The organism is Spiroplasma endosymbiont of Lariophagus distinguendus (genome assembly GCF_023846195.1).
Classification (GTDB): Bacteria; Bacillota_I; Bacilli_A; order Mycoplasmatales; family VBWQ01; genus Spiroplasma_E.
This window is the reverse complement of record NZ_JALMUW010000001.1, coordinates 1-57,671: the sequence shown is the minus strand read 5'-3', so window position 1 is coordinate 57,671 and position 57,671 is coordinate 1. Positions and strand designations below refer to the sequence as shown.

General features: G+C 25.3%; 53 protein-coding genes, 8 tRNA genes and 10 pseudogenes (1 of these 71 running past the window's edge). 43 read left to right on the top strand and 28 right to left on the bottom strand.

What is annotated here, in order from left to right; all coding sequences use genetic code 4:
• On the bottom strand, positions 1–1,542 hold the 5' portion of the coding sequence (locus tag M0D11_RS00350; RefSeq protein WP_252319012.1) for a hypothetical protein. It extends 582 nt beyond the left edge of the window; only the first 1,542 of its 2,124 coding nucleotides appear in the window; its start codon is at positions 1,540–1,542; its stop codon lies beyond the left edge, outside the window.
• Positions 1,543–1,866: 324 nt separating this feature from the next.
• Between M0D11_RS00350 and M0D11_RS00345 the strand changes: the two genes are divergently transcribed.
• The 8 genes from M0D11_RS00345 (at position 1,867) to M0D11_RS00310 (ending at position 12,977) form a co-directional block, all read left to right on the top strand.
• Positions 1,867–6,594, top strand: coding sequence for an ABC transporter permease (locus M0D11_RS00345; protein WP_252319010.1), 4,728 nt, complete (start codon positions 1,867–1,869; stop codon positions 6,592–6,594).
• Positions 6,595–6,755: 161 nt separating this feature from the next.
• Positions 6,756–7,733 (top strand): DnaJ domain-containing protein, encoded by a 978-nt coding sequence (locus tag M0D11_RS00340; protein WP_252319006.1) that lies wholly within the window; start codon positions 6,756–6,758, stop codon positions 7,731–7,733.
• A 219-nt stretch (positions 7,734–7,952) separates the two neighbouring features.
• On the top strand, positions 7,953–8,936 hold the full coding sequence (ftsY, locus tag M0D11_RS00335) for a signal recognition particle-docking protein FtsY (protein WP_252319004.1): 984 nt from the start codon (positions 7,953–7,955) through the stop codon (positions 8,934–8,936).
• Positions 8,929–9,243: a YlxM family DNA-binding protein gene (ylxM, locus tag M0D11_RS00330; protein ID WP_252319002.1), complete on the top strand. Its 315-nt coding sequence runs from the start codon at positions 8,929–8,931 to the stop codon at positions 9,241–9,243. The genes ftsY and ylxM overlap by 8 nt, the downstream gene beginning before the upstream one ends.
• A gap of 15 nt (positions 9,244–9,258) precedes the next feature.
• On the top strand, positions 9,259–10,086 hold the full coding sequence (locus M0D11_RS00325) for a TIGR00282 family metallophosphoesterase (protein ID WP_174480992.1): 828 nt from the start codon (positions 9,259–9,261) through the stop codon (positions 10,084–10,086).
• Positions 10,087–10,116: 30 nt separating this feature from the next.
• On the top strand, positions 10,117–11,103 hold the full coding sequence (locus M0D11_RS00320) for an alpha/beta fold hydrolase (RefSeq protein ID WP_252319001.1): 987 nt from the start codon (positions 10,117–10,119) through the stop codon (positions 11,101–11,103).
• An 11-nt stretch (positions 11,104–11,114) separates the two neighbouring features.
• Positions 11,115–12,290, top strand: a complete 1,176-nt coding sequence (gene metK, locus M0D11_RS00315) for a methionine adenosyltransferase (protein ID WP_422397957.1) — start codon at positions 11,115–11,117, stop codon at positions 12,288–12,290.
• A gap of 18 nt (positions 12,291–12,308) precedes the next feature.
• Entirely contained in the window at positions 12,309–12,977 is a 669-nt protein-coding gene (locus M0D11_RS00310) for a copper homeostasis protein CutC (RefSeq protein ID WP_252318999.1), read from the top strand.
• Positions 12,978–13,033: 56 nt separating this feature from the next.
• On the opposite strand, the gene M0D11_RS00305 is transcribed toward M0D11_RS00310, so the two are convergent.
• Positions 13,034–13,771 carry an ankyrin repeat domain-containing protein gene (locus tag M0D11_RS00305; protein WP_252318998.1) on the bottom strand — a complete coding sequence of 246 codons (738 nt, stop codon included), beginning with the start codon at positions 13,769–13,771 and terminating at the stop codon, positions 13,034–13,036.
• Between the two features lie 316 nt (positions 13,772–14,087).
• Between M0D11_RS00305 and M0D11_RS00300 the strand changes: the two genes are divergently transcribed.
• The 4 genes and pseudogenes from M0D11_RS00300 to M0D11_RS00285 form a co-directional block, all read left to right on the top strand.
• Positions 14,088–15,128 (top strand): hypothetical protein, encoded by a 1,041-nt coding sequence (locus tag M0D11_RS00300; RefSeq protein WP_252318996.1) that lies wholly within the window; start codon positions 14,088–14,090, stop codon positions 15,126–15,128.
• A gap of 152 nt (positions 15,129–15,280) precedes the next feature.
• Positions 15,281–15,730 (top strand): annotated as a pseudogene (locus M0D11_RS00295) (transposase); the annotation flags it as partial.
• Between the two features lie 301 nt (positions 15,731–16,031).
• On the top strand, positions 16,032–16,652 hold the full coding sequence (locus M0D11_RS00290; protein ID WP_252318985.1) for an IS1595 family transposase: 621 nt from the start codon (positions 16,032–16,034) through the stop codon (positions 16,650–16,652).
• A gap of 209 nt (positions 16,653–16,861) precedes the next feature.
• Positions 16,862–17,665 (top strand): annotated as a pseudogene (locus tag M0D11_RS00285) (IS256 family transposase); the annotation flags it as partial.
• Positions 17,666–17,717: 52 nt separating this feature from the next.
• On the opposite strand, the gene M0D11_RS00280 reads toward M0D11_RS00285, so the two are convergent.
• The 3 genes from M0D11_RS00280 to M0D11_RS00270 form a co-directional block, all read right to left on the bottom strand.
• Positions 17,718–18,689, bottom strand: a complete 972-nt coding sequence (locus M0D11_RS00280; RefSeq protein WP_252318981.1) for a 3'-5' exoribonuclease YhaM family protein — start codon at positions 18,687–18,689, stop codon at positions 17,718–17,720.
• Between the two features lie 14 nt (positions 18,690–18,703).
• The gene (locus M0D11_RS00275) at positions 18,704–20,386 is read right to left on the bottom strand and encodes a phospho-sugar mutase (protein WP_252318980.1); all 1,683 of its coding nucleotides are present in this window, start codon (positions 20,384–20,386) and stop codon (positions 18,704–18,706) included.
• A 168-nt stretch (positions 20,387–20,554) separates the two neighbouring features.
• On the bottom strand, positions 20,555–20,866 hold the full coding sequence (locus M0D11_RS00270; protein ID WP_252318979.1) for a hypothetical protein: 312 nt from the start codon (positions 20,864–20,866) through the stop codon (positions 20,555–20,557).
• Positions 20,867–21,781: 915 nt separating this feature from the next.
• On the opposite strand from M0D11_RS00270, the gene M0D11_RS00265 reads away from it, so the two are divergent.
• Both M0D11_RS00265 and M0D11_RS00260 read left to right on the top strand, forming a co-directional pair.
• Positions 21,782–22,009 carry a hypothetical protein gene (locus tag M0D11_RS00265; RefSeq protein ID WP_174481002.1) on the top strand — a complete coding sequence of 76 codons (228 nt, stop codon included), beginning with the start codon at positions 21,782–21,784 and terminating at the stop codon, positions 22,007–22,009.
• Complete coding sequence (locus M0D11_RS00260) at positions 22,009–22,206, top strand: hypothetical protein (protein WP_252318972.1); 198 nt, start codon at positions 22,009–22,011, stop codon at positions 22,204–22,206. Before M0D11_RS00265 ends, M0D11_RS00260 begins: the two co-directional genes overlap by 1 nt.
• 53 nt (positions 22,207–22,259) lie before the next feature.
• Here M0D11_RS00260 and M0D11_RS00255 read toward each other — a convergent pair.
• From M0D11_RS00255 to M0D11_RS00245, 4 genes are all read right to left on the bottom strand, one after another.
• A tRNA-Gly gene (locus tag M0D11_RS00255) sits at positions 22,260–22,333 on the bottom strand.
• A gap of 79 nt (positions 22,334–22,412) precedes the next feature.
• Positions 22,413–22,871, bottom strand: a complete 459-nt coding sequence (locus M0D11_RS00250; protein WP_252318969.1) for a hypothetical protein — start codon at positions 22,869–22,871, stop codon at positions 22,413–22,415.
• Positions 22,872–22,982: 111 nt separating this feature from the next.
• Positions 22,983–23,111, bottom strand: coding sequence for a hypothetical protein (locus M0D11_RS06540; protein ID WP_256468305.1), 129 nt, complete (start codon positions 23,109–23,111; stop codon positions 22,983–22,985).
• A gap of 5 nt (positions 23,112–23,116) precedes the next feature.
• Complete coding sequence (locus tag M0D11_RS00245; RefSeq protein WP_252318968.1) at positions 23,117–24,661, bottom strand: sodium-dependent transporter; 1,545 nt, start codon at positions 24,659–24,661, stop codon at positions 23,117–23,119.
• A 486-nt stretch (positions 24,662–25,147) separates the two neighbouring features.
• Between M0D11_RS00245 and M0D11_RS00240 the strand changes: the two genes are divergently transcribed.
• The 4 genes from M0D11_RS00240 (at position 25,148) to M0D11_RS00225 (ending at position 27,510) form a co-directional block, all read left to right on the top strand.
• A complete protein-coding gene (locus M0D11_RS00240) occupies positions 25,148–25,720 on the top strand; it encodes a hypothetical protein (protein ID WP_252318967.1) in 573 nt (190 codons plus the stop codon).
• 56 nt (positions 25,721–25,776) lie between these two features.
• Positions 25,777–26,049 carry a hypothetical protein gene (locus M0D11_RS00235; RefSeq protein WP_252318966.1) on the top strand — a complete coding sequence of 91 codons (273 nt, stop codon included), beginning with the start codon at positions 25,777–25,779 and terminating at the stop codon, positions 26,047–26,049.
• A 223-nt stretch (positions 26,050–26,272) separates the two neighbouring features.
• Complete coding sequence (locus M0D11_RS00230) at positions 26,273–26,995, top strand: IS3 family transposase (protein WP_308699589.1); 723 nt, start codon at positions 26,273–26,275, stop codon at positions 26,993–26,995.
• A gap of 206 nt (positions 26,996–27,201) precedes the next feature.
• Positions 27,202–27,510 carry a hypothetical protein gene (locus M0D11_RS00225; protein WP_252318957.1) on the top strand — a complete coding sequence of 103 codons (309 nt, stop codon included), beginning with the start codon at positions 27,202–27,204 and terminating at the stop codon, positions 27,508–27,510.
• A gap of 73 nt (positions 27,511–27,583) precedes the next feature.
• Here M0D11_RS00225 and M0D11_RS00220 read toward each other — a convergent pair.
• From M0D11_RS00220 to M0D11_RS00190, 7 genes are all read right to left on the bottom strand, one after another.
• Positions 27,584–27,665: transfer RNA gene (locus M0D11_RS00220), tRNA-Leu, on the bottom strand.
• A 64-nt stretch (positions 27,666–27,729) separates the two neighbouring features.
• A tRNA-Leu gene (locus tag M0D11_RS00215) sits at positions 27,730–27,817 on the bottom strand.
• Positions 27,818–27,823: 6 nt separating this feature from the next.
• Positions 27,824–27,898: transfer RNA gene (locus tag M0D11_RS00210), tRNA-Lys, on the bottom strand.
• Positions 27,899–27,914: 16 nt separating this feature from the next.
• A tRNA-Gln gene (locus M0D11_RS00205) sits at positions 27,915–27,989 on the bottom strand.
• 10 nt (positions 27,990–27,999) lie between these two features.
• A tRNA-Tyr gene (locus M0D11_RS00200) sits at positions 28,000–28,084 on the bottom strand.
• A gap of 11 nt (positions 28,085–28,095) precedes the next feature.
• A tRNA-Thr gene (locus M0D11_RS00195) sits at positions 28,096–28,172 on the bottom strand.
• 7 nt (positions 28,173–28,179) lie between these two features.
• Positions 28,180–28,255, bottom strand: a tRNA-Val gene (locus tag M0D11_RS00190).
• A 283-nt stretch (positions 28,256–28,538) separates the two neighbouring features.
• On the opposite strand from M0D11_RS00190, the gene M0D11_RS00185 reads away from it, so the two are divergent.
• From M0D11_RS00185 to M0D11_RS00165, 5 genes are all read left to right on the top strand, one after another.
• Positions 28,539–28,967: a hypothetical protein gene (locus M0D11_RS00185; protein WP_252318956.1), complete on the top strand. Its 429-nt coding sequence runs from the start codon at positions 28,539–28,541 to the stop codon at positions 28,965–28,967.
• 118 nt (positions 28,968–29,085) lie between these two features.
• Positions 29,086–29,403 carry a hypothetical protein gene (locus M0D11_RS00180; RefSeq protein ID WP_252318954.1) on the top strand — a complete coding sequence of 106 codons (318 nt, stop codon included), beginning with the start codon at positions 29,086–29,088 and terminating at the stop codon, positions 29,401–29,403.
• A gap of 9 nt (positions 29,404–29,412) precedes the next feature.
• Complete coding sequence (locus tag M0D11_RS00175; RefSeq protein ID WP_252318952.1) at positions 29,413–30,039, top strand: cysteine hydrolase family protein; 627 nt, start codon at positions 29,413–29,415, stop codon at positions 30,037–30,039.
• A gap of 309 nt (positions 30,040–30,348) precedes the next feature.
• Complete coding sequence (locus M0D11_RS00170; protein ID WP_252318950.1) at positions 30,349–30,969, top strand: IS1595 family transposase; 621 nt, start codon at positions 30,349–30,351, stop codon at positions 30,967–30,969.
• Between the two features lie 212 nt (positions 30,970–31,181).
• Complete coding sequence (locus tag M0D11_RS00165; RefSeq protein WP_252318948.1) at positions 31,182–31,616, top strand: hypothetical protein; 435 nt, start codon at positions 31,182–31,184, stop codon at positions 31,614–31,616.
• 160 nt (positions 31,617–31,776) lie between these two features.
• Here the strand turns inward: M0D11_RS00165 and M0D11_RS00160 are convergent, their stop codons facing one another.
• From M0D11_RS00160 to M0D11_RS00140, 4 genes and pseudogenes are all read right to left on the bottom strand, one after another.
• A complete protein-coding gene (locus M0D11_RS00160; protein WP_252318946.1) occupies positions 31,777–33,087 on the bottom strand; it encodes a glucose-6-phosphate isomerase in 1,311 nt (436 codons plus the stop codon).
• A 170-nt stretch (positions 33,088–33,257) separates the two neighbouring features.
• The gene (locus M0D11_RS00155; RefSeq protein ID WP_252318945.1) at positions 33,258–33,635 is read right to left on the bottom strand and encodes a S1 RNA-binding domain-containing protein; all 378 of its coding nucleotides are present in this window, start codon (positions 33,633–33,635) and stop codon (positions 33,258–33,260) included.
• Positions 33,636–33,956: 321 nt separating this feature from the next.
• A pseudogene (locus tag M0D11_RS00150) lies at positions 33,957–35,739 on the bottom strand (oleate hydratase).
• Positions 35,740–35,913: 174 nt separating this feature from the next.
• Positions 35,914–36,365: pseudogene (locus tag M0D11_RS00140) on the bottom strand (transposase); the annotation flags it as partial.
• 373 nt (positions 36,366–36,738) lie between these two features.
• On the opposite strand from M0D11_RS00140, the gene M0D11_RS00135 reads away from it, so the two are divergent.
• The 5 genes from M0D11_RS00135 to M0D11_RS00120 all read left to right on the top strand — a co-directional run bounded on the left by M0D11_RS00135 (position 36,739) and on the right by M0D11_RS00120 (position 38,685).
• A complete protein-coding gene (locus M0D11_RS00135; RefSeq protein WP_252318927.1) occupies positions 36,739–37,200 on the top strand; it encodes a hypothetical protein in 462 nt (153 codons plus the stop codon).
• A gap of 162 nt (positions 37,201–37,362) precedes the next feature.
• Complete coding sequence (locus M0D11_RS00130) at positions 37,363–37,521, top strand: hypothetical protein (RefSeq protein WP_252318925.1); 159 nt, start codon at positions 37,363–37,365, stop codon at positions 37,519–37,521.
• Between the two features lie 60 nt (positions 37,522–37,581).
• The gene (locus M0D11_RS00125) at positions 37,582–37,752 is read left to right on the top strand and encodes a hypothetical protein (RefSeq protein ID WP_252318923.1); all 171 of its coding nucleotides are present in this window, start codon (positions 37,582–37,584) and stop codon (positions 37,750–37,752) included.
• A 513-nt stretch (positions 37,753–38,265) separates the two neighbouring features.
• On the top strand, positions 38,266–38,391 hold the full coding sequence (locus M0D11_RS06535; RefSeq protein ID WP_256468304.1) for a hypothetical protein: 126 nt from the start codon (positions 38,266–38,268) through the stop codon (positions 38,389–38,391).
• A 6-nt stretch (positions 38,392–38,397) separates the two neighbouring features.
• Positions 38,398–38,685, top strand: coding sequence for a hypothetical protein (locus M0D11_RS00120; RefSeq protein WP_252318921.1), 288 nt, complete (start codon positions 38,398–38,400; stop codon positions 38,683–38,685).
• Positions 38,686–39,131: 446 nt separating this feature from the next.
• Here M0D11_RS00120 and M0D11_RS00115 read toward each other — a convergent pair whose 3' ends face one another.
• Complete coding sequence (locus M0D11_RS00115) at positions 39,132–39,272, bottom strand: hypothetical protein (protein WP_252318919.1); 141 nt, start codon at positions 39,270–39,272, stop codon at positions 39,132–39,134.
• Between the two features lie 195 nt (positions 39,273–39,467).
• Between M0D11_RS00115 and M0D11_RS00110 the strand changes: the two are divergent.
• Positions 39,468–39,689: pseudogene (locus M0D11_RS00110) on the top strand (transposase); the annotation flags it as partial.
• Between the two features lie 61 nt (positions 39,690–39,750).
• On the opposite strand, the pseudogene M0D11_RS07060 reads toward M0D11_RS00110, so the two are convergent.
• Positions 39,751–40,524 (bottom strand): annotated as a pseudogene (locus M0D11_RS07060) (IS5 family transposase).
• 107 nt (positions 40,525–40,631) lie between these two features.
• Between M0D11_RS07060 and M0D11_RS00100 the strand changes: the two are divergent.
• The 3 genes and pseudogenes from M0D11_RS00100 to M0D11_RS00080 all read left to right on the top strand — a co-directional run.
• Positions 40,632–41,113: pseudogene (locus M0D11_RS00100) on the top strand (IS5 family transposase); the annotation flags it as partial.
• Positions 41,114–41,386: 273 nt separating this feature from the next.
• Positions 41,387–42,590, top strand: a pseudogene (locus tag M0D11_RS07510) (IS256 family transposase).
• 66 nt (positions 42,591–42,656) lie between these two features.
• Positions 42,657–42,797, top strand: a complete 141-nt coding sequence (locus tag M0D11_RS00080; RefSeq protein WP_252318909.1) for a hypothetical protein — start codon at positions 42,657–42,659, stop codon at positions 42,795–42,797.
• A 1,715-nt stretch (positions 42,798–44,512) separates the two neighbouring features.
• Here M0D11_RS00080 and M0D11_RS00075 read toward each other — a convergent pair.
• From M0D11_RS00075 to M0D11_RS00065, 3 genes are read right to left on the bottom strand one after another with little or no spacing between them, the layout of a single operon-like run.
• The gene (locus tag M0D11_RS00075) at positions 44,513–45,073 is read right to left on the bottom strand and encodes a 5-formyltetrahydrofolate cyclo-ligase (protein ID WP_252319030.1); all 561 of its coding nucleotides are present in this window, start codon (positions 45,071–45,073) and stop codon (positions 44,513–44,515) included.
• Entirely contained in the window at positions 45,057–45,515 is a 459-nt protein-coding gene (gene sufU / locus M0D11_RS00070; protein ID WP_174481014.1) for a Fe-S cluster assembly sulfur transfer protein SufU, read from the bottom strand. The genes M0D11_RS00075 and sufU overlap by 17 nt, the downstream gene beginning before the upstream one ends.
• A complete protein-coding gene (locus M0D11_RS00065; RefSeq protein ID WP_252318907.1) occupies positions 45,502–46,785 on the bottom strand; it encodes an aminotransferase class V-fold PLP-dependent enzyme in 1,284 nt (427 codons plus the stop codon). The genes sufU and M0D11_RS00065 overlap by 14 nt, the downstream gene beginning before the upstream one ends.
• A gap of 296 nt (positions 46,786–47,081) precedes the next feature.
• Between M0D11_RS00065 and M0D11_RS00060 the strand changes: the two genes are divergently transcribed.
• The 10 genes and pseudogenes from M0D11_RS00060 to M0D11_RS07505 form a co-directional block, all read left to right on the top strand.
• Positions 47,082–49,130, top strand: a complete 2,049-nt coding sequence (locus M0D11_RS00060; protein ID WP_252318905.1) for a hypothetical protein — start codon at positions 47,082–47,084, stop codon at positions 49,128–49,130.
• A gap of 16 nt (positions 49,131–49,146) precedes the next feature.
• Positions 49,147–50,862, top strand: coding sequence for a hypothetical protein (locus M0D11_RS00055; RefSeq protein ID WP_252318903.1), 1,716 nt, complete (start codon positions 49,147–49,149; stop codon positions 50,860–50,862).
• A gap of 51 nt (positions 50,863–50,913) precedes the next feature.
• Entirely contained in the window at positions 50,914–51,333 is a 420-nt protein-coding gene (locus tag M0D11_RS00050; protein ID WP_252318901.1) for an HIT family protein, read from the top strand.
• A gap of 24 nt (positions 51,334–51,357) precedes the next feature.
• On the top strand, positions 51,358–51,720 hold the full coding sequence (locus tag M0D11_RS00045; protein WP_252318892.1) for a hypothetical protein: 363 nt from the start codon (positions 51,358–51,360) through the stop codon (positions 51,718–51,720).
• A gap of 303 nt (positions 51,721–52,023) precedes the next feature.
• On the top strand, positions 52,024–52,146 hold the full coding sequence (locus M0D11_RS06525) for a hypothetical protein (protein WP_256468302.1): 123 nt from the start codon (positions 52,024–52,026) through the stop codon (positions 52,144–52,146).
• 217 nt (positions 52,147–52,363) lie between these two features.
• Positions 52,364–52,786 (top strand): hypothetical protein, encoded by a 423-nt coding sequence (locus M0D11_RS00040; protein WP_252318887.1) that lies wholly within the window; start codon positions 52,364–52,366, stop codon positions 52,784–52,786.
• 32 nt (positions 52,787–52,818) lie between these two features.
• Positions 52,819–53,040, top strand: a pseudogene (locus tag M0D11_RS00035) (transposase); the annotation flags it as partial.
• 184 nt (positions 53,041–53,224) lie between these two features.
• Positions 53,225–53,479, top strand: a complete 255-nt coding sequence (locus M0D11_RS00030; protein ID WP_252318885.1) for a hypothetical protein — start codon at positions 53,225–53,227, stop codon at positions 53,477–53,479.
• The gene (locus tag M0D11_RS00025) at positions 53,398–53,703 is read left to right on the top strand and encodes a hypothetical protein (protein WP_252318883.1); all 306 of its coding nucleotides are present in this window, start codon (positions 53,398–53,400) and stop codon (positions 53,701–53,703) included. Before M0D11_RS00030 ends, M0D11_RS00025 begins: the two co-directional genes overlap by 82 nt.
• Before the next feature lie 411 nt (positions 53,704–54,114).
• Positions 54,115–54,551, top strand: a pseudogene (locus M0D11_RS07505) (transposase); the annotation flags it as partial.
• A 686-nt stretch (positions 54,552–55,237) separates the two neighbouring features.
• On the opposite strand, the gene M0D11_RS06510 reads toward M0D11_RS07505, so the two are convergent.
• Together M0D11_RS06510 and M0D11_RS00015 are read right to left on the bottom strand one after the other, a co-directional pair.
• A complete protein-coding gene (locus M0D11_RS06510) occupies positions 55,238–55,372 on the bottom strand; it encodes a hypothetical protein (protein WP_256468299.1) in 135 nt (44 codons plus the stop codon).
• Positions 55,373–55,416: 44 nt separating this feature from the next.
• Positions 55,417–55,671, bottom strand: a complete 255-nt coding sequence (locus M0D11_RS00015) for a hypothetical protein (RefSeq protein ID WP_252318882.1) — start codon at positions 55,669–55,671, stop codon at positions 55,417–55,419.
• Positions 55,672–56,115: 444 nt separating this feature from the next.
• Here M0D11_RS00015 and M0D11_RS00010 point away from each other — a divergent pair, with 444 nt between their 5' ends.
• Positions 56,116–56,421: a hypothetical protein gene (locus M0D11_RS00010; RefSeq protein ID WP_252318881.1), complete on the top strand. Its 306-nt coding sequence runs from the start codon at positions 56,116–56,118 to the stop codon at positions 56,419–56,421.
• A 97-nt stretch (positions 56,422–56,518) separates the two neighbouring features.
• On the opposite strand, the gene M0D11_RS00005 is transcribed toward M0D11_RS00010, so the two are convergent.
• On the bottom strand, positions 56,519–57,346 hold the full coding sequence (locus tag M0D11_RS00005; RefSeq protein WP_252318880.1) for a hypothetical protein: 828 nt from the start codon (positions 57,344–57,346) through the stop codon (positions 56,519–56,521).
• Positions 57,347–57,671: the final 325 nt, after the last annotated feature.

Here is a 57,671-nt window from a genome sequence, read left to right as displayed (position 1 = left end):
TAAATCTTGTAAATCAATATTAATACCTTCATTACCTGGATATTGTTCTGAAATTTTGGTAATTAGATCAGTAATACTAGTAATAATGTTTTTAACACTATCTGTATTAATTGCTTTGATAATGGTATCAATTAATGGACTAGGATCATATGCACTATCACCAATAAGCCCGCCTAAGGTTAAATTTGCTGATATAGGTAAAGGACCAATTTTAACTTTTAAATTAAGTTTAACATCATAAAGAAATGTATCGAAACCACGAGTTTCTGCTGTAGTTTTACCAAATACGGTTAGAAGTATTTGTTTTAATTTTTCTGGTTGGCTAATTAAAGATTTTATAGTATTGATAATATCAAGTAAATTATAGCTACCAGCACTTGGCTTTGATGGATAACCATTACCAATTGTTAAATTTTTAACACCTTCAGTAATATCGGGCATATCTAATATTCATTTTTTAATAACCGGAATAATTGCTTCAATAATTGTTAAGATATAAAGTGGGTTAGTTAAAAGATAGGGAAAGTATTTTTCAATATCAGCAAAAAATCCTTTATCATCAAATTGAACATCCGGTGGATTTATACCATTAACAGTTATATATTCTGAAAGAATATTACCTAAATACCTTGGAGTTTTACCATCTTTACCAAAAATTTTATTGTCTTCACTCATTTTTCAAAACAAGTAATTAATTAAAGTGCCACCATGATATAAATCATAATCTTGTTTTGATTTTCAATTTTCAACTTTATGACCAGGAAATTGACCAAAACTTGGACTTATTTTTCATTCTCCATCATCATTTCAAGCGCTATAAGGTTGACCACTATCATCTTTTCAATTATTCATAAACTTAGTTAATGTTTCTTCATCAGTGGGTGTCGAAGTTTGTTGATCAGATCAACTGCCATTGACTAAATTACCAAATATTCTAGTTAGCGGATTTAAAAAATTAGAACCATAGTTATTAATTAAATTGGCAACTAATTGTAATCCAGCTGGTAAAGTGCTTAAGTCACCTTGTAATGATTTTAAAAAACTAGAAATGGGGTCCATACCAGCACCTACAACTATATTTTCTAATTGTGGGTTAGCCATAATTGATATAGTTCTAATATAATCAAGTGATGAAAAAATATCATTAACTTGTTTTTTACTATTGATGGTTTTAGTTAATTCACCTGTTCCAGAAGCTTTAAAAAAAATATCAGGATCAAAATTATTTACATCAATTTTTCCATTTTCCCCTCAACGTGTTTGTAAATCACCTCAATTATCTAAACTAGTATTTTTAGTTAAATTATTAATACTATTATTTTTAATTTTTCCCATAATATCATCATTAGTACTACTAGTATCAGCACCTAACTCTTTTGACATAACCATACTTTTAATTAAAGCAGAAGTTTGGTCAGCAAAACTTTTAGCGATACTATTAGTTACACGGTTAACATAAAAATTAAAGGTACAAGCTGATAGAGGTAAAATAGTGGCACTTGCTATTAAGATAATTCCTAACTTGGTAAATACTTTTTTCATAGCAGTTCTCCTTAAATAAAGTGTTATTTTTGTCAATTTTATTTTACTAAAATTTAATACATTTAACTCTGAAAATAATTAAATTCATTTCTTACAAATTGTATCATTAGTTATTTTAATTTTAAAATTTATTTAAATAAACAATTTAAATATGGTAATATATCAAACAGAGAAAAATTAAACATTATAAAAACTATCTATTATTTATTTTAAAATTATCCTATATATTAATTTTGTATAAGTGTGATATTATTAATCCATATGTGAACTTAATAATTAAAATTAAATGCAAAATTTTAATTTCAGGAATTAGGGAGAACTGTAATGGCAAGGTTAAATAAACGCGAAAAAGCGAATGATAAAAAAATGGTGTCTACTAATAAGAAAGCAAAAAAAAGTTTATTTAAGAATGCGTTACTATTAAAGCAGACTTTAGTTGCTACATGAAAAAGTAAATTACAATTAGTTATTTTATTATTACTTACTGCTTTTGCAACTTCGTTGGTTACTGGAAGTTGAATTTCGTACGTTAGAATGATTGAAGGAAGCAATCAATTAGGATTAAATGATCTTAAGTTTGATACTGTTTTATCTTATTCACCAGTGTCGCAAGGTATTAAACAAATTGCTAATCAAGCTTTTAGTTTAAAGTTAGGTCGATTTTATGTTCAAAATGGAACTGATAGTAAAAGTACTAAAGCGCTTTATTTTGATGATACAAAAATAGGCACAGATCAAGAAATCCTACCAATCACTAAAGATAACTTAACTATTGATTATACTCGTGATAATACAGGTAATATTACTGGGTTTAATGATATAAGATGAACAACCCCAGATAATCCTTTAATTTTTAATTTGAATAATAATAATGTTAAAGCAAGCATCTATGGTCAATTATTATTAAAGTCAAAAAATGCTGCTAATGAGAATTTAAAAAACCATTTTAAAACAGCAGCAGATGATTTATATCGTGATGTTTTTTTAAAAAAAACAGCACCCAATATTCTTCAATCTATTAATACTTTTATTAAGGAATGGATTACAAAACATTCAACAGAACCGATATTAAAGGAGACTGATAATGATAAAGTTACCACTTGAATTTTAGAAAATAAAATAAATTTTAGATCTTCTTCTAATGATGCTACTATTCCTGATAGTGTTAATTTACAAGATCAAACAGAAAGAAATGAACTTTTTATTAAAGTAGTTAAGGAAACTGAAATTGATCCAAGATTAGATAATGAGTATGGTATGAATGGTCAATGAATGAGAATTTATCGTAATTTTTCTGCAACAGAATCAGATAGTAACATTTATACTAATTTTACTAATACTTCTATTGGTTATCATTCACCTTTTAACTATAATATGATTAGTGATGGCACTGAAAGAGACGCTTTTTCTTCATATTTAATTCGTGCGGTTGCAGCATTACAAATGCGTGATTTATATGTTCGTAATCAATTTACTGCCAGTGCTGGAGTAATTAATAATACTCAAATTAATACTAAAATTATTGATATTGGTTTACCTAATGCTTTAAATCATACTAATCTAAAAGTATTTGAAGGTGTTGCACCAACAAGTAAAAATGAAATAGTTATTACGCCACAATATGCAAGAAAAAATAAAAGTAATAAAGCGTATAAACCAGGCGATCATATTAATATTAATGGTACTGACTTTATTGTTAGTGGTATTGGTGGTGATGCTTATGATATTTATCCAACGATTAGTGACTTAGATCCAATTCCCAATACAAGAACTGAATTTATTGCTTATGTTACACCTTCAGCATGAAATGATGGAAATTGATATAAGACAGCAGATAAAACTGATAATACTTTAATGTATTTTACAAAATGAAATAATGTTCCTAAAAATAGTATTCATGAATTTGATGTTGATTTATTTAATGATTTTTTTCAAAAAACAATATTTAGTGATAATGGTGTTAGTGATTTAAATCAATATGATTATAATAAGTATTTAGTTGAGAAATATGGTAATACAGTTCCAACACCACAATCTTCTTCTACATACCTTATTAATCCAAATCCTGTAGTTACAAGTAGTAATAGTCAGTTTTCTCTTTATAATAGTAAAGAAAAGATATTTAATTCAGCAATAATTGGATTTTTATTTGCAGCAATAGCAGGAGTATTATTTTTACTAACGGTTGTTATTTTTATTACTACTTTAATTGTTAAAAAAGCAATCCAACATGGACAAGTTTCAATGGGTATTTTAAAATCAATAGGTTATAAAACATGACAAATTACGATTTCTTATTTGGCATATCCATTATTAACACTATTAATTGCAATTCCAATTGGCTGAATTGTTGGTCTTGTAATTCAGGTATATTTAACTGAGATTTTTAATACTTTATTTGTTTTACCATATAATGTTTTTAACTTTGATGTTGTTCCATTATTTATTTCAATTGTTTTAATTATTGGTTTTATTACAATTGTTACTTTATTAACTGCCTTTCGTCTTTTAAAACGTGATCCTTTATTTTTAATTAAAAAAGATAGTGATTTAGCTTTAGGTGTTCCTAAAAGTAGAGCTAGCAAGTTTTTACAAAATAATTTTCGTCTTCGTTTTTTATTATCGTTATCAAAAACTAGTTGAAAAAAAATTTTAGTTACTTCGGGAGTTATTACTTTAGCTTCACTTTCAATTGTAGCAACAACACTAGTTCCTGCCACTATTAATAGTTTAAAAGTTAATTATTTCAAAACTCAAAAATATAAAAATTATTATGAGTATCAAACACCAATGCCGAATATGCCAATGAGTAAATATGGATTATATTCATGAGATTTTTTTAATCGACCAAGCGGTGAGAAATATTATCCAACTTATGGTGCTATGCCTTGACCTGAAGATAAAATTGTTTATGATGAGAAAAAGGCACGTGTTGGATGATATAATCCATTATTGTTTAAAAAAGAAAAATTAACTAATAATTTTGCTGATATTTTTACTTTTGATTCATCTTTTCCTGAATCTGAAAGAGCAGAGTTTATAAAAAAAATGTCCTCTTATTATCAAGAACAATCAACAGGGACATTAGATCTTAATGATTTAGTTTGAACATATAGTTGATTAGGTGGCAAAGCCTTTAGTAATCAGTTAATAACTGATTTAAGTAAAGAAGATAATACACCATCAAAAATATTTTCATATAATATTGTTAATTTTGCAAGTGGCCAATTACCTAATATTTTGCAAGTTCACAATCCTGGAGTGCCACCTGGTCCAGAGGCAATTAAAGAAATTTTAAAGCAAGTATTACCAGGCTTTGTTCGTCAGAGTATTGATAGTTTGCCAAGACCTAATATTAAAGAAGAACCTTATGATTATTTTAGTATTGGTCATAATACTATTGCTTTTAATCCAAAAACTACTAATAATGGTGATATTAATGGACCAGATGAAGAATTAGTAACACAGTTTAAAGTTGGTGTTGATGAAAGTACAAAAATTGCTAAAAAAGAACTAATGGATGTTATTGGTATTAATCCCAATACTGCGATGTTGGTATTAAAAAATGATGAAGTTAAAGCTTTAAAATATAATGCTAATGCTAATGCTATTCCAATGGTTATCAATCGTGCTTTTCAATCTAAATTTGGATTAGATGTTGGTTCACAATTTAGTGGTGTACCACAAGTTAATACTCTATGTTATAAAAATATTGATGGTAAAAGTATTCCTTTACCAAAAGAAAATTGATATTACGGTGAAACACCACCAACAGATTTTTATACTACAAATGGTGGCATTTGATCAAAAAGTGGAACAAAATGAAATTATCGTGGTGATCAAAAAATAAAATTATCTGATAATAGTAAAGAATATAGTGATATCCACGGCACTAGGTATAATGGTATGTATGATGAAAAAGGACAACCAATTATAAATAATGAACCTAGTACTTGAAATAATGTTAATGATATTTGATTAAAATTGCCTTCTGATATTAGTGATAGTGCTAAAAGTGGTAAAATTCCAACAGCTGATAATGCTAAAACAATTGATTTTGATTTATCACGTATTTGCGATTCAACAGGTGAATGAATTAGAGTTTTTTCATATGATTTGGTAAAGCCATATAATGGATTTGATCCTAAAGATCCATTAAGTATTTTATTAAACCGCCCAGCAGAATGATTTATGGGAATGGTTAATAATAATATTTTAACTAAAGAAAATAATATTAATGCTGATAGTTTACAAGCAGATATTAAAAATAACATGCCAACATGATGAAAAAATATTACGGGTAATGATAATCCACTTCATACATATCAAGTTGTGGGAATTCAAGATTCTTATGATACTCCTAAAGCCTATGTTGATCAAAAATGAGCTAATGAAATTATGGGTTATAGTTATATTGATGATAATCCTTATTATTCAGGAACGGATGTATTTCAATGATTTAATGGTAAGTTAAGTGCTAATGCTAATGTTTTTGATTTAATTGGAAGAATGAGTTTTAAATCAAATTTAGATGATTATACTATTTATGCAACCACTAGTTTAAGTGGTAATCAAAATATACCAATGGTCAAAAAAAATTATTTATTATCAAGACAACAAGCAATGCTTACTAAAATGTCAGATATTGCTTTCAGTGCTAGTGCTTTATTTATTGTGACAACGATTATTTGTTCAATATTAATTGTTATTATGATTACTGATTTATTTACCGATCAATTTCGTCGTTTTATGGCTCATATGAAAGCAGAAGGATATACTAATTGAGAAATTAATTTTTTTACTTTAGGTATTTTTACACCTTGAGCATTACTTGGTTATATTGTAGGATTTGCCCTAGGTTTCCTTGCTATTTATGGTTTAATTTCTATTCTTACTAGTTTTGTTGGTGTGGCTTTACCATTTACAATAACATGATGAATATTACCAGTAAGTTTTACCATAATTGGTGGTATATATATATCAACATTTATTATCAATAATCATGAATTAAATAAAATGAATTTAATTGAATTATTAAAATCTGATCAATAAAATAAAGTTCACTAAAGAATGTTTGGTAAATTTAAATATTTAAATTTACCAAATTAATAGTCAAATATGTATACTTTATTTGAAAACTAAATATAGTTTTTAACTCATTACTTTATTTTAAAGTAAATGGGTTTTTATTTTGAAAGGAGAAAAAAAGAAATTTGAAAGATGAATCATTAATTTCTAATTATTATGATATATTAAATGTATTACCAACAGCATCAGTAGCAGAAATTAAAAAAAAATTCAAACAGACTGCTCTAAAAACTCACCCAGATAAAAATAATAATCCTCAATCAAAACTTAAAATGCAAGAATTGAATGAAGCAAAAAGAATATTAACGGATGAAAACTTAAGAAAAGTTTTTGATCAAAAACTTTTTATTTACTTTTTACAAAATGGTAATAATAAGGTAGTTATTTATTTTCTTACTAATAAAATAAATAATTTAAATATAAATGAAAAAGATAATTCTGGTAATACTCCTTTACATTATGCATGTTTTCATAATTTTTTAGAAACTGCAGATCTATTAATTAAATATGGTGCTAATATAAATGCCAAAAATAATAGCGATAATACTCCTTTACATTATGCTATAATGGGTAATGCTGATTTAAAATTTATTAATTTATTAATTAATAAAGGTGCTAATTTTATTGAGAAAGATAAAATGGGTAATGATAGTTTATCTTTTGCCAAAGATTTTTCAAAAGATAAGAAAGTTTCTAAATTTTTTTTAAAAAAAATGCAAAAATTAAGAATAAAACAAAATCAACAAATCTTATTAAATATAACTAAAAGAATTACTAATATTGAAAGAGAAATTATCAATATTGAAAGAGATATTGCACATTTTGAACAGAAAAAAACAAATTCAGTATTAAATTATATTATTATTATTTTTACTTTTGGTTGTGTTAATAAGAACAAAGATATAAATAAGGATATTTTAATTAAGACTGATCAACTTAAAAATTTATTATTAGAAAAAGAAATTGCTAATAATGAGAAACATGTATTTGAAGAAAAAATAAAGCGATTAAGTTTTAATAAAACTAAAAAAATAAATGCAATGGATTTACAAAATCAACCTTCAACAAGTGGATATAACCCATCAAATTCATCATGTATTTAATAAAACAAGTTAAAAGATTGCTTTTGCAATCTTTTATTTTTAGTTAAAATCAAGAAAAAATGATTGATATTTTTTGGATTTATTATTAAATTAAAATATAATAAATTACTTATTAAATAAAACTTTTAAATCGTACTATTAATATTTTAATAAAATTAAAGTATTAATGTCATAAATAACTAGTTATTTATTGGTATAATAAACAATGTAGGTGAAAATATGGCATTTTTTAAAAATTTAAAGACAAAATTATTTGGTCAAAAGACAACTAAATATGATCAGGGCCTTAAAAAGTCAAGAACATTATTTGCATCTAAAATTAAAGCATTAGCAGCGCGTTATCATCAACTTGATGAACAATATTTTGAAGAATTAACTGAAGTATTAATTTTAGCAGATGTTGGATACAAAATGGCAGAAACTATTACTGATGAAATTCGTCATGAAGCTAAAATTCAAAAATTAACAAAACCAAAAGATATTAATGATATTATTATTGATAAAATGTTTGTTATTTATACTGATGGTCAGTTGGTTTCTACAAGATTAAATTTTAGTAGTAATAATATTTCGTTATTTTTAGTTGTTGGTGTTAATGGTAATGGTAAGACAACATCAGCAGCTAAATTAGCAGCTAAATTAAAAACACAAGGTAAAAAACCAATTCTAGTTGCTGCTGATACTTTTCGTGCTGGTGCAGTTGAACAATTGCAAATTTGAGCAGAAAGAATTGGTATTCCTTGTTATTTAGGAACACCAAAGCAAGATCCAGCTAGTGTTGTTTATGCTGGAATTGAAGCAGCTAAATCTGAAGGTTGTGATGTTATTATTGTTGATACAGCAGGGAGATTAGAAAATAAAGTTAATTTGATGCAGGAGTTAAAAAAGATTAATAAAATTATTACTCAGAAATTAGGACATGAAGCTAATGAAACATTGTTAGTAATTGATGGTACAACTGGACAAAATGGTATTAATCAAGCGCAAGAATTTATGAAAATTGTTTCTTTGACTGGCATTATTTTAACAAAAATGGATGGCACTGCTAAAGGTGGCATTATTCTTGCTATTAAGGAAGAATTAGATATTCCTGTTAAATTAATGGGTTTTGGTGAAGGTATTAATGACTTGGAAGAGTTTGATTTAGATAAGTATATTTTTAGTTTAACAAGTGATTTGTTTGTGGAGTATGAAAATGAATAGTTTAGAAAAACAAGTTTTATATTATAGTTTATTTGCTTTTTATAATACATTATTAACAGCAAAACAAAAACAATATTTTACAAATTACTTTATTGAGAATTTATCTTTACAAGAAATCGCTGATTTACAAAAAGTATCACGAACGGCTGTTCATGATAGTCTACAAAAAGTTATTATTTTATTAAATAAATATGAAAGTAAGTTGCATCTTTATGAAAAATATAAAAAACGACAAGTAATATATGAAAAATATACGGAAAAGTATAATTTTATTAAAGTTTTACAAGAAATTGATAAAATAGAATAAAGCAGGTGGAAATTAATGAAAATTTTAATAATTGGTGATATTTACAGTATTGTTGGTAGACAAATGGTTAAATATTGAATTCCTAAAATAAAAAAGGAATATGAAAATCAATTTAAGATTGATTTAGTAGTTGCGAATGGTGAAAATACTACTCATGGTAAATCATTATGTAAAAAACACTATGATGAATTAAAAAATGCTGGTATTGATATTATTACTACCGGTAATCATATTTTTGGTCATCCTGATGTTGCTAAGTATATTAATACAACTCCCGATTTATTGCGTCCTTTAAATTATAATCCTTATCATCCAGGTAATGGTACAATTTTAGTTAAAGTTGGTAATAAAAAAGTACGTGTAACAAACTTAATTGGTCGTACTTTCATGGATAAATCTGATAATCCTTATTTTGCTCTTGAACAACTTATTACGATTGATAAACAAAATAGTGAAGAAAAAAGTGACATTCATATTATTGATTTTCATGCTGAAGCAACAGCGGAAAAGTTATCTTTTGCTTGAAATTTTGATGGTCAAGTTACTTGTGTGGTAGGGACTCATACTCATGTTCAAACAGCAGATAATCGTTTATTACCAAAAGGTACTGCTTTTATTAGCGATGTTGGAATGACAGGTCCGTTTTATTCTATTATTGGTGCTAAAGCTGAAGAAGTTATTATTCGTGATAAAAAAAGTATGCCGGCAAAATTTAGTCCAGCTGATGGTGAAGGTCAATTTTCAGCTGTTTTATTAACTATTAATGATGAGACAAATAAAGCACAAAAAATTGAACGTATTTTTATTCATCCACAAGCACCTAATTTTAAAATTTACGAATAATTACAAATATAGGAAGGGACTAACTTTAACATGATATGAAACAATGCTAATTTTTTTACTGATAAAAATGGTTTATATTCGATTTTAATTGGGATTAGTATATTAATTATTTTAATAATTTTAAGAATTTTATTAATGGCAAAAATTAAAGATAATGTTCATGTACAACAAGCTGCTGAAATACGAGAAAAGGTAATTATTTTACGTGATGGTTATGAAGTAAAATTATTTAAGCAAATGGTTGATAAAAGTACAGTCATTATTATTGGTGCTCATGGCTTGCAAGGTCAAAAAGATGATTTTAAATTATTAAGTTCTTTTTGTAAAAAATCACAACTATCTTTAATTACTTATGATCGAAGAGGTAATGGTAAAAATGGACAAGATTGAAAATTTAAATCATTAGGTACTGATATTAATGATTTAAAAGATATAATAAGTGCAGTAAAATCTAAATATCCTAATCAAAAAATTATTGTTTTTGGTGAATCATTAGGCGCAGCTATTGCCAGTCATGCTGTTAAAAATAATTCACAAGTATCAGCATTAATTACTAGTAATTTAGTAACTAAAAAAAATCTTTATCAATTTTCATTAAGTTTTATTATTTGTTTTTGTTTTGCTTTTATTTTTAATTCTAATATTCAAATGCCAATCTATGTTGAAAATCAAGATATTTCTAGTAATAATGCTCATATTACTAATATAAATCAAAGATATAGTAATCGTCAAAATTGATCATTACGTTTTTTACTACAATTTAAAAAAATTAATAAAAAAAGTATAATGGAAATTAGTAATTCAAAACTTCCAACGTTAATCTTGCAAAGTGCTGATGATGTATTTAGTGATTTTCATCAACTTAAAATTAATAAAAAATATTGGAAGAAACATCATAGTTATGTTTTTATTTTTGATGGTAAACATGCTTTAATTAATGAACCTAATATTAAAGATATATTTGATAATGAAATTATGCCATGAATTACAAAAAAAATTTTACTTGAGAAAGGTTAAAAAATATGAAATTAATACCTAATATTACCCATCCTCTTTTTACTAGTGAGTCTGTTGCTCCTGGTCATCCTGATAAGATTTGCGATCAAATTGCTGATGCAATTTTAGATGCTTTTTTAAAACAAGATCCACATGCCAAAGTAGCATGTGAGGTTTTTATTACTACAAATTTTGTTTTAATTGGTGGTGAAGTTCATAGTCATGCTCAAGTTGATTATCAAGCAATTGCGCGAAAAGTTATTACTGAAATTGGTTATATAAATGATGAAATTGGATTTAATGGTTTTACTTGTGAAATTAAAGTGTTAATTCATGAACAATCACCTGATATTTTACAAGGTGTTGAATTAAAAAATCATCAAATTGGTGCTGGTGATCAAGGAATAATGTTTGGTTATGCATGTCAACAAACATCAGAATATATGCCATTAGCAATTGTTTTAGCACATGAATTAATTAAACGAGCTACAAAATTACGAAAGGAAAAAAAATTTAAGTATGCACTTCTTGATATGAAAGCGCAAGTTACTATTGATCAAGAAGACCCTAAAAATTTAAAAATACATACTATTTTAATGAGCATTCAACATCAAGCAAATTATGATGAAAAACAATTTAAAACATTTATTCATAAAGAAATTATGCAATATATTGCTAATAAATATCATTTAAATATTGATTTTAAATATTTAATTAATCCAACTGGTAAATTTGTAATTGGTGGACCTGCTGGTGATACTGGTTTAACAGGAAGAAAATTAATGGTTGATACTTATGGTGGAGCTGCTTGTCATGGTGGGGGAGCTTTTTCAGGAAAAGATCCCACTAAAGTTGATAGAACGGGTGCTTATTATGCTAGGTATATTGCTAAAAATATTGTTGCTGCTAACTTAGCAAAGATTTGTGAAGTACAATTAGCTTATGCAATTGGAACTCCTGAACCAATTGCAATATTTGTTAATACTCATCAAACTATTATTTCCGGTTTAACAGAGGCAAAATTAACAGAAATAATTTATCAAGTCTTTGATTGTTCTGCTAGTGCTATGATTGATAAATTAGAGTTATTTAAACAAAATTATCAACAATTATCAACTTATGGTCATTTTGGTAGAAATGATTTACAATTACCTTGAGAGAAATTAGATAAAGTTAGTTTATTGAAAACTTATTTATCAAAAAAATAAGATGGGGAGAGATATTTTATGTTTTTAGAAGTAATAGCTACATCTTTAAAAGATATAGAAAAAATTAATAATTCTTTAGCTAATCAAGTTGAGCTTTGTACTGCTATGGAATTTGGTGGTTATACTCCAAATTATGAATTGATTGCTGAAGCATGTAAAATTTCATTGAAACCAGTAATGGTTATGGTTAGAAATAATAATAATGGTTTTAATATTACTGATAATGATTTTAAAATCTTTAAAAGAGATATTGAATTTATTAAAACAACTCATGCATCAGGTATTGTTTGTGGTATTTTAACTAAAGATAATAATATTGATGTTGAAAGAATGAGTGAAATTATTAAATTAGCAAAGCCTTTAAAAATAACTTTTCATCGTGCTTTTGATGAAATTTTTAATAAAAAACAAGCTTTAGAACAGTTAGTAAAATTAGGTGTTACTACAGTTTTAACTTCTGGTGGTCAAGATAATATTGTAAATAATATTAATAAATTTAAAGAATTAAAGAAATTAAATTTACCAATAAAAATTCTTGCTGGTGGTGGAGTTAATTTAGAAAATATTAATGTTTTATTAAAAAATGGTATTAATGATATTCACGTTGGAAAATGTGTGCACGAAGATAATAATTTTAATAATCCTATTAATTATCAATTAATTAATAATATTAAAAATATGGCATAAATAATAAAAAGTTTTATAATAGATAAGATTAAACATTTAACAAGGTTACTGTTCTTTTAATACAAAAGAACAGTAACCTTTATTGATGGTTTATTATTATAATTAGTTGTATTGATTTCATTTTTATTAGATTCTAAAGAATGTTGTTTTGTTAAAATTTTTTCTACTTTTGTATGTTTTTGTGCTCTTATTAAAGCAGTTTCACCACGTAAATTTATTTGATTAATATCAGCACCATTGGTTATTAATAAATCAACTACATTTAAATGGCCATTTTTAGCGGCCTTTGTTAAAGCAGCATTGCCAAATTTTGTTTTATGATTAACATTAGCACCGTTTGTTATTAAAAGATTAACTATTTTTGTGTGACCTTGTTCAGCAGCTAATAATAAAGCTGTATCATCATTTTTGTTTATATAATTAATGTTAGTACCATTTGTTATTAAAAGATTAACTATTTTTATGTAACCTTTTTTGGTAGCTAATAATAAAGGTGTATCATAATCTTTGTTTATATAATTAACATTAGCACCGTTTGTTATTAAAATTTTAACTATATTTTCATGACCTTGTTCGGCAGCTAACATTAAAGCAGTATCTTTTGTACTATTTATATGATTGATATCAGTATTATTTTCTATTAAAAATTGAACTATTTCAATGTGACCATAATCAGCGGCTGTTATTAAGGCACCCTCCATATCGAACTTATTGTTATCAGGATTAAGTAGTAAAGTTTTAACTGTTTGTAAGTCACCTTCTTCAATAGCTGTTAAAAATTTATTTTTAGGCATTTCTTTATCTTCCTTTTCTAAATTAAAACAAAAAACCTATTTATTTTGAAATAAAGTAAATAGGTCAAAAACTTATATTAAATTTTAATAATATAATATCACATTTTCTTTACTAGTAATAGATAATTATAATTTTTAATTAAAAAATAATTTTAAAATATATAAAAAAGAAAAGAAATTTTTTAAAAAATAACTTAATTTACAAGTATTTTTGCATATTAAAGTTATATTGTAAAATATTTGGTTTTCATATATTATTAATTCAAAATCTTTATTGGTTTTTAAATTAACTTATTATTTTTAAGCGAGGTAAAAAATGAAAAACTTAGTAAAATTATTATCGATCTTAACAATATCAACACCAATACCATTATCAGTTGTTGCTTGTGATAATAACACAACACAAAAAACAGAATTAAAAGATAAAATTACTAAACTAACAACAAATATTACTGTAGATGTTAATAAAAGTAATAAAAAATTAGATACATTAATAAATAATACAATAGAAGTTAAAAACTTAAATCCAAAGTTAGGTAACCCTGTAATTAAATATTTTAGTGATAAAGAAGCTAAAAATGATATAACTACTAAATTACAAAAAGTTGGTGATTTATATATAGTTATTACTAGCAATAGTAATGATTTGAATTATCAAGGTTCAACAGCGCCAATTAAAATAAATATAAAAGAACAATCTGATAAAACTGATTTAAGTACTATTACTCAATTAACTGGTTTAGACATTATTGCTAATCCAAGTAAAAGTTATAAAGAATTAATTAGTAATATAAATAGTTTTGATGAATTTAAGTCAATGCCATTAGCTGCTGGTTATCAACTTCAATTTTATAACGAAAATAATGAAGAAATAACAAACAATAAACAAGAACTTGAAAAAGTATCTAAAATAGTTGTCAAAATAAGTAGTAATTCAAATGATCCAAATTATCAAGGTTCAACAATGATTGATATAACTAAACAAACAATTATTTCAGATATTGATATGCAAAATTATTTTGCAAAGACAACTTTGCCATTCGCTTCATGAGCACCAGCAACTTCAACTAAAGCAACAATGAATAAACAAGAAGCAGTAACAGATGTTATAAATAAATTAAAAAAATTACAAAAAGATTCAGAATTAGCTGTTAAAGTTTTATTAAAAGGTATGTATAAAGAAAAAATTGATTTTAATAAGCTTAGAAATGAAAATGAAATTTATGATAAAAATGAAAAGCCAGTACCTAATGATTGATTTAAAGATAAAGAATCAGATAAAGAAGCAAATGTATTGATTTTTTATGGTAATACAGAAACTGGTTATTTTTATCCTATAAAAATAAATATAAATTAATTTATTAAAATTTATGATAAAAAATAAACTCTCTTTTAATTAAAAGAGAGTTTTTATTGGTAATGTTTAGTAATCTGTGTGACTTACAAAAATAACTATGTTTAATTAGTTCTAGTAAATATAATTAAATGACTAGAAAGAGTGAGTTACAGATGGCTAAAAAAGATAACTTTAATAATAATGATCCAATATCAAAAGCAGTAGATTTATTATTAGAAAATACTGAAGATTTAACAACAGTTTTTAAAGAGGGAGGATTATATAAAGAATTAACAAAAAGATTAGTAGAAAAGATGTTGAATTCTGAAATGCAAAATTATTTAGGACATGAAAGAAATCAACGTAGTAATAGTGATAATATTCGTAATGGTACAACTTCAAAAAAATTAATAACTCAACAAGGTAAAATTGAAATTGATGTACCAAGGGATCGCAATAGTGATTTTACTCCTGTAATAGTTGCAAAAAGACAAAGAAGATTTGATGGTTTTGATCAACAAGTTCTTTCATTATATGCAAAAGGAATGACTTTATCAGATATTAGAATGCAATTACAAGAGTTATATCATGGTGCAGATATTAGTGAAAGTGTTATTAGTCAAGGCTTTTCTCCCTTTATGTACTATTTTTAAATTTTATCACATAAATGCTGAGAAAAGCCTATCTACGGACTTCTCCCCACATGTACTTGTGGAGGAAACAATGAAATTGAATGAGTTCAACAATACTTTTCAAACAGAACAAGATTGTTTGAAATATATAGTAAGTTTGAAGGAAAATAAATGTATCAGGTGTTATTGAACAAATTTGAATACTTCTGATTTAAGAAGAATAAGATGTTTGAAATGTCATCAAACATTTAGTATTCTTCATGGCACCATTTTTTACAAGTCACAAATACCTTTGAAATCTTGGTTTTATCTCATCTTTAGATGAATAAACACCAAACATGGAATTCCATCAACTGATGTTGCAAAAGAATTGGGGGTAACTTTGAAAACTGCTTGAAGAATGGTTCATAAAATCAGAACTTGTATTGCCAAACAAGAATCACAATTTATTGTTGAGGGCATAGTGCAAATGGATGAAATGTATCTTTCACATATGGGTTTTAAAAAACAAGGAAGATCCTTGGTGAATAAAACCTTGATTGTTGGTATTTATGAAAAAACAACCAATAAATTAATTGTGAAAGTATTGAAAAATGCAAAAAGTAAAAATCTTTTGCAGTTTGCAAGAAACCACATTTCTTCAAAGTGTCATGTACATACTGATTTTTGAAAAGGATATTGCGATTTTAAATCGGTTTTCACTAAGCATGAAACAGTCAATCATCAAGATAGCTATGTTTCAAAAACTGGTGTAAATACCAACCAAATTGAATCAGTTTGAAAACATATAAGAAGAACATTTAAAACACATATCAAAGTTGCAAAACATCATGTTCATTTATATGCAAAAGAAGCTGCATATAAATTCAATAAGATACCTAGTTTTGAAATTGTAATGCTATGTTTGATTTAAAAATGTGGGGAGAAGTCCGTAGATAGGCTTTTCTCAGCATTTATGTGATAAAATTTAAAAATAGTACATAAAGGGAGAAAAGCCTTTACAAATTAAAATTTAGAAAAAAAGTATGAAAGTGGTCCAGTAATTAGGGCCAACCACCTACATTCAGGTTTTTTAAATTAATGGTCTAGTAAAAAGGGCTAAGTGCCAAGTGCCAAGTGCCAAGTGTTATTAGTCAAATTACTGATGATGTTATTGATGATGTAAAAGCATGGCAAAATCGACCATTAGATAGTGTTTATCCGATTGTTTATTTTGATTGTATAGTAGTTAAAGTACGACAAGATAAACGGATTATTAATAAATCAGTTTATATAGCTTTAGGAGTTGATTTAGAAGGCAAAAAAGATGTTTTAGGTTTATGAATTAGTGAAAATGAAGGCGCTAAATTTTGACTAGCTAATTTTACAGAAATGAAAAATCGAGGCTTAAATGATATTCTTATTGCTTGTAGTGATAATTTAACAGGAATGTCAGAAGCAATACAATCAGTTTATCCTAAAACAGAACATCAATTATGCATTGTTCATCAAATCAGAAATAGTTTAAAATATGTCTCATATAAGCATAGAAAATCACTAGTTGCAGATTTAAAACCAATTTATACTGCGTGTAGTGAAGAACAAGCAATGCAAGCTTTAGAATCATTTGAAAATAAATGAAATAAACAATATCCTCAAATTGCTAAATCTTGATATAAAAATTGAGATAATTTAATGGTTTTTATTAGTTATCCAGCAGAAATCAAAAGAGTGATTTATACAACAAATGCTATTGAATCTGTTAATAGTCAATTACGAAAAGTCATCAGAAATAAAAAAGTTTTTCCTAATGATATGGCAGTTTTCAAAATATTTTACTTAGCAATTGAAAATATAATAAAAAAATGAACAATGCCCATTCAAAATTGAAATACAGCAATTGCTCATTTTATGATAAAATTTGAAGACAGAATTAATCTGAACTAGTAACTTTGTAAAAGAAAGAAACACAGATTATTAAAAAGCCTCTTTTTATTATTTAAACTTTTTTATTTTTTTCTTTTAAATTTTGATGTTTATAGAACATTCTATTTTCAATACTTGCAATACGAGCAGTTGATTCACCAACATTAATATTAACCAATGCTTCATCAATTGCATAGATCTTTGCATCTAAGTTATCTAAATGATGTAAAATTTCAGCTTCTATTGTTTTTGGTAAGACAGGTGAACCATATTCATATTTACCATGACTAGCTAATATTAGATGCTGTAATAAAACTACGATTTCTTCTTCTAAGTTAATATTTAATTCCTTACAAGCGAGTGTAACTTGCATTGCGCCTAATGAAATATGACCAATCATTTTACCTGATAGTGTATATGAACTAATAGGATTATTATTTAATTCAACCATTTTTCCATAATCATGCATAATGATTCCTGCATATAATAGTTCACTATTAATATTACGATCATTATAAAGTGCTACTACTTGTTTTGCCATTCTTAACATTGTTACTGAGTGTCATAATAAACCGCTTTGAACAGCATGATGCATTTTAACTGCTGCTGGTCACTTCTTATAATCATCAATATTTTTTTTATTAAAACATTGGATTAATACTTTTTTTAAAATTGGATTTTTAAATTCCTTTATTGTTTGACTAATTTCAGTTCATGCTTCAATAATATTAATTGGTGCTTGTGTAAGTAATAAATCATAATATTCACTAGGATTAGTAATAATAGTTCAATTATTAATTTTTAGTTGTATTTCATTATTATAATTAATGCTATTTGCTTCAATTTTAATTACTTGTCCTATTGTTAATTGTTCAATAGTTTCTTTGCTTACGTCTCAAATTCTTGCTGAAATTGTCCCAGTTTTATCTTGTAATTGTAAGTTTAAATAATTAGTATTGTTAGAAGCAACACCTTGAATTACTCGATTAATAATTACTACTAAACTTAAAACATTATTAGGTTTAATATCTTTAATTACAGTCATTTTTTAGTTCCTTTCTATCATTTTATATCTTTGATATTTAGATATTTGATAGCTAATTCTTCATACATTTTTCTCATTTTTAATTGTGCATCATTAATGGTTTTATCAACACAAACAAAATAGAATTTAATTTTTGGCTCAGTTCCACTAGGTCTAACAGCAAATCATGAACCATCACTGAAGTAAAATTTTAGTAAATTTTGCGATGGCATTCCATGTAAACCAGTTTGATAATCTTCAACTTTAATTGTTTTAATATTATTAAGTGTTGGTATTTTACTAGTTCTTAATGTTTCTAACATATTATTAATAGTATTTTGTCCTGTTTTGCCTTTTAAAATAAGATTAACAGTATAACAGTAATAATATCCAAATTTTTGATAAATATTTTCTAAAACATCAACTAATGTTTTTTGTGACTTTTGATAATATCAAGCCGCTTCTGCTGCTACTATTGCTGATTGAATACCATCTTTGTCACGAGTAATATTTTTAATAACATAACCATATGCTTCTTCAAAACCAAAAACAAAGTTAATGTTACGTGCTTTTTCTTTTAGCATTTCTGCACCAATTCATTTAAAACCAGTTAACGTTTTAATAACTTGACATCCATATGATTTAGCAATCATATCAGATAAATTTGAAGTAACAAATGTATTGTACATAACAGGATTTTTTGGCATTGTTTTATTAAGTTGATAATGGCTTAATAAATATTCTAATAAAATTGGTGCTGTTTCATTACCTGTTAATAATACATAATCATTATTATGTTTTACAGCAATACCAATGCGATCAGCATCAGGATCATTTAAAATAATTAATGGTGCATCATGTTTTTTAGCATGTTTAATTGCTAAATCAAATGTTGGTTTTACTTCGGGATTGGGCGACACTACACCTTTAAAATCAGGATCATAGTTAGCTTGCTCTGTTACTAAAATAATTTCATAACCGCATTGTTCTAAAATTGGTTTAACTCATTCACGACTAGTACCGTGTAGATTAGAAAATACAATTTTAAAGTTACGATTTTTAACTTGTGGATAAAACTGTAAATTTTTAATATCGTCACGATAATTATCTTCTACTGTTGAAGGCACTTCTTTAATTAGGTTAGTATCATAATCGAATGTTAATTGAAAATCATCAGGCAATTGTTCCATTTTATTGCTAATTATATTGGTAACATTAGGAAGAAATTGACAGCCATATTGATCATAAATTTTATAACCATTATATTCAGGAGGATTATGACTGGCTGTAATAACAATTCCAGCAAGAGCATTAACTTTTCTAATACTATATGAAAGTACTGGTGTTGGTCTTAAATCATTATTTTTAAATAAAAAAACAGGAATTTTATGTTTAGCTAAAGTTTTTGCTGTTAACATTGTAAATTCTGCTGAAAAGTGACGATTATCATGAGCAATAATAACACCACGAAGTAAGTCTTTTTCAGAAAAGGCAGATTTTAAATATTGAATAAATGCGACAGTTGCCTTCATAATAATAATTTCATTAATTCTGCCGGTACCAACTCCAGTAATACCACGCATGCCAGCTGTACCAAATTCTAAAGTTGTAGTAAAAGCATCTTCAATTTCACTTTTAGACATTGTAGTTAATTGTTTTTTTAAGTGTTGCGGTAAGTTTTGCTTTTTTCAAATCTCATATGTTTTTAGTACATTCATTATTATTTCTCCTTTATAATAAAAAATTAAGTTTATAGGTAAATCATACTATAAAATAAGAAGAAAATAAGTTTTAGTAGTTAATCTAAACATAAACTTTGAATTAAATAATAAAAAATAAAATTATTAAAAATTTCAATTTCAATCTTTAATAATTTTATTTTATTTTTATATTGATTGTGAATTGGTTTTATTTAGAATTGTTGTTGGTTGTTTGTCATTTTTAATAGAATTTATTGCTTTAATGTTTATTTTTTTATTTGGTTCTGAACTTTTAATTAGTTTATATAATGGTACTTGTTTGTTATCTTTATTAAGATACTGATCACTAGTAATAGTACCAACAAGTTTTTCATTATTATTTAGTAATATTTCAGCAAGAGATGTTGTTATTGGTAATTGTGGTTTAATTTTTCTTGAATTTGTTGTTGTTTTTTCTTTTTCTGTTATAAGATTTTCTGATTTTTTACTATATAGCACTTCTAAATATCTCCTTTTTCAAATTAAAAACCTATTTACTTTAAAATAAAAGTAAATAGGTAAAAACTTATATTAATTTTAGGAAAATTATATCATAGTATCTATATTAAATATAGATATTTTTCATTTATTTTTGTATTAGATAACTATTGTTTAATTAGAAATAGTTACCTCCTTAGAAGTTTTATAATTGAATTGTTTATAAAAAATACATGTATATGAAATTAAATATTAATACTTATATAAGTGTTAATTATAATTTTCATCAAAAGTATTATTTTTTATGTTATTATATATTCATAATTTAATAACTGTTCAGTCTTAATATAGATATATCTCTATGTTAGGATTTTTATTAAATTAAAGTTTTAAAGAAAAGGAAAAAAGATTAAAAGAAATTCCTAAAGATAAAACTAAAACAAATTAATTAAAGTAGCAGTAAGCAATAGAACAGTTCTTGCTTATGCTTGAGACCCCAGATTAGTCAATAAGAAACATTGTGAGGTTGAGTTACAAATTATGAAACAAATGATTATTTTTGTTTCTATTGTTACACCTGACTATGTAGAGATGAAAAGATTAGTTAAAAAAATGACAAAAACAAGTGAGTGATTTAATAAATAAAACTGAAGTTCCAATCAGTGAATATAAAAAATTTTGTTTTAAAAACAATTTCAGGACAATTATAAATAAAGATTACAAATGTAATCTTTATTTATCTCTTTATATTAATTTTAAGTTATTAATTTTTTTTATTGATTTTACTTGGAATTTCTTGTAAATGAGTTACAATTGTATTAAAGTTTTAAAGGAACTTTGGAACAAAATATTTTGGTTTTTTTATAGACCTCGTTTAAATTTTTGTATTTAAATTAGGTTTTTTGTTTTATTATATCGTTTAAAGGAGTGAGAAATATGAAATCACAATTTTATAGAGATGGAATAATTTATTATGCAATGAATTTAGAAAAGTGAGCAAATGTTGAAAATAAAACTTACTTTATAAAATATCATGATGTGATTTTAAAATTAACTGATATCATTAATTGTTATGATTTAAAAAATATTTCTGAAGTAAAAGTTTATAAGTTCTTAGCAGATGCTTTTAATAGTCGAATTTTAAAAGAAGTAGGGGATAACTAATGAAAATTAATTTAGAAGAATGCACAAATAATAAAATAAAATATTTAGAATCAATACCAGAAAGAACTAATGGAATGTCTTTAGTTATGTATCCAGTAAATTCATGAGCAGAAATAGTTAATAAATGTGCTTGCAATAATTCTAGTGATGAAGAAACAGCAGCAGTACTACAAACTAAAAAAGGTCCTAAAATATAAACCATTATAAAATAAAAAAAGGCGTATTAATTACGGCTTTTATTTTTTTATAATGGAGCGGGTGATGGGAATCGAACCCACGTCTTCAGCTTGGAAGGCTGTAATAATACCATTATACGACACCCGCAGTTATGTTAACCACCATGTATTTATATCATATTACTAAAATTAAAGTCAACTACTTTTGATAAACAAGTTAAAAAAAATTATTTTTTAATCTTTTTTTCAATATGTTTATTTTTTTTCTTTTTAAATAAAAGAAGTTTTTCTTTAAAGAAATAAGAAACAATGACAAAAATAATTGAAGCTATAGCAAAAAAATGAGCAATTAATCATATAATTCAGAATTTATTAATATTTAAACTAAAAAGAAAAGTTGTGCACAATATTGTGATAATTAGTGACAATGTTAAAAATACTAATAAAATTTGTTTTTTATTAGTAACTCATATTGGCATAATAAAAATAAATAGAATTATACTAGTAATTGGTCAAATCATAATTTGAATTGAAGTATTCATAATTTTGGCAACAAATGAGTTTTGAGATTTAGGAAAAAAATTATTAGTCATAAACATTAATCAAACTAAAAATAAAAATAAAGAAGCAATTGTTAAAGTTATTTTGCTAATTAATAAAATTTGTTTTAATTTATTTTTTTCCATTTCACTCACCATTTAATAATAAGTTTTGTAATCTGGCATCAAAATGCCAGATTACAAAAAAACCTAATTATAATACTTTATCATAAGTATACTAAAATATTTTAAAAAATATTATTCTTTGTTTTTTTCTTTTCTTTTTTGTTTTTTATGACTCTTAAAATCCATTATGACAAAGAAAATAAAAAGACCAATAATACTTACTAAAGAAATTACCATTAAAATAATTGCTCCAATATCCATGTTTTTTAACCTCTTTCAGTTTTTGTTTTTATTTTAAATAATTTATTAAAACCATTATGAATATTTTTATGATAAGTTAAGATAAAAGTTAAAAGTAAAACTAACCCAACACCAAGTGTTAGACCAACTGTACCATAAACAAAATTAGCATTGATAATATTAATAATAAAATCATAGATACCAGTAGCAATATTAATTAAAATTAAAATTGGTGCGATAATTAAAATTACTATTTTATATCCTTTTGTTCATTTCATTCATGAATTTTCATTATTATATAATTTTAATGTATCATATAGTTTTCAGCCATATGGACTAATACCAATTAATAAAATAAACCCAATTATTAGTAGTCAAATTTGTGCTACTCAGATTGCTAGCCCATTAAACAGCGCTGGTGAATTACTAAAGGTGAATAATACTGATACTGCCATTGCTCCTAATAATGATATTGCTAATGCTTGTTTGCGCTTTAAATGAATTTCATATTCTAGACCATTTACCATTGATTCAACTTGACCAATTAGTGAGGACATACCCGCAAAGAAAAGTGTAACAAAAAATAATATTGCTAAAATATTTCCTAAAATAGGAACTTGATTATTAATAATAGCAAATAATTGTGGTATTACTTGGAAAATCAAAGCAGGTCCTGCTTGAAATACATCTTTAATATCAGTTTTACCTTGATTTTGAGCAATTGCACCTATTGAATTAAAAACAATAATTGTTGTTAATATACCAATAACGCTAGTACCAAAGGCTACTACAAAAGCTTGATTAGTACTATCTTGTTTTTCGGGAGCATGAGCTGCATAAATATAAATGGTTCCTGTACATGTTGATAACATAAAGAATGATTGACCAAAAGCATCTTTTCATAATCCAGGATTTAATAATTCTTTAGCATCTAAATCAAACATTACATTTAATCCAAGTTTAGCACCTGATAATGTACTAGTATAAATTGCTAAAATAATAATCATTAAAAATAAAAATGGAATCATAATTTTATTGGCTTTTTCAATTCCTTTTTCAACACCACCTAGTAGAATGATACCCAAAATAATTCAGACACCAATTGTTGCAAGTAAAATCATTCAATTTAAGTTACCTAGGCTATTTAAATTGCTAATATCTTGATCATTTGTTTGTTGTAAAATATTATGATAAAAATAAGAACCTTTATTTAAATTAGAAGTAAAACTAATAATAATATTAATTAAAGTTCATCCTACTAAAACACTATAATAAGTACTTAGTAAAATAACGGTTGTTGAATGCAATCAAGAGAAAAAAGCACCCTTTTTACCTCCAACCTCACTAAAAAATTCAATATGATTTTTTCGATATTTATTACCAATTGTCATTTCAATAAATAAAACTGGTATTGCACAAATTACCATACATATTAAAAAAGGGATTAGAAAAGCACCATGATGGTTATACATTTGAGTTGGAAATCCTCAAATACCACCTAATCCTACTGCCGAACCCATTACTGAAAGTAAGAATCCTAATTTTGAGATATTTAAGCGTTGTTTTTTCATATTAATAAATGACCTCCTTTATAAGAGTTAATTATACAAAAAAAATATTTTATTAAAACCAATTTCAGTAAATAAAATTTTGCGATGTTATTTATTAATAATGTGTATTGGAAAATATATAGAAAATCAAAATTTTATTTTATTTAATAAAATGATATTATTACAAATAAATAATAAGAAAAAACAAGGTTTTTAAGTAAATTTTAAAAAAGTAATATTAAAAAATAAAACTCCTCCTTATATAAGGAAATAATAAAAATTTATTTTTAATATTATTAATTTAATTATTTAAGTTATTAAAATTATTTTTCATAATTTCAATATTAATGATTATATTACTTTCATTTATTTAATATAGGGTTATAATACAACAAGTAATAAATAAAGACTAGAGTTTAGCTCATATTTAAGGATTGTAATTCTTAATATGGGTGTTTTTATATTAATTTTATTACTTTAAATTATTTTTTAGAAAGGATGAAAAATATGGATTCATCACCAGCAAGAAGTTATTCTTCTACAGAACAATTATTATTAAATGATTTAATATCAACTAATAATAGAAATAGGGTAGTACCTACTATAAGAGATGTGTTACTTACTCTTGGTAATTGAATGGTAACTGGGGGTAACTATTTATTATATCAAGATGGAGTATTATCACTAGCACCAGCATTATGTTTTATGGGGGAAGGAGCAATTAATTCAAAAATTTCGTTAACTAATTTAATATTAAGATATTGAAATATTAATAATGTAAGGATTAATAATTTATTAACAGTAGAAAGTTTTGCAACAGCACCATTATTACCACTAGCAGTAGCTTTACTTAACTGACCAACACCCAATCCAGATACATTACCTGTTACATATGCTTTTATTACAGCAGCAGCTTCAAGTTTAAATCATATAGTGACAATTAGTAAAAAAATATCAGAATGTTGTGCACCTAATAATGAAGAAAATGCAATAAATCAACAACGTAATATATGACAAAAAATAGGTAATACAGCTGCAAGTTTATTAGCACCAATAACTTGAACATCTAGAATAAAGTAGACACAGAATTGTAACCTTTGTGTTAAAAATACTTTAAGGAAGGTGTTCATTTTTTTATGGCTAAATGATTATCAAAAGAAGAAAAGTTAAAAATAATAAAAATAAGTAAAATTAAAACAATTGATAAAACCGCATTAGAGTATGGTATTGGTCGATCATCAATAAAAGAATGAATTAAAGCATATAAATTATTAGGTGAAAAAGGTTTAGAATATGGCAATGGAATTCGTGCTAAAAAAACCAAAAGAACAGGTCGACCCAAATCTTTAAATTTTAATGACATGACAAAACAAGAATTAATTGAATATATGAGGCAATGAATGATATAAAAAGTATTTAGAAAAATCGACAAAAAAGAAGAAATATTTTGTGATTTTCTCCTTGAAGAAAAAATATCAGATTAGTTATTTATGTTGATTGCTAAATGTTTCAAAATCAGGATATTATAAGTGAATTAAGAATGGAATGAATGAATTTAATAAATGAGATACATTTTTGGCTAATCATAATTAAAAAATTTTTTATGAATTTCAAGAAATTTATGGTTATAAAATGATAACTTTATGAATTAATAAAATTTATAATTTAAAATTAAAATTTCATGTTGTATATAGATATATGAGAAATATGGGTTTAAAAGCTAAAGTTCGCATAAAGAAATTTGATTATAGAACTAAATCAGGAAGTTTAAGATATGATAATTTATTAAAACGTGATTTTTCAACCACTGATTTAAATCAAAAATTAGGTACTGATATAACTTATTTATTAACTAATGGTAAAACATATTATTTATCAATTGTTAAAGATTTTCATAATAATGAAATATTAGATTATAAAATAAGCTCAAGTTTAGATATGACATTTGTTGTCCAAAATATTATTCAAGCTTGAGTTAATGCTCAAAAACCTAATTCATGAATTTTGCAATCAGATCAAGGATTTCACTATACAAATCCTTCATATAAAACTTTATGTGATGAATTAAAAATAAAAATTTCAATGTCTAGAAGAGGTAATTCTTGTGATAATGGTGCTACTGAATCTTGATTTGGAACAATGAAAACAGAATTTTTATATCAAATTCCAAGAAAAAATAGAACTATTGAATGAATACAAGACAACTTACCTAAATATATTTACTTTTATAATAACCATCGACCTCAAATCAAATTAAAAGGAATGAGTCCAATCGAATATCGATTAGCTCATTCCAAATTAACAAATAATTACTTCATACCTATAAATTTAACACTTACAAATACTATTTTATAAAATTTAATAAAAGGTTACTTTTATTGTCCACTTTTCTTGACAAGTTCAAACTATTGCTAGTGCAATTACTGGTGTTAGTCTTTTTGCATATCATGAATTAAGTAATCCAAATAATTCAACCATTTTATAAAAAAAGATCAACGGCTTTTTGAGAAACAATAGCTGGTCTTGCAATAGTTGGTACTGGTTTATTAGTAAATACTGGAATGGAATTATATGAAAATTGATGTGCGGATGTTAATGATTTTGATGAGGAAGATAATTATGAAAATATTTCTAGCAGTACATCTTCACCATCATCATCAAGTTCTGAAGATAGTGATGATAATAATCCATTATTAAATAAACCTTTTAATCCAGAAAAAATTAATAATGGAGAGGAAACACAATCAGTCATGTCAACTTCTCATGTTGTTGAAATAGCTGATCCTAAACCACTTAATACAGCAGCATTAAATTCTGAAGAACGTTTGCCTGTTAAACAACAATCTTTAGAACGTCGATTATCAGTTTAATAATATTTAATATTATAAAAATAAAAAGGTATTCTTAAAAGAATACCTTTTTATACTAGTAATTTAATATTAGTGGTGCCCAGAGCGGGACTCGAACCCGCATGATTTCTCGGTAGATTTTGAGTCTACTGCGTCTGCCATTTCGCCATCTGGGCAAAATTAGTTTACTTGCTTATAAAAAATGAGGAATACTTCCTCGTCATTAATAAATATATAAAATGGTGCCCAGAGCGAGACTCGAACTCGCACAACCTGTAAAAGTCATCGGATCTTAAGCCCGACGTGTCTGCCATTTCACCACCTGGGCATCAAATGGTGTCCCCGGCAAGGATCGAACTTGCGACACCTCGGTTAAAAGCCGAGTGCTCTACCGCTGAGCTACGAGGACAAATTAATAAAATATATGGCTGAGGTGGTTGGATTTGAACCAACGCATGACGGCGTCAAAGGCCGTTGCCTTACCGCTTGGCTACACCCCAATAAGTAATATGGTGGAGGGGGAGGGAGTCGAACCCCCGAACTCGAAGAGATCTGGTTTACAGCCAGGTGCAGTTGGCCACTTTGCTACCCCTCCATAAATAATAATGGTGCTGATGACAGGAATCGAACCTGCAACCTACGGTTTACAAAACCGTTGCTCTGCCGGATTGAGCCACATCAGCAGGTAAATGGTGGAGTATGACGGACTTGAACCGCCGACCTATTGCTTGTAAGGCAATTGCTCTCCCAGCTGAGCTAATACTCCTTATTTATTGTTTTATTAGAATTATTTATTCTTAAAAAACCTTAATCATTATAATAGATATTTTTCACATTTACAATTATTTTTTAAAGATAATGTAAAATTATTTTATTTTTAATTATTTTTTAAAAGAAAAGTTAAAAGAAAAAACCAAAAAAAATAATTTTATGTTAAATATTACTATTTTATACCTATTTTCAGTTTTATATATTTTAAATATAATATTTTTTTAAAGTTTGCTAAAATTTTTTTGAGCCATATTTATATTAAAAGAAAGGGAAAATTTATGCAAAAAATTTGAAAAAAATTATCAAAGTTAGATAAAATTAGCATTTACGTATTTATAACTATGTTAATAGTAATGATTTTAGGATTAATTTTAATTGGAACAGTATCTTGAACAGTTAAACCTCTAGGAGCTAAAGCGGCTGAAAGTCATGATGGGTTTTGAATTTTAAGAAATTCTCATCCTTGAACTATTGGAGATTTTATTAAGGGTAGTATAACTAATTTTGGTGTTACTATGTCATTAACTGATTTTTTTGATAAATTAAAAATTGCAGTTGCTGCATTAGGTGGAACTGCAACTTTAACAGGTACAGCAGCACAGTTGCAAATAGGATTAATCTTAGCGGTTATTGCTACTCCAATCTTATTTTTTACAAGTCTTATTATTTTTGGATACAGTTGTTATTTAAAAGTAGTAAAAAAATAAAAATAGCAATTTATTAATTTTAAAAAATTCTTATTTTTCACATTAAAGTAAGAATTTTTTTATTTATTTTATAGCAGTAATATAATAATGATATAATTTAAAAAAATAGGTGATAATAATGATAACTAAAAATTGATGAAAAAAATTACCTCTTGATGAAAAAATAATTACTATTTTATTTTTTTCTGGTTTTATATTTTTGTTATTAGGGTTAATTATGTTATTAAGTATTAAAATAGAAAACATTTTTAATGGATTTAATTTTATTTATATAAATGGTGTAATTGATAGTTTAACCTATCAAAGTAGTCAGGGAATAACAATAGATATTTTCTTTTTAAAAGTAGGAATTATTTTTACTATTTTCTTAATGCCAATTTGTTCTGGCTGTAGTATAATTTGATTTATTATTAAACGATTAATTTTTAAAAAATAGAGGTGAATAATGAAAAATAATGATTCATTTATTGAAATTATAAATAAAACTTTGGATAAAACAGTTAATTTAAATTTTAAAACTTTAAAAGGTCATAATATTATATTTATTGTTGATATGGTTAATGGCTTTGCTAAAAAAGGAAATTTATTTTCACCCAATATTAATTCAATTATTAAACCAATTAAAAATTTATTAGCAAAAGTAAATACTAATGAAACTAAAGTTATTGCTTTTAATGATGCTCATAATGAACATAGTCCCGAATTTCATACTTTTCCTAGTCATTGTTTGGAAAATACTATTGAATCAGAGTTAGTAGAAGAATTAAAATTTGACAATATTAAGATTATTAAAAAAAATAGTACTAATGGTTTTTTTGCTTTTGATTTTAAGCCAAATTTACAATGGGATAACATTATTATTGTTGGTTGTTGTACTGATATTTGTATTTATCAATTTGCTATTAGTTGTAAAACTTGATTTAATCAGCACAATAAAGAAGTAAATGTTATTGTTCCAATGACAATGACAAATACTTATGATCAACCAGAGCATCCAGCTCATATTTTAAATCAATATGCATGATATTCAATGCTTAAAAATGGCATTACTATTGTTAAGGATGTTATTTAATTAAAGTAGAATTTTAAATAAAATAAATTTATATAAATAATAAATTTTATACATATTATTTAATAATTTTTATCGGACTTCTCCCCACATGTACTTGTGGAGGAAACAATGAAATTGAATGAGTTCAACAATACTTTTCAAACAGAACAAGATTGTTTGAAATATATAGTAAGTTTGAAGGAAAATAAATGTATCAGGTGTTATTGAACAAATTTGAATACTTCTGATTTAAGAAGAATAAGATGTTTGAAATGTCATCAAACATTTAGTATTCTTCATGGCACCATTTTTTACAAGTCACAAATACCTTTGAAATCTTGGTTTTATCTCATCTTTAGATGAATAAACACCAAACATGGAATTCCATCAACTGATGTTGCAAAAGAATTGGGGGTAACTTTGAAAACTGCTTGAAGAATGGGTCATAAAATCAGAACTTGTATTGCCAAACAAGAATCACAATTTATTGTTGAGGGCATAGTGCAAATGGATGAAATGTATCTTTCACATATGGGTTTTAAAAAACAAGGAAGATCCTTGGTGAATAAAACCTTGATTGTTGGTATTTATGAAAAAACAACCAATAAATTAATTGTGAAAGTATTGAAAAATGCAAAAAGTAAAAATCTTTTGCAGTTTGCAAGAAACCACATTTCTTCAAAGTGTCATGTACATACTGATTTTTGAAAAGGATATTGCGATTTTAAATCGGTTTTCACTAAGCATGAAACAGTCAATCATCAAGATAGCTATGTTTCAAAAACTGGTGTAAATACCAACCAAATTGAATCAGTTTGAAAACATATAAGAAGAACATTTAAAACACATATCAAAGTTGCAAAACATCATGTTCATTTATATGCAAAAGAAGCTGCATATAAATTCAATAAGATACCTAGTTTTGAAATTGTAATGCTATGTTTGATTTAAAAATGTGGGGAGAAGTCCGTAGATAGGCTTTTCTCAGCATTTATGTGATAAAATTTAAAAATAGTACATAAAGGGAGAAAAGCCATTTTTATATTTAGAATAGAAATTATGATAAAATAATAAAATAATTTAATAAATGTTTATACCTAATATAGAAATTATTCTATATTAGGTTTTATTAAATTAAAATATTAGAAAAGGAAGATTAAAAGATGGCTAGTAAAGTAATTCAATCAGAAAGCGAGTATCAAGAATTTGAAAATCAGCAATTAATAATAAATATTTTTGAAAAATTTGAATTTAATTTAAATTTTAGAAATATGAGTTATGAAGATTTATCAATATTAAATATAAAATTATTAAATAATGAATTTAATGATGTTTATCAAGAGATTATTAAGAATAATGAAATAAATGAAAAATTATCTTTCATTTTTATTGAATGTATTAATCAAGGTTTTTCTGAAGAAAAAGCACAATATTCTATTCAAGAGCAAATAACTAAGCATATAGTAGAAAGTTTTTTAATTAAAGAACAAGAACAAAAAATGGTAAATGAAATAAATCAATTTGATTTTATAAATGCACCATCAACTAGCACTGGTATATATCATTTACCATCATTTAAAATACAACTTAACTTATAATTACATTTATTTAGATTATTATTTACAAAAAAATGTCATAATATAATATTGTAAATTAATAAGTGAAGAACAACTAAGTAAGTTATATAAAAACCATTCTTTTCAGAATGGTTTTTATATAACTATATTTTAATGTTTTATTAAATTTATTATTAGGAAATTATTTTTTACCTAATAATGTAAACATTTTCTTTTTGTATACTTCAACACCAGGTTGGTTAAATGGGTCAACACCTAATAATTTTGCACTAACAGCACAAGCCTTCATAAAGAAATAACTAGCATAACCAAACATTTTGCCATCCATTGTATCCCATTCTAATAAAATATTTGGTGTTTTTCCTACTATTTCATCACTATGAGCTTCAATAGTTCCTTGTAAGGCAATATTATTAATTTCATGTAAAGAATGTTTTGTTAAATAGTTTAATTGATCATTGTTTTCTTTATCAAGTGGAATTTTGATATCTTCATTAGGTTTTTTGATTTTTATTACTGTTTCAAAAAACATTTTTGAACCTTCTTGAATAAATTGGCCCATTGAATGTAAATCAGTTGAAAAAACAACACTAGCTGGTAATAATCCTTTGCCATCCTTACCTTCTGACTCACCAAATAATTGTTTTCATCATTCACATAACATTTGCATTTGTAATTCATAGCTTACTAAAATTTCAACTGCTTTATTATTAGTTTTATGTAAATGATAGCGAGAAACTGCATATAAATAGGCATCATTAACATCAATTTTATCACTTTTACATTCTTTTGCTGCTAATTGCGCACCAGCAATAATTTCTTCACAGTTAATTCCTGCTACCATCATCGGAAAAATACCAACAGGAGTTAAAACAGAGTATCTACCACCGATATTATCGGGAATAACAAAGCTTTCATATCCTTCTTCTTTTGCCAAATCATGGAGTACTCCTCTTGTTTTATCAGTAGTAGCGATAATTCTGTTATTAACAATATTCTTATTTTTCTTTTGTTTAATTAATAGTTCTTTTAACAAACGAAAGGCAATTGCTGGTTCAGTAGTAGTTCCTGATTTAGAAATAACATTAATGGCAAATTCTTTATCTTTTAAATATGATAAAACTTGGTGAACATAAGTTGAACTCATGGTATTACCCATATAAATTACTTTAACAGGAGCCGTATTATTAAATAAACCTTGCACCATATCAATTCCTGCTCTAGCACCTAAGTATGATCCACCAATACCAATTACTACTAAAACTTGTATTTCTTTTTGTAGTTTCAATGCTAGAGTTTTCATTCGTTTTCAAGACTCTTGAAAAGTAATGTCTTTTTGGTATGCAAATGGAAAATCAATTCATCCTAATCAACCATCTTCATTTTTAGCATTACTTTCCAGTTCAGCGTTAATCACCGTTACTTTTTCTTGATATAAAGTTGATAATTCTTTCATATCTAAATTAGTAAACTTTAAATTAGTTTTTATCACTATTCTATAACCTCCTTATAGTATTTAAAATTAAAATATTAATTCGTAATAATACTATTTAATATTTATAATAAAAATATAGTTGTAAAAATTTTAGATTGCAAGAAAAAAATAAAAAATATTGCCATTAAATAGCAATATTTTTTATTATTTGGAAGAAAAATAGTATTTTAATTATTTTCTTCTTTTTTAAATCAATTATCAACAGTTTCTCTTATTGGTGCAAATCCTTTACCATTTTCTTCAATTGAAGAATTATTTTTTGCAACTAATCCTTGTTCTTTTGTACTTAAACTTAATTGTTGTTTAGTATGATCAATACCTGTTATTTCTGCTTTAACTGATGTACCAATTGTAAAATAATCACTAACATTTTTAACAAATTTAGGGGTAATACGACTAATGTGAATTAAACCAGAAAATCCATTTGGACACTTACAAAAAACTCCAAATTCCTTTATTCCAGTTGGAGTTACGGTAATAATGTCACCAACTTGAAATTGTTGAACATTTGATTCATTTTCTTCATTTTTAATAATTGTACTCATAATAAGTTAATTCCTCTTTCTTTTGTATAATTTAATAATACATAAAAATATTATAACATTATATTTAATCTTGAAGTTAAAATTAATAATATTAATTTTATGAATTTTTAAACATTAGAATGAGAAATTATTAATTGATTTTAAATTTAAAGATTATTAAAATATTAAATTTGTTAGCAATTTCTTTATTTTTAAAGAAATGAATGTTACTTGTAACAATATTACTAATTTTTTTTAATATTTTTCTTTATTTTATACTTAAAATGGTAAGTTAATATAGATATTTTATTTTATAAATATTATTAAAAATATTAGGATTTATTATAATAATCCTGATTTTTCAAGTAATTCTTCTAGAAAAGTTCCCTTGATTTTTTTTAATGCACCTCTACGGAAAATTTTTAAGATGAGAGGAACTTGTATATCATTAATTTTTTTCTTATCTCATAAAATATGAGTTGAATTCAATAGTACTCTAATATCATATGCTGAAGCAAAAACTTCTGGTATTCCTCTATCAACCTTTAATAATTTATAGACAGCTTCCATAGCAGTTCTCACTGAATATTCGGTTGTAAAAACTGTATCATCTTCAGTTTCACTAAAATTACCAATAAATGCTAAATTTTTTGAACCTTCCGGAACTACTAAAGGACGATCACCAATTTCTCTTGGCATAAAGTATGAAGTAATAAATGGCATATAAACCGGTACCACATTACATGAGTTTTTAGCAAGTTGAAAGATTTCTTCTTCAGGAACGCCAATATGATATAATCACTCTTGAGCTATTTCCATGCCAGAACATTCAGTAATACTTTTTTTAATATAATCTCCTTCTTTATTTGAAAGTAATCCATAGATTCAAACAACTAATTGATCATCTGATTGGCTTTTAAAGTGTGGTTGACGATTTAAGGTATAACTTAAAATTCAACTTGAATCGATAGCAGTAACAATTCCACCAGTTACAACTTTTTTAGCATATGGATCTCTTTTGCTGATTTTTTCAATATAAGGTGCTATTTTTTTATCTAGAGTTGTTAATGTTGCTGAGATAAATCAACTTTCTTTTGGTAAATTTGCATAAAATTTTTCTGGTTTTTCAAAATCTTTACTTTGCTTTGCCAAATTTTCTCATAATTCTCAACTTCCACCTAATTGGAGTTGTTCACTAATTGGTGCTGGAGTATTATGATCACCATATGTTGTACTTTCAGTAATACTGCCATTAGTTACAAAAACGAAATCGTTTTCTTTTAATATTATTTGTTGTTCTTTATTCTTTTTTTGAAAAATGATTTTTTTTGCAATTTTTTCTTTATTTTCATTTTCTGAAATTATAATATTTTTTACTATTGTTTCATAGTGAAAAACAACACCTTGTTCTTCTAAGTGAGAAATTAATGGTAAAACAAGTGATTCGTATTGATTGTATTTTGTAAATTTAAGTGCTGATAAATCTGGTAATCCACCAAGATGATGAATGAATCTCATAATATATCTTCTCATTTCCATAGCACTATGTCATTTTTCAAAAGCAAACATTGATGATCAATATCATCAAAAATTTGATTTAAAAAAATCTTCTGGAAATACTTCTTCGATTGTTTTATTATTTAGATTTACTTCTTTTGTTAAAAATAATTCAATTATTTTTTTTACAAGCCTCTTCATTCAAAGTAAACTTACTATCATCTTCTGTTCTTTTCCCTTGTTGATGAATAAGTCGACACTTAGAATAATTTGGATCTTCTTTATTTAATCAGTAAAATTCATCTAAAACTGAAGCCCCTTCAATTTCTAAAGATGGAATAGAGCGAAATAAATCTCATAGACATTCAAAATGGTTTTCCATTTCTCGTCCACCACGACTAATGAAGCCCTTATCTGGATTTAAAATCCCATCTAAACTACCACCAGCAATACTTAATTCTTCAAAAATATGGATATTTTCTGGATTCATTTTTGCATCTCTGATTAAAAATGTAGCAGCGGCTAAAGAAGCTAATCCTGGTCCTACTAAAAATGCTTTTTTATCTTCTATTTCTTGTGCTGGTTTAGGTTGTGCAAATGCTTCATAATTTCCATTGCTTTTATACATATAATTTGTACCTCCTATTTGTTATTTTTTATTTTTTTGTTAATCATTTAAATTTTGTTTAATTTTATTAGTAATAAAATGAGCTAACTGCATACCAATTACTTTTGATGGTATTTCAGTTGGATGAACAGTATCGACAAAAAAAGTAGTTATTAACTGTATCTAAGAACCTGTTTAGGATCTTTTTAATAAAATTGAAATAAAGGAAAGAACAACCATTTGTAAGCTAGTATTTAATTTTCTTTCACAATTTTTTCATAATCTTCTGCATTTTTCTAATCATGCAAAACTTCTTGTTCTATAATCATTCCTTTGGCACAATACAAAAGAGAATGTAATTCATTACGTTTGATAATCTCCAATACTTACTCATGATTGTTTTGATTTTAAAAGCAAATTTTTCTACCAGTATAACCAGCATCTACTAGTATTTTTTGAACTTTAGATAAATTTTCTTTTTCATTTTCAATCATTATTATAGCACTGTTACGATCTGTTTTTTCTGCTGTGGTTATGTAAATTGCATGTGGTAAGCCTTGAGAATCAACAGCAATATGACGCTTTATTCCTGAAATTTTTTTACCAGCATCATAACCTTTATTTTTAGCAGTATCTGTGTTCTTAACACGGGCGCATTGCAAACTTGGATACGATTTAATAAAAACTTAAATGAGAGATAAAACTCTCATTTTTAATTGTTAAACAATTATAATTAATTATTTTATTAAACCAGCACTTTATTAAAGTAATTAATTATTACATAACTAAATAAAAAATTATTAGGCTATTGTGCTGGAATATAACCAATAGTAATTTTTGTGTTGCTCTTTAAAAATTTAAGATTTTTTTCTCCCCCTCCCTCCAGACCTCCTACCCCCAAGGCTTTTGCTACCTACAGTAGCAATAAGCCTATACGTAGAGTAGTAGAGTATTTAGTTAGTAGTATATAAGCCTTTTATCACTGTAGGTGATAAGGCTTATACGTAGAAAGGATTCGTAATGATTAATGTTAATTTAGATATTAAAAATAAAGTAAGAGAAACAACTAAAGGTATGTTATTAGAAATTGGTGAATATGAAACATGATTTCCAATTAAAGATACTATTATTAATCAAAATAATAAAAAAATAACATTAAAAATAATTGAAGATTTTAATTATAAATTAGGTAAAAAATCAATTACAAAAGATATTGAAAGTATTAAAGGTAGTGAAATTTTAAAATATATAAAAAATATTTCAGATATTACTACAAATGAAAATAAATTAATATCTTGTGAATTTTATGAACAATATAATGGTTATTATATTTTTACAAATGATAAAAATCAAGAATGTTTTAAATATAACATTACATGAGAAAAAGATATGAAAAGTTTTAAAATAAATAATCCATATAAAGATAATGATTTAGTAATAAAATTATATTGTTACACCAATGAAAGATATAAATACTCATAATGAAAAAATATTTTATTTAAAGTATTAAAGGAAATTAATATGTTATTAAATGTTGAAAAAATAGAATTAATTAAAAATTTATGTAATGAAAAATTACTTAAAAATAAAAAATATATTGAAATACAAGAAATATTAAAAATTATAGAAAGAGAGAATTAATTTATGTTGAATTTAAAAGAAGATAAAAGAATATATTTAAAATATGAAGAAATTGAAAAAATATTTGGTTCATGTGATATTTGTCATAAAAATTCATCATTTGCAAATAGAACTTGTAATAAATGTTTTTATAAATTAATAGGTGAAAAAAATGAAATGTAATATACATAATGAAAAATATATATGATTTTCTGAAATAGAAAATACATATTATTGTAATAAATGTATAAATGACATGATTGAAGAAGATATGTTTTAACATCAAATAATTGAGATTACTTATATGAATATTATATTAATGAATTACAATTAGAAAATTTTAAAGGAGAATATTGAAACTGAAATAGTTTATTTACAAAGATAAAGTTAATTATGTTTGGTGAAAAAATATAAATTATTTTCTACAATTGAAAATGCTAATAATTTTCTTAAAAATTATAAACATCATATATTAGAACTGGTAGTTATAATGCTCAAAATATCAAGAACCAGCACTTATTACATTATGAAATATTAGTAATGGAATTAGATATAAATACATAATTAATAAAACAGGGCATTATTTATTTAAATAAAAATCATAAAAATCATTTAAAAGGAGTGTAATAATATGCAAAATAAAAGTTCGGACTTCTCCCCACATGTACTTGTGGAGGAAACAATGAAATTGAATGAGTTCAACAATACTTTTCAAACAGAACAAGATTGTTTGAAATATATAGTAAGTTTGAAGGAAAATAAATGTATCAGGTGTTATTGAACAAATTTGAATACTTCTGATTTAAGAATAATTATATGTTTGAAATGTCATCAAAACATTTAGTATTCTCTATGGCACCATTTTTTACAAGTCACAAATACTCGAAATCTTGGTTTTATCTCATCTTAGATGAATAAACACTAAACATGGGAATTCCACTCAACTGATGCTGCAAAAGAATTGGGGCAACTTGAAAACCGTTTCTAAGAATACCATATAAAACTAAAACTCACGCCAAACAAGAATCACAATTTATTGTTGAGGGCATATAAAGTAAAATGGATGAAATGTATCTTCACATATGGGTTTTAAAATGTAAGAAGATCCTCTTGGTGAATAAAACCTTGATTGTTGGTATTTATGGAAAACAACCAATAAATGAATTAGAAAAGTATTGAAAATGCAAAAGTAAAATCTTTGCAGTTTGCAAGAAACTACATTTCTCTTCAAAGTGTCATGTACATACTGATTTTTGAAAAGGATATTATGATTTTAAATCGGTTTTCACTAAGCATGAAACAGTCAATCATCAAGATAGCCATACTTCAAAACTGGTGTGTCACTAACCAACTGAATCAGTTTTGAAAACATATAAGAAGAACATTTAAAACATATCAAAGTTGCAACATCATGTTCATTTAGATATATAAAAGCTTATTACAAATTCAAATAAGATAAATTTAGTTTGAAATTGTAATGCTATGTTTGATTTAAAAATGTGGGGAGAAGTCCGTAGATAGGCTTTTCTCAGCATTTATGTGATAAAATTTAAAAATAGTACATAAAGGGAGAAAAGCCTAAAAGTTTTCAAGAAATAAAAATGATTTCAAAGATTTTTTCAAGATATTGAAAATGGTAAATATGGTGAAAGAATTAAAGAATTATTTATGCAAGGTGGTTGGGTCTAATATTGACCATTCGATACTTTTTCTAAATTTTAATTTTGTAAATTATATTTTAGAAATTTAGAAATTAATTTTTCATAATTATAAACATAACATATTGATTTACATTACTTAGCTTCATTGATTGCTACATTGGTTTGAACCTTGGGTAATCATTCTTGAGATAAATGTGAGAATCAGTTTTCTGATAGAACATTACTGCCAATATCATAAGGTTGCTTTTGCTTAAGATTATTTGTTTTTGCCATTAGTTCAGTTGGATATGTTCATGGGAATAAAATTCAGCAGCACTGGTTCCACGTAAAATAACGCTTTTGATTTGTTTTAAAGAAAATTGTTGTGTTGTTTTTCAAGAGCAGCTCACAAAACTGCGTATCGACAGGAACCCGTTTCGGAACTTTATAAAAAATAACGCCATCATATATCTAAGATAAGGGGTATATATGCATAAAAATTATCCAAGTCATGTTACTAAAGAACAATTTGAGAACATAAGATCAATTTTAGAAAATAGCAAAAAGAAAACAAAACCAAGAAATTTAGATTTATATGAAGTATTTTGTGCAGTTTTATATGTATTAAAAAGTGGATGTCAATGAAGAATGTTACCAAAAAATTTTCCAAAATGACAAACTGTATATTATTATTTTCAAATTTGAAGTAAAAATAGTGATAAAGAACCTAGCACTTGACAAGTAATTTTAAAAAAAATTAGTTAGAACCTGTTTAGGATCTTTTTAATAAAATTGAAATAAAGGAAAGAACAACCATTTGTAAACTAGTATTTAATTTTCTTTCACAATTTTTTCATAATCTTCTGCATTTTTCTAATCATGCAAAACTTCGTTCTACAACTCATCTTTTTGGCAATAATACAAAAGAATGTAATTCATTACGTTTGATAACTTCAACATTTGCATTTATGATTGTTTTGATTTTAAAAGCAAATTTTTCACCAGTATAACTAGCATCTAAATTGTATTTTTGAACTTTGTGATAAATTTTCTTTTCATTTTCAATCATATATAATTGTTACGATCTGTTTTTTTCTGTTGTGGCTATGTAAATTGTAGCGTGGTGCCCTGAGAATCAACAGCAATATGACGCTTTATCTCTGAAATTTTTTTACTTCAGCATCATAACCTTTTATTTTTAGTAGTATCTGTGTTCTAACACTTTGTGAATCAATTATACAAAAACTAGTTTGTTCTTTTCTACTATTATTGATAATGAATTTTTCTAACTAATTTTTTAAATTACTTACTGGTATTAGGTTCTTATCACTATTTTTACCAAATTTGAAAATAATAATATACAGTTTGTTTATTTTGAAAAATTTTTGGTAACATTTTCATTGACATCCACTTTTTAATACATATAAAACTGCACAAATACTTATATAAATTCAATTTCTTGGTTTTGCTTTTCTTTGCTATTTTCTAAAATTGATCTTATGTTCTCAATTGTTCTTTTAGTAACATGACTTGATAATTTTTGTATGCATACATACCCCTTATCTTAAAATATATAGTCATTTTACGTTATTTTATAAAAGATTCCAAATATGTCTTAGAAAGTTCGTATCAATAATGGTAGAAAAGAAATAAACTGTTTTGTGGTTAATTGATTCACAAAGTGTTAGTGAACATACAGATACCAAGCAAAAATAAAGGTTATGATGCTGGTAAAAATTTCAGGAATAAAGCGTCATATTGCTGTTGATTCTCAAGGCTTACCACATGCAATTTACATAACCACAGCAGAAAAAACAGATCGTAACAGTGCTATAATAATGATTGAAAATGAAAAAGAAAATTTATCTAAAGTTCAAAAAATACTAGTAGATGCTGGTTATACTGGTGAAAAATTTGCTTTTAAAATCAAAACAATCATAAATGCAAATGTTGAAGTTATCAAACGTAATGAATTACATTCTTTTGTATTATTGCCAAAAAGATGAGTTGTAGAACGAAGTTTTGCATGATTAGAAAAATGCAGAAGATTATGAAAAAATTGTGAAAGAAAATTAAATACTAGCTTACAAATGGTTGTTCTTTCCTTTATTTCAATTTTATTAAAAAGATCCTAAACAGGTTCTTAGAAGCAGTATTATAACTAACAACATTATTTGAATAAAAATCAATAATTACCAAAAGGTATAATCAGCCTTCTTTAGTATTGATTTGTGAACTTGTCAAGAAAAGTGGACAATAAAAGTAACCTTTTATTAAATTTTATAAAATAGCGTTTGTAAGTGTTAAATTTATAGGTAATGTTTAGTAATCTGTGTAACTTACAAAAATAACTATGTTTAATTAGTTCTAGTAAATATAATTAATTTTCTAGAAAGAGTGAGTTACAGATGGCTAAAAAGCAAAATATTAATAACAATGATCCAATATCACAAGCAGTAGATTTATTATTAGAAAATACTGAAGATTTAACAACAGTTTTTAAAGAGGGAGGATTATATAAAAGAATTAACAAAAAGATTAGTAGAAAACACAAATTCTCTGAGATGCAAATTATTTAGATATGATAAGAATCAACATAGTAAGGATAATGCTCTAATGGTATAAGTTCCAAAAACCAAATAACCCAACAAGCAAAATTGAAATTGATGTGCTAAGAGATCGTAATAGTAATTAATCCTGTATTAGTTTAAAAGACAAAGAAGATTTGATTAGTTTGATCAATGTTCTTTCTTTATATGCAAAAGGTATGACATTATCAGATATTAGAATGTACCATAAGAGTTATATCATGGTGCTTGATAAGAAAGTGTTATTAGTCACCACTGATGATATTGATGACGTCAAAGGCAAAATCGACCATTAGATAAAGTGTTTATCCGATTGTTTGTCGGATTGTATAGTAGCAAAGTACGTCGACAAGATAAATGACGTTATCAAATCAGGTTTATATAAAACAGAGTTGATTTAGAAGGTGAAAAAGATGTTTAGGTTTATGAATTAAAGGGAAATGAAGGTTCTGAATTTTGATTATCAATTTCACAGAAATGAAAATCGGCTTAAATGATATTCTGATTGCTTGTAGTGATAATTTAACAGGAATGTCAGAAGCAATACAATCAGTTTATCCTAAAACAGAACATCAATTATGCATTGTTCATCAAATTAGAAATAGTTTCAAATATGTCCTATAAGTATAAAAATCTTTAGCCGCAGATTTAAAACCAATTTATACTGCATGTATGAAGAACACAATGTAAGATTTAGAATCATTTTGAAAATAAATGAATCAAACAATATCCACAAATTGCTAAATCTTGATATAAAAATTGAGATAATTTAATGGTTTTTATTAGTTATCCTGCAGAAATAAAAAGGGTAATTTATACCACAAATGCTATTGAATCTGTTAATAGTCAATTACGAAAAGTCATCAGAAATAAAAAAGTTTTTCCTAACGATATGTCAGTTTTTAAAATATTTTATTTAGCAATTGACAATATAACAAAAAAATGAACAATGCCCATTCAAAATTGAAATACAGCAATTGCTCATTTTATGATAAAATTTGAAGACAGAATTATGAACATCTAGAATAAAGTAGACACAGAATTGTAACCTTTGTGTTAAAAATACTTTAAGGAAGGTGTTCATTTTTTTATGGCTAAATGATTATCAAAAGAAGAAAAGTTAAAAATAATAAAAATAAGTAAAATTAAAACAATTGATAAAACCGCATTAGAGTATGGTATTGGTCGATCATCAATAAAAGAAACGGAATTAAAGCATATAAATTATTAGGTGAAAAAGGTTTTAGAATATGGCAATGGAATTCGTGCTAAAAAACTAAAAGAACAGGTCGACCAAATCTTTAAATTTTAATGACATGACAAATGTAAGAATTAATTGAATATATTGAGGCAAATAAATGATATAAAAAGTATTTAGAAAAATCGACAAAAAAAGAAGAAATATTTTGTGATTTTTCTCTTAAGAAAATATCAGATTAGTTATTTATGTTGATTGCTAAATGTTTCAAAATCAGGATATTATATGAATTAAGAATGAATGGGAATGGAATTTAATAAATGAGATACATTTCTTAATAATATAATTAAAAAATATTTTTTATGAATTTAAGAAATTATGGTTATAAATGTGATAACTTTATGAATTGAATAAAATTTATAATTTAAATTAAAATTTATGTTGTATATAGATATATGAGAAATATGGGTTTGGGAAGCCTAAAGTTCGTATAAAGAAATTTGATTATAGAACTAAATCAGGAAGTTTAAGATATGATAATTTATTAAAACGTGATTTTTCAATCCACTGATTTAAATCAAAATTAGGTGTACTGATATAACTTGTATTTATTAAACTAATGGTAAAACATATTATTTATCAATTACAAAGATTTTCATAATAATGAAATATTAGATTATAAAATAGTTTCAAGTTTGATATGACATTTGTTGTCCAAAATATTATTCAAGCTTGAGTTAATGTCAAAACCTAATTCATGAATTTGGTAATCAGATCAAGTGATTTCACTATACAAATCCTTCATATAAAACTTTATGTGATGAATTAAAAATAAAAATTTCAATGTCTAGAAGAGGTAATTCTTGTGATAATGGTGCTACTGAATCTTGATTTGGAAATAATGAAACGGAATTTTATATCAAATTCCAAGAAAAATAGAACTATTGAATTGAATATAAGATACAACTTATCAACATATTTACTTTTTTATAATAACTATCGACTCAATCACTAAAGGGAATGAGTCCAATCGAATATCGATTGTTTGTCCAAATTAATGTAAAATACTACTTCATACCTATAAATTTAACACTTACAAATACTATTTTATAAAATTTAATAAAAGGTTACTTTTATTGTCCACTTTTCTTGACAAGTTCATTAATCTGAACTAGTAACTTTGTAAAACAAAGAAACACAGATTATTGTGCCCAATTTATGATCTTCATAATTTTTCGCATTTGTTTTGTTGATACCCCATATTTAAGTGAATGTTTTTTTGTTTTAATTCATTCTTAAATGCTGAAAAAATTGTAACATCCATAAATTCTACCTTTCTTTGTAGAATGAAATTCAATTAAAAATTTGCATAATTTTTGGATATTTATGGTTACAATGATCATGGGTGATTTATTTCTTTTTAATAGGTTTTTGTTTGTTTTTAAAAAGTAATATGTTGGATTCGTTTAATTGAAGATACATTGAGAAAGATGTTCCACCGAATATTGATTCTTGCAATGACTAATAATTAATTTTTTGATTAATATTTAATTTTCTAATAAATAATTCTATTTGTTTAATTTTATCCATTAATAAAAATCCTTTCATGTCAAAATTAGTGTTAATTATATAACACAATTGTTTTTCGAATACATTCAGGTTTTTTAAATTAATGGTCTAGTAAAAAGGGCTAAGTGCCAAGTGCCAAGTGCCCAACCACCACCCATCCAAATTTTTAGATTAAAATATTAATTAGTAAAAATATAGTCTAATGGTATATCTCAATTATCGTGATTAATTATATAAGGAATTTTTTGAATAGCAAAACCAAGTCCTATTTTACTAAAGTTAAATTTATTTTTAGATAAATAACGATCGTAAAAACCTTTACCATAACCAATACGATAATAATCTTTATCAAAAGCAATCAATGGTACTAACATACAATCAATTTGACTTCCTATAACTTTTTGGCAATTTAAACTTGGTTGTCCAATTTTAAAATCATTATCAAATACGATATCGTTTCAACTATTAATAAAGTAAAATTCCAAATGCTCACCATTCATTCTTGGTAAACAAACTTGTTTTAGATTTTTTCATAATAATTCAATAATTTCTTTAGTTTCTACTTCATATGGTAAGGAATTATAAAGAGCAAATACATTATTTTGTTTAAAATAATGTGATTCATTAAATTTATTGAAAATAATTTTATTTCACTTTTGATAATTATTTTTAGAAACATTTTTTAATTTTTTTAAATAAATGGTTCTTAAACTAATTTTATCCTTAATTTCCATTTCCATTTTTTTCACATTCTTTCTCAATTATTTTATTAATACCATTAATACCAATAAGGGCACATTTAATTCGATTACGTTGTCTTGGTACATTTTTAAAAGCAATCATATTTTCAATTATTTTATCATTAAATTGCTTTTCTGATAACATTGCTTGATAATTAATAATAATTTCTTTTATTTGTGATATTGTTTTACCTTCAATTAAAATACAAAAAAGATCGGTTGCTGCAGTTGAAATAGCACACCCAATTCCAGTAAAGCGTGCGCTATTAATAACTTTATTTTTAATAGAAATTTCAACATGAAAATTATCAACACATGATTCATTGTTTTGATGATATGTCAAACTATTTGGTAAATTTTTAAAACCTTTATTTTTTGGATTACTATAGTGTTCAACAATTAGTTTGCGATAATAGTCTTGATTGTTATTAAAAGAATTCATTTAAAAAATCTCCTCCTTCATTAATTCCTTTTTTTAAAGCTATTACTAATAAGTCAATATCTTTTTTGCAATTGTATATGTAAAAACTAAGACGAATTGTTACTTCAGCGTTAATTATATTAGGTAATAATTTAGCACAATAAGTTCCACTGCGTACGCATATATTTTGTGTTCCTAAAAAATTAGCAACATCTTGTGCAAATACTTTTTTAATATTAAATATTATGTTACTACTATTGCCATCAATATTATAAATTTCAATGTTATTTCCTAACTGTGCTGTTAATTGTTCAATTGCGTATTTTTTTAGTAAAATTTCATGATTTCTAATATTTTCAATACCAATGTTTAATAAATACTTAATAGCTGCACCTAGCCCAAATACACCCGCAATATTTTGTGTTCCACCTTCAAAACGATAAGGACTATCTAATAAGTTAAATTTACCATTTTCATAAATATCACCATTCATGCCTCCACCCAATATTAGTGGATCTAGCATATTTAATCATTCGTTTTTTCCTCAAAAGACACCGATTCCAGTTGGACCAAAAACTTTATGACCAGAAAATCCAAAAAAATCAATATTTCAATTTTTAACATCGGTTTTTATATGTCCTATTGATTGTGCACCATCTATTATTACTAAAATATTTTTAAAAATTCAATTATCACTTTTAACATTTTTTTTACCATATTCTTTAATAAAATTAGTTAATGTTTCAGTATCATTTTCTATTGCTAAAGAATTATTAATATTTGCAAAAGCAACTATTCTGGTTTTAGGTGTTAAAACTTTTTTTAAATTTTCAACAGTAATGACTCCTTGTTTATTTGTTTCAATAAATTTTATTTTAATTTTTTTAGTTTGTATCAAACGATAAAATGGTAAGAGTAATGAGCTATGTTCTAAAGTGGTTAATAAAATTTCATCATTTTCTTGTAAATATTTTTCTAAGCCAAAAGCAATTTGATTATAAGCAAAAGTTGCTGAAGGACAAAAAACTATTTCGTTTTCGTTACTATTAATAAATTTACTAATTGTTTTTCTAGTATCTTCAAATATATCATTTCCCTTAACAGCAAGTTGATAATCTTGACTATGTGGATTAATACAATATTTTTCATAATAATCCCTAACAGCATCAATAACTATTTGTGGTTTTAGTGAAGAAGCCGCTGTATCTAAATAAACTAAATCAGGATTATTTTTAAAAAAGGGAAAATCAGTTTTAAAGGTATTATCATTAATGTTTATTTTTTTATTCATATTTACTCCTGTATCATTACACCAAATATAATATACTTATACTAATGATTATACACTTAATTTTGTGCTAATTTTCTTAAAATTAAAAAATGAATAAAATATTATTTGTGCACTATAAAGTAATAATATTTAAAAAAATTAATATTTTAAATTTTTTAAAATAAATAATTGGTAATTAGTTATTTCATTTTAAAATTAATTAGAAAAAACTATCCCTTAAATATAAATTTTATGTTAAGATATCTTAGTAAAATAAATTAAAAAATCTTTTTTTGCTATAGATTTAATTAAAAGGAGTGAATAAAGTGCGCAATATTCTTGCCTTAGTTGCAGCTTTCACGTTATCATCAACATCAACTATGTCTATTATAGCTTGTAATAATTCAAATGAAAGAGGCACAACTAATGTTTTCGACTGAAATAGTGCTTTTATAGATACAAGTACTACGACTGACACCTTTTTTAATTACTTATTAAATAATCCCAATAGTGGATGAGGTAAAACATTATATACTGATATTAATCAATATATTAATCTTTCAATTTTAAAAAATACTCCAGAATATAAAGATGATTATCTTGCTGCTTTGACAGCAGCTCAATCTGAGATGGAAAATAAAATAAAATCATTACAAGCAAAATATGGTCGTTCATGAGAAAAACAATGAAAGAAAGTATTGGGCGATGATGATGTTAATACTTACATTGATAATATTTTAAAAAAGAGTGCTTTAGGTATTATTCAACGTAGTTATGTTACTAGTAATTATAAGGATTATAAATACTACAATCAAAATGAAATTAATATTTGATTAAAGGATTTATGAGAACAAGTAAAGAGTGAAAACAATCCAAATGGTACTTATGATAGTGTAAAACAGTACATTAATGGTAAAACAAGTATTACTGATGCTGGTAAATATTCTAGCAAAATTTGAGTTGTTGCTAATGCCAATAGTTTAAATCCTGATCTTACCGATTTTAAACAATTAGATGATGCTGTTAAAGCTGCTAAAACATGAACTGGTGTTAATATTAGTCTTCCTGTTGTAAAAACTAGTGATGATAAGAATGATAGTAATTATGAAATAGATTCATACAATACTATTGATGGCTTATTAAGTGATAATCAATCTAAAATAGCTAAAGTAATGTTAAGAAATCAAGAATTAATTTGAACTCGTCAAATTGTTATTCCTTTTGATTCTAATGCTAAACCTTTACAAGAAAAGATTAGTGCTTCTCAGTTTTCTCAAAATAAAACTAAAATTAATGAAATTTTAAAGAATATTAGAACTAATGGTTTTGATCAAACATTCACTGAAGAAAAAGGGGCCGCTACTACTGATGTTACTAAAACTGGTGATGTAGGATTAATGGATATTACTAAATCTTCACAAGAGAATAGTCCTTTTTATTATTACTTATATCGTTATGTAACTAGTGCTGAAGGTGTTGGTAAAAATGTTGATGGTATTCAACCATATAAATTAACACAATTTACTTCACCAACTGACAAGGAAAAGGGTTTAGATGACTTAATTTCTTATATAGACCGTGATACTATTAAAGATAAAGGTAAAGATGGTACTAGCCAATATAATGATTTAGTTTATATGAAAGATATAAAAGGACCACAACTTCCTGATGCTGCAGTTAATAATGGACCTGGAGTTGGCATTTTTATTGATACTGGTGGTATTCATTTTATTCAAACGCCAGGTATCACATATCAACAGCAAGACAAACCTAAAAGCGATGAATCAACTTATAATATAATTAAAACATTTAAAAATCATAGAAAAGATACTTATCAGTGAAAAGACTTAGCACCGTTATCTGAGCGTCCAGGTGGATTATCTGATTCTCCTTATCTTGATTATTTACAAACTGGTTTTTTACTACAAAAATATACTCCAAATACAACTCTTACTTTTAATTTAAATGATGCATTAACAACCTTTACTGGAGGTACTGGTAGCCTTGGTGATGCAACTTGATGAGATTATAATTTATACTTTAATAATAACTCGAGTTTAATTCATTGAAATTTACAGGATATATTTGGTTCAAGTCCTCTTGATCCAACTGATACGAAAATTAATAGCTTTGTTGAAAAAATGAAAAGTTGATTTGATAAAACTAAAGAAAATCGGTGAAACAATAGACAAGGTATTAATATTAATGCAACATTTAAGGATAATATTATAAAAACTAATAATACATGAGATGGCTTTACACAAGATGCACCAGTTGCTCGTATGGATACTAATATTGCTAATTATCTAGATGTTGTTGGGAAACGAACATTATGATGATATGATCCAAGTATCATTAGTTCTTAGACGGGAGGTATAAAAAATGAAAAAGAGAAAAAAGATTTTACCATTATTAACTTCAGTTACTTTTTTATCTGGCCCTGTATTATTATTAGTTGCTTGTGATAATGAACGTGATATGAGTAATTTACCTAGTGGTAAAATTCCTGATGATTATAAAAATCGTGTATTATTTAATTTTTTAGGAGTAAATTTTAATGAAACGATTTCTGCTCAGTTTAAGAATACTTATTCACAAGGTCTTGATTTTATTTTAAAAGATGTTGAAGGAACAATTGCTCAGCAAAAATTTTATGAATTTTTTCATAAGAAACTTCATTATAGTGAAGACACAAAAAATGCAGATGGTACTACTGCAATATTGGGAGAAGCCAATAAAGCTTTTATAAAACTTAAAGATGATTTAGGATTAAGTTTATTAACTCAAAAGTACTTAAGTGGTATTAATACAGCCAATTCACTAGATAAAGTATCAGCAGCAGATAATAATGAGTTATTATTTCAAAATCAAAGTTGACATCAGGATGGTACAAGTAAATTTAATTATCAAAATGTAGATTTTTATAAAGAAAAAAATAAAGATACTGGTAAAGTTAATGATCCTGATCAAATATTTACTCCTGATAGTTTATATAAAGATTATGGTGATAAAGATGCTGCTTTTGATGAACAATTAGTTGCCATTGCTAAACATCCAGATGACAATTATAGTAATGAAATTGGTAAATTATTACCAAATGATGCTAAAAAATGAAATAGTAGTGCTGGTATTAATAAAACACAAAAAAGTCTTTCTGGTACTGATATTCCAACTTATTCAAAATATTTAAAACGTTTCCAATGATGATTACGTTTTCGTTATCAACAATATTATCAATATGAAATTTTACCAGCATTAAATCAAACTTTATTTACAATGTCTTATATTTTAGACAATATTATTGATATTAAAGATAATGAAGCAGGTAAACCTATAATTTCAACCCAAACAAATAATCTTTACATAAGTCAATTACAAGATACTACTGGTTGACAAAAGAGTAACTATAATGTAAATTGAAACTTTACTACTGATTTAGCAAATGCGCAAAGCATTGATAAAAAATGAAATAGTAGTCCTTCTGAACCTCCAAAGTGAGAATCAATTGTTAAAGATGATGATTCAGGAAAAGGAAAAACTTTAAATTCTGATTTTTTTACTCAATTAACAAGCGGTAATGCCTCAACTATTAGTGAAATTGATCCTAATTTTGGTGCTAATGGTTTCTTAAGTACTGCAACTAATAATCAATTGGCTGCAGGTTGAGTATCTAATGGTGGATTACATTACACTACGAATAATAATATTGCTACATTTACTTACTCTGCTCCTATTTATTTCCTAAACCTTCTACAAAATTTAGATTTTAGTTTTTTAAGTAATAAAAACGAAGGCTGAGTTCCAGAAATTAGTAATTTAATTCATTCATGAAACATTAGTGGTAATGCTAGTCTTAAGACAGATTTCTCTAAGTATATAAGAGCTGATGGTAAGGAAAGCACTATTACCCAAGAAACAAAGTGAAATATATTTTGACAAATGTTATATTCTATATCTGCTACTGATTCTGCAACTAAAGATTCACCAGCAGCTGAAAACTTTAAAATCGCTGCCCAAAATTTATTTCCAACATATATTCCAAAAAATAATATATATGAAGAAGAGTTTTGAAATAAGGTAAAAGAGTTTTATCCATAATAATACTTAATATTTTAAGTTATACTTATAAAGTAAGTTGAGGTGAAATATATGACAAATAAAGCATGCATTTTTTGTACAATTATTAAAGATACAAATAACTTAATTTTTGAAGATACAAATACAGCAGCATTCATGGATATCAATCCCGTAACTAAAGGACACATTCTAGTAATTCCAAAGCAACATTTTGAAACTTTTATTGATACTACACCTAAAATAGTGAGCGATGTTAGTATCACAACTCATAAAATTGCTAATTTGCTAATAAAAACTATTCCCGAAATTAAAGGATTTAATATTTTAACTAATAATGGTAGCGAAGCATTTCAAGAAGTATTTCATTATCATGTTCATATTATTCCAAAATATATTCGTGAAAAAGGGTTTTTAATTAATAGGACAAAAGAAAATGTTACAATTGATGATATTAATAATCTTAAAAAAATACTAAAATCACAATTAATGTAAAACAAATATTTAAGGAGGAAAAAAATGAAAAGTCTTAAGTTATTAACTTTACCTAAAATATTAATGCTAATTGGTGCTGTATGAATTATTGTTTTTAGTTTATTGTATGCAGCGGGAGTTATAACTTATAGTTTCTATGGCTGAAATGAAAATGGAGCTACATTAGTTATAATAGGTATTATTTATATTCTAATACCATTTTCAGTTAAACCCGGATTATGATCAAGACTATGAGCACTATTTATATCATTTCTTTCAGTTATAATAGTTATTGGTTTATTTGTTGGCAAAGATGTAGATTATAAGTCAACATGAACTTATATTAATGCTTTACCACATATTATCATGGCGTTTGGTTCTATTTTATGAATATTTAATAGTAAATAAGTCATAAAATAATTATTAATAACTTAAAATATTGGACAATACATTATCCAATATTTTTTTTATAATTTTGGTTGAAAATAGTATTAAACCAATTTTTAATAAATAATTAATAATATTTTTAGAATTTATTTTCAACATAAATAATAAGAAAAAAATATTATAATAGTTATTATTATCAAATTTTATAAAAATTATTAATTGATGAGTGGCATAACTACCTTTTTGTTTTCATCAAAAAAGCATTTTTTATTAATGATGCTATAATTTTAAGCATTAATAAAAAAAGATAAAGGAGATTGAGATATGAAAAAAAGAAAAGTGTTACATTGTTCAAGCTGTAATAAAGAAATTAATGGTAATGATTTAGCTTCAAACTCAAAAACAGCAAGAAAAATTATGAAATGCCCAGAGTGTGCTAATCAATAATTTTTTGATTATTAATAAAATTTATACTATTATCAATAGCCCTTATCAACTAATTTTAAAAATTTTTACTGATTGTTTTAGATTTCTAAAACAATTTTCATCTTAATTGTTAATAAAACAAATTAGAATTAAAAACAATACTAGTCTATATCTATTGATATCAAAGGCAAGAATATAAAGAACTTATTTCTGAAATCAAAATATGGAGGAGTATTATATGTCTAAAAAAAATAAAAATTCAAAAATTATTGCTGGAATAATTAGTTCTGCGGTTTTAATTAGTGGTGCAACTACTGGTATTTTATATAATTCTGAAATGGAAGAAAATATTGAAGAAGAAATTGAAATTGAAAAGAAAAAAAACTTAGAAATAATTTTTCCTAAAGGAAAAAGAAATTTAGGTAAAATTTATATTGGACAAGACATAACTACTATAAATGATGATGAAAAAGTAAAAAAAGAAATTATAGATATTTTTAGTAATAAATATAATATAGATGTAACTAGTTTGGAAATTAAAATTGTTACTAATCAAAATGAAGCAATAATTACTTCAATAAATGAAGATATCTATATTGGAACAGTAAAGCTTAAGTATAGTCCTAAGAACCTGTTTGGAATCTTTTATAAAATAACGTAAAATGACTATATATTTTAAGATAAGGGGTATATATGCATAAAAATTATCCAAGTCATGTTACTAAAGAACAATTTGAGAACATAAGATCAATTTTAGAAAATAGCAAAAAGAAAACAAAACCAAGAAATTTAGATTTATATGAAGTATTTTGTGCAGTTTTATATGTATTAAAAAGTGGATGTCAATGAAGAATGTTACCAAAAAATTTTCCAAAATGACAAACTGTATATTATTATTTTCAAATTTGAAGCAAAAATAGTGATAAAGAACCTATAATTTTGACAGTAATTAAAAACGGACTTCTCCCACATGTACTTGTGGAGAAACAATGAAATTGAATGAAGTTCAATGTAATACTTCTTTCAAACAGAACAAGATTGTTTGAAATATATAGTAAGTTTGAAGGAAAATAAATGTATCAGGTGTTATTGAACAAATTTGAATATTTCTGATTTAAGAAGAATAAGATGTTTGAAATGTCATCAACATTTAGTATTTTCATGGCAACCATTTTTACAAGTCACAAATACCTTGAAGTGGTTTTATTCTTCTCCGATGAATAACACCAAACATGGAATTCCATCAACTGATGTTGCAAAAGAATTAAAAATTTGAAAACTGCTTGAAGAATGGGTCATAAAATCAGAACTTGTATTGCCAAACAAGAATCACAATTTATTGTTGAGGGCATAGTGCAAATGGATGAAATGTATCTTTCACATATGGGTTTTAAAAAACAAGGAAGATCCTTGGTGAATAAAACCTTGATTGTTGGTATTTATGAAAAAACAACCAATAAATTAATTGTGAAAGTAATAAAAATGCAAAAAGTAAAAAATCTTTTGCAGTTTGCAAGAAACCATTTCTTCAAAGTGTCATGTACATACTGATTTTGAAAAAGGATATTGCGATTTTAAATCGGTTTCACTAAGCATGAAACAGTCAATCATCAAGATGTCCATGTTTCAAAAAAAAAAAAAAAAAAAAAAAAAAAAAAAAAACTGGTGTAAATACCTAACCAAATTGAATCAGTTTGAAAACATATAAGAAGAACATTTAAAAACACATATCAAAGCTGCAAATATCATGTTCATTTTTATATGCAAAAGAAGCTGCATATAAATTCAATAAGATAATTTAGTTTTGAAATTCAGTAATGCTAAGGTTTGATTTAAATGTGGGAGAAGTTCAGATAGCCTTCAAGCATTTTATGTGATAAAATTTAAAATAGTACATAAAGGAGAAAAGCCTTAAAAAAAATTAGTTAGAAAAGTTCGTATCAATAATAGAAAAGAACAAATTAGTTTTTGTATAATTGGATTCAATAAAGTGTTAAGAACACAGATACTGCTAAAAATAAAGGTTATGATGCTGGTAAAAAATTTCAGGAATAAAGCGTCATATTGCTGTTGATTCTCAAGGCTTACCATGCAATTTACATAACCACAGCAGAAAACAGATCGTAACAGTGCTATAATAATGATTGAAAATGAAAAGAAAATTTATCTAAAGTTCAAAAAATACTAGTAGATGCTGGTTATACTGGTGAAAATTTGCTTTTAAAATCAAAACAATCATAAATGCAAATGTTGAAGTTATCAAACGTAATGAATTACATTCTTTGTATTATTGCTAAAAAGATGAGTTGTGAATTAGTTTTTGCAAGGATTAGAAATGCAGAAGATTATGAAAAAATTGTGAAAGAAAATTAAATACTAGCTTACAAATGGTTGTTCTTTCCTTTATTTCAATTTTATTAAAAAGATCCCAACGAATTGCACAGAGAGAGAGAGAGAGAGAGAGAGAGAGAGAGAGAGAGAGACTTCAAACGTTAGATTATATTGTTCCTGATTTGAATATAAGAGATAAACAAGTTCCTACTTACTCTTATCAACATCATCAAGAAATTTTATTTGGAAAAAATGATATTTTAAATGATAATGAATTTAAAAATTTACCTGCTGTAAATGATTTTATTAATATTTTAAATGAACAAGTTAAATTTAAAGCAAGTGAAGAATCAAATAATGCTTTTAAAAAGTTAGAAAATAATAATGATAATTTTAAAGATTTTGAAGATTTTAAAAAACAATTTAATGATCATCATCTTTTATTTGATGGCAAAATTGATTTTGAATCATTTATTAAAACAATTAGTAATTATCATATAAATGCAAATATTGATGAATTAAAAACAGGAATATGTCGGTTTTATAATATTTTAGCTCAATTATATGGAAAAAATAATGTTTTTAAAATGTTAGAAAAAATTGAATTAGATCAAAAGTTGTGAGAACAATCTAAAAATAAATATGTCAGGAGAAGCACATTTTGGTTCTTGTAATGATAATATGTGTAATACTAAAAGGCTTTTCTCCCTTTATGTACTATTTTTAAATTTTATCACATAAATGCTGAGAAAAGCCTATCTACGGACTTCTCCCCACATTTTTAAATCAAACATAGCATTACAATTTCAAAACTAGGTATCTTATTGAATTTATATGCAGCTTCTTTTGCATATAAATGAACATGATGTTTTGCAACTTTGATATGTGTTTTAAATATTCTTTTATATGTTTTCAAACTGATTCAATTTGGCTGTATTTACACCAGTTTTTGAAACATGTTTATCTTGATGATTGATTGTTCATGCTTAGTGAAAACTGATTTTGAAAACAAATATCCTTCAAAATCAGTATGTACATACACTTAAAGAAACAAATCTTCGCAAACTGCAAAGATTTTACTTTTGCATTTTTTCAATACTTCACAATTAATTTATTGGTTGTTTTTTCATAAATACTAACAATCAAGGTTTTATTCACCAAGGATCTTCCTTTGTTTTTAAACCCATATGAAAGATACATTTCATCCATTTGCAACATGTTCAACAATAAATGTGGATTTTGTTTGGCAATACAACTGACTTATGACCCATTCTTCAACAGTTTTCAAAGCTACTCAAATTCTTTTGCAACATCAGTTGATGGAATTGTTTGGTGTTTATTCATCTAAAGATGAGATAAAACCAAGATTTCAAAGGTATTTGTGACTTGTAAAATGTGCCATGAAGAATACTAAATGTTTGATGACATTTCAAACATCTTTTATTCCCTTTTCTTAAATCAGAAGTATTCAAATTTGTTCAATAACACCTGATACATTTATTTTCCTTCAAACTTACTATATATTTCAAACAATCTTGTTCTGTTTGAAAAGTATTGTTGAACTCATTCAATTTCATTGTTTCCTCCACAAGTACATGTGGGGAGAAGTCCGTACTAAAATAATACTTGATACAGATTTTTAGAGATATAAAGTATGGAATGGAAGTTATGGTACATGAATATGGTCATATTTTGGATTCTTTAATTCGTAATAAACAAAATAATAATTTTGATGCAAGAAAATATATGATTTCATCATTAGCAAACGGAACTAAGATTAATAATAAATCTTATCAAAAACTTTTAAGTTATGGTATTGTTAGAAGTTGATATGGAAGAACATCATATATTGATTTATTTCCAGAAGCTTTTGGTCGTTGAATAATGACTCCTGAACAAAATCGTGATCTTGGATGAGAAAAATTAGATAAATTTTTTCGAATAGATTTACTTAAATTATTATAATAACAAAAAATATATCTTTATAATCATAATAAGGACAAAGTTTATTTTGTCCTTATTATTAATTTTGTTTATTAATTAAAAATTGTAAATAAAGTTATTAATTGTTCATTATGTTATGAAAATTAATGTTGTTTAATGCAATGTTAACATATGTCATACGACCAAATGAAGAATTTAAAAAACAATACCATTGAAAGTAAATATTATCATTATCATGCCAAAGATCTAAGTTAAGAGCAATTTCTGTTCCTCATCCTCCACCATCTTTAGTATTAATATAAGCAATAAAAAGAACATTAGCATTACCGGGGTTTTTATATTGTTCAATTTTTGCAGTATTAGTTGCTAGTGTTGGACTACTTTCAATTCCTGTTGAAGTTGATACTTTGAAATATGAATTAATAAAAGAAAAAGTTGGATACATATTAGTGAAGGTATTTCAGTCTCTCGCGTAATTGCTTCACTTAAGAATATTATAAACATTAGAATTATCAGTAGCGATTGATGTTCCAATATGTCAATCTGAAAAAGAATAATTTATTTTATCATTAATAATATTATTAGTGTTTTTTCAATTATTATAATAAATAGCCACTAGATTATTACTTTTATCAAAAATTCAATTTAATGAATAGTTTTTAGTAGTTAATGTTAGTGGTGATTTATTCAAAAAATTATAAACATTTTGATTATCAATAATTAAATTAATAATGTTACTAGTTAATTGATTGTTAATTTGCCCTTTTAAACTAGTTTGATTAATAAAATACACTGCTAAGTTATTAGCTATTGTCTTACTAATTTTATTATCATGTGTTGCTTTAGCAATATAATATAAACCTAGTGTTTCATTTAGATTATTGCTATGTTCAACTTTATCAGCACCTGCTTGATTAGAAATATCTATATGTTTTAATATTTGCATTGGATCATCAATTACTATCGCTGTGATAGATAAATTGGTTATTGAATGAAGTATTATTTTCTTCTAATTGATTTATTAGTACAGTATTTTCAATATTTTTATTATTAATATTGTTTCCTAAAAAAGTTAAAGGTGGTATCACACTTAAAAAAATTAAATATTTATTCATAATTTTATACCTCTATTTTTTAAATAATTATTTAAAAAATTAATAATTATATATTTTATAACACTTTAGTCATTAAAAAGTGTTGATTTAATTATAAACATTTTATTTGAAATTAGCAAAAACTAAAAAACTTAAATAAATAATGTGTATTAAATG